Source organism: Alteromonas sp. AWQ4_252, from assembly GCF_056158205.1.
Genome location: NZ_JBSWSV010000001.1, coordinates 57,672 through 115,342, shown reverse-complemented (window position 1 = coordinate 115,342; position 57,671 = coordinate 57,672). Strand labels below are relative to the sequence as shown.

Genomic DNA, 57,671 nt, shown 5'->3' with positions numbered 1-57,671 from the left:
AAGTTCTCGCCGAGAAAGCTGACCTAAACGCTCACTCATTGGCATGTCGTTTGTTTCCATGTCGTTTTCCTTAGTTTGGTTAATTTACTGCATCTTTCCTTATTGAAAAATGCGACAGGCCCACCGTTTACCTCTTCCATGCTGGTTATCAGAATCCGTGGCATCGTTATCCCTGACGCCTCCATTTTCACTACCTCGGTGGCCTGTCGACAAAATCAGCGTCCTGCTGACGGTATCTACTGTAGGGCTTTGTCCTCGGCCGGCTTCATCTGCTATGCCATGGTCTGTAAAGGAGAATGAAAAGTGAGCAAAATGTCCTCTGAGTGACATTTATGGCCTGTGAGTGATAGGTTTAGTTGATCTTCGAAGAGTCTTGGGAGAGGTAAATACTTTCTCGATAGGTAATAACGTTGTCTGTAGATGCAGCCACATATGCTCAGGTATACGCCTGAGCATATGGGATGAAATACGCTTAATGCTTCCAGTGGTACATGTGCGCTTTTGCTTCAATCTCTGCCGCTGTACTTTGTGGCATAAACAGCTTGTTGTTGTTTTCGAAGAAAAATGGCTTACGGGTTTTTCTGCTACCTACTTCGTTCATTGTGGCAGCGTCATAAACACGGCCGTTAAGTACGGTGTATTCCACAAATTCGCTGTTGCGAATGTCGTTGAGTACGTCGCCATCAATAACAACGAGATCAGCCAGTTTTCCTTTTTCAATACTCCCAATATGTTTACTCATACCCAGGTGTTTAGCGCCATCAATGGTGCCTCCACGCAATGCCTCCCAAGGGGAAAAACCGCCTTGTGCCATGCTCCATAATTCCCAGTGTGCGGCCAACCCTTCTCGCTGACCATGGGCGCCGATGTGTACACTTACACCTTTATCTCGCAGTAGTTTTGCATAACTGGCTACATCCACATGGTTGTATTGGTTATCTGGTGCGGTGGGGCGGCGAATTGCACGCCTGTCCAATAGGGTAGAAGGCACGTAGCGCAACAAGCGTTCGTTTTTCCATACTTCGGTACGGTCATACCAGTACTCTTCGCCCATTAAACCGCCGTACGAAACCACGAATGTTGGCGTGTAACCAAATTTTGTTGCCGCCCATAGTTGGGTAACATCATCATAGCCTTTGGCAATAGGAAGACTATGCTCCAGTCCGGTGTGGCCGTCTACCATCATGGTCAGGTTTTGATGGAGTTTGCCACCGCCTTCCGGCACTACCATCATATTCTGATTATGTGCAGCCCAAAGTACTTGCTGACGTTGGTCCCGACGAGGTTGGTTGTAACTTTTCACAGATATGGCGCCGGCCTCTTTTAACCGCTCCACGTGGAAATAAGCATCATCGTAATTATCGATAATGGCTTTGTAGCCTAAGGCTTCTGCACCATAAAGGATAGCGCCGGTTGAGTAGATGCGTGGCGCAACAATGTCGCCGTGGCGTTGTAGTTCAGAAGCTGCGAAAATTTCTGTGGTGTCGTTTGAAGGGTCGTGAATAGTTGTTACACCAAATGCGACATTAGAGAACTGCCCCCAGTTTTGCTGAGGAATGATTTCATTACGCCCCTGAGCACCGTGAGCATGGGCATCGACTAAGCCAGGAATAATGGTTTTTCCTTTGGCATCAATACGCATAGCTTCATCAGGTATCGCAATATCGGCGGCTTTCCCGACGGCTTCAATACGGTTATCACGTATTAAAATTACGCCATTTTCAATGATTTCTTGCTCGGTATCTGCATTGCGCATGGTTACTACTGTTCCGCCAACAAAGGCCTTAACCCCGCTGGGTTTATCGGCAGTCGCTTTGAATGATAAGTTCATACCTGTATTTTCTGGCTCAGGTAGATCATTGGTGTCTGATAGGAACGCAAATGCATCGTTTAGGCTACGCTCGTAATACACCGGACCATGAAACCAGCCTACGGACTGATTATCCGGGCTCCAGGTGAGGTATTCTCCAGCCCGTGCTGAAAGTTGTGTCACCGGTAATGAACTCATTGACGGCCCGATGGTCATTTTCTTTCCGTTTTCAACAAAGGGCGCTACATAGGTTTTAAACTGGTGAACAAAGGCCACCCATTGTTTGTCATGAGACAAGCGATACTCGCTCACCTTATCTGCACCATACAAATGAGTACGCTTGTCTTCACCTTGCAAGTCCACACTACTAAGCTGGGTCTCGGGGTAAGCAGAACCGCCCGCAGATTCTGTGAAGTAAACCCGGCCATCGTTGCCAGCAAAATGGGGTTCTCTTCCACGGTCACTCACTTTTGTTTCGGTATCCGCTTTAAGATCGGCCACGTAAATGCCTGGTTCCATTGAATAGCTTGGGTCGAGCAAATAGCCGCCACTAAACTTGCGAAAGGCGATGTATCGGCCATCTGGTGAAAAGCTGGGCTCGATGTAATGGCCGGGCTGTTTGGATATTACTTTGCCTTTTCCACCCTTCGCCGAAACCACACGAACATCACCTAATTGTTGGTCGTTCCACGTTGTGTAAACGATAAACTTCCCGTCGTTGGTGTACCGGGGATAGTATTCATCAACGTCGTTCTGGCTGGTCAGGCGGCGCATTTTGCCGCTTTTAATATCTTTAACATACAACTTGCCCAGTGCCTGAAACAGAATTTGGCTACCGTCAGGGGACTTTTGCGACCAACGAATCATCTTCACGTCGAACTCATCAGGAGCGACGTCTACATCAAAGCGCAATGCATCTGCATAGTGAACGGTCGCTTCTACTGATACATCAATCATACTGTGGGATTTGTCGCTAACCGATAGCTTGTGAAATTTTCCGCCTGTCCAATACACCAATGCAGAGCTATCCGGTAGCCAGTCAAAATAAGAGAAATAGCCTTCTGAGCCAAAACCTTCCTGCATGTCTCTTTCAAGTTCGAGGGTGAGTGGCTTTTCTAACCCGGTAGTTAAATCTTTTAAAAATAAACCAGTTTTGTTTTTAACCCTTCGGATAAACGCAACGTATTTGCCATCAGGTGAGGGAGTCGGAACCACTGCTCCGCCTACGCCACTAATAAAGCTTTCCTCTTCACCGGTGTGGCGATCGTAACGTGTGATATCAAAAATCCCTTCCAATGGGTCGCGATTGTAGTCGAAGCCTGCGCCCGGCACCGTGTTGTGGGTGTAATAAATGTAGCGGCCATCAGGTGAAAACACCGGGTCGGCAATGTTCTGTTGATCGCCATTGCCATGTTCGCGAGCTTTGATTTGTAGCCCATCGCCACCGAAAACGTGGTACATCCATATTTCTCCGGCTGGTATACTACGGCTGGACATAATACCTTTCATTGCAACAATGTACTGTCCATCCGGGCTCCACTTGGGGGCATGAATAAGGTTTTTCTTTTCCGTAGTTACCTGTCGCAGGTTCTCACCGTTGCTGTCCATTACCCATACATTTGACAAACCACCACGGTCGGAAACAAATGCAATGTGTTTACCATCCGGTGAAATACTTGGCTGAATGTTCCAGGCGAAGTCTTGTGTCAGTGGGCTGGCTTTACCACCTTTTACGTCAACCTTGTACAAGTCACCGAGCATATCGAACACCATGTATTTTCCATCAGGCGATATATCCAGACTCGACCAGGTGGTTTCATTCGTATTAATAGTCAGGGTGTTTAGATTATAGGGAGGCTTGAGTACATCCCAGTTTGCAGCATCGCTTTGATCTGTCGTGTCAGCCATTGCACCAGCGGCGCTAAATAAGAGGCTTGTAGCTAGCGCTAGAGCGCATTTAGATGTTTTTATCATTATCTGGTCCACTCATAGATTTATTGGTGTGTTGCTAAATTTATGTGGCTTAACGTAATTTTCTCCCGCTAGGATACGCCAGAGTTTAATGGCTTGGCAAAGCAGTTCGTCATATTGAGAAAGCCAGCTGGAAAGGAACGAAAACACTAAACTTAATTCCCTGGGAAAAATAGTTGTCTGAGTTTTTTATATACAAGGAATGTGGCGTAGCCAGATTCAAAGGTTAATGATATAAACTACGAAGGTGTTAACTTTTTAACCAAACTGTACTTAACAAGAAGGAACAACAGAGATGGACGACTTCAAGCCTTGGGGAATGGAAGAAAAAACCTTTTTAATGCTTATGCACTTGAGCCAATTGGCTGGCTTTTTGGTGCCTGGTGCTGGATTGGTACTCCCCATTGTGATGTGGGCAACAAATAGAGAACATTCGGCGCAAATTGATGCCCATGGCAAGGTGATATTGAACTGGTTGATCACGGTCGTCATCTTTTCCATTATCTGCTTTATTCTCACTTTTATTGTTATTGGCGCTTTGTTGTTTGTCGCTCTTGGTATCACAAGCCTCGTGTTTATTATCATGGGAGCCATAAAAGCAAACGAAGGTATTTTGTGGCCTTATCCTTTAAGCTTTAAATTTATAAAGTAAGCGCCCTATAACCCTCACGCGCCGGCAGCTTCGCCGGCGTAGTCACTTATTTCCTTCAAATATCTTCTGGCGTTACCTTCAAATCACCAACTGATGATACTCCCATATATAAAGCAACTCCTCGCGGTTGAATTGGCCAATGGTGAAAATGGTCAAAGTATCACTGGCTACCCACCAAAATATTTAACATTTGTAACCAATATAAAGGTGGGGGTGGTCGGATAACTCAATAGTTAAACCTATATGAAATCCGGTTTTGGTTAACCAATTTTTCGATCTATCTATACCTTCTGATAATTATTTTTACTGTGAACGTAGACTATTCATTTGCTAAATAGTAGGCGGTCTTTTCAGATCTTTGCTTAAAAAAGCATCTGAAATTATAAGCTAAGTTACTCTTATTAAGTGTTTTTTAACACTTTATATTTGTTGCTGCAAAATTCACGATATCTTCATGGTGACCAAAAAAAAATTTTGGTAAGCCATTTGGTGAGGGTATTTATGTAATTATTTTTACCAAATGGTTGACCTTTTTGTTATTCGTTGTACGCTTAGGGTAAATGAAATGTAAAGAGCCGTGTCGGTAATGTTAAATGCGGTGAGGTTTACATTCATTTCACTACAATGAACGGTTTCGTTTTTAGTAGTGATTTTGACTAGAGAAAACACAAAGGCAAAAATATGGGACACAAATTTTCAAAAATCACACTCGCAGTTTTATCTGCCACTACGTTTAGCGCCGCGCCGCTAGTCAATGCTCAGGAACTGCAGGAAGAAAATGCAGATGTTGAAGTCATTGAAGTATCTGGTATCCGTCAGTCGTTAACGAGTGCTCTTGCAGAGAAACGCTCCTCAGACAATCTCATTGAAGTTATTCAAGCCGTAGACATTGGTAAATTGCCAGACCAAAACCTGGCGGAAGTACTTGAAAACGTAACTGGTATCCAAATCACACGAACCGCTGGGGTGGGAACAGGGGTTCAAATTCGTGGTACTAATGCCAACCGTACTGAAATTAACGGTGTTTCAACTGTAGGTGCTGGTTCAGGCCGTGGTGGTATCAGCTTTGAAGATGTGAATGCTTCTATCATTGCCGCTGTAGAAGTAACTAAAGCGCCTGAAGCGAAAACTATTGAAGGCTCTGTTGGTGGTACGGTTAACTTGAGAACTATTCGCCCACTAGAGCTTACCGACACATTGGGCAACATTCGCGTTCAAGCAGAAGATTCGAGCCTGACAACTGACGGTGCTCAACCGCGGATTTCTGGTGCTTTTGGTAAGAACTGGGATACTGATAACGGTAAATTTGGTTTCGTGATCAGTGGTAGTTACACCGAACAGGAAGCTACATCTTTCCGTCCACGTGTAGACCGTGACGGTGGCCTTGTAGAGAATGTTAATGCTGATGTATATCGCGGCGGTGAATTGCAAGAAGTGGCACCAGCAGCGCAAGATTTTGATTTCGTAGGTGTTCAGTTCCTCAATCAGGAATTAGAAAATTTCGAATATGAAACAAAAAACCTGGCGGCGAGTTTTGAATGGGCGCCAACAGAAAACACCAAGTTCTACTTCGATGCAATTTTGAATGACCAGGAGCGTCGTCAGGATAGTTCTCGTGTGCAAGGCTCTGGTGTTAGCGCGGTGCGTGATGTAAACGTACCTTCTGCGTTTGAAACAGTTAACTTCGGTACCTTGGATGGTGTCGACCTAGGCAGTATTGCAGTCGCGACACAGGGTACGATTGAACCTAATTTAGGTGTTGACGACGATGATCCTAACTTGCGATTCTCAAGTGATACAGGCGCACGTATAACGGAAAGTAGAATTTACCGCTTAGGTGGTGAATGGCAGGGAGATAACTTATTCGCGAGCGTAGAAATTGCGACTTCGTCCTCAGACACGGTAAACCCTAACTTAAGTACAACGCTAAACTTCATTAACCCGAACTGTCCTTTAGATGGTACGAGTAATGATAACTGCGTTCCTTTCGTCTATGACCTTACGGGCGGGGCACTCACCTTTGGTGTGAACTTTGATTCTGCCTATGCGCCCACTGTAGCCGATTTGCTGGATCCAAATAACGTAGTGTTGGATGCCGTAACGGTAGGCCGTGATACCACCGACAACTCTGAAGATGCATTCAGAGCTGACTTTACTTACTTCTTCGATTTTGAGCATATCACGTCAGTCGATTTTGGTTATCGCTATAACAAAACGTCAAGTACATTCAACGATGTGGGTTCGTCGTGGGGACAAAGCCGAATGGCCAATAGTCCAAATGGTTCATTGTTCTCTGAGTTGTTAGTCGCTGGCCCGGATAATTTTGGCTCAGCTGATGGACGTGAGTTGGCATTCCGCAACTTCCTTCTCATAGACCCGGACAGATCGTTCAGTGACCCGGATGGCACATTTTCCATCTTGCAACAAGCCGTTGAGGAACACGGTGGCTCAGATCCTTTAGACGCCGCTACAGTAAGTTCAAGTGCTTTTTTTGATATAGAAGAGAAGACCCACGCACTGTATGCGCAAGCGAACTTTGAATATGGCATGTTCCGCGGTAACTTTGGTGCTCGCTACCTGCAAACAGATATCAACTCTTTAGGTAACTCAGTTGCCGATGGAGAAGTCACTGAAGTAACAACATCTGGTGACTATGATTATCTGTTACCACGCATCAACATTGTTGCTAACCCCCATGACGATGTCCTTGTGCGTTTAGGTTGGGGTAAAGACATCCGTCGTCCTGATTTTAACGACCTTTCTACGTCTGTTTCTTTCGGAACTGGCCCCAATACCGCAGTGAACATTGGTAACCCGGGTTTAGAACCTGAAGAAGTCACCTCCTTTGATATTGGTGTTGAATGGTACTTTGCTGAAGCGGCAGTGGTCAGTGCCGGCTACTTCCACAAGAAACGTTCTAACTTGTTTGTGACACAGGTTGAAGATGCTCCGGTGGATGGAAACGGCTACCGCGACATCACGCCGCCTTGTGAAGGTGGTGGTATCTTTAATCCGCTTCCAGATCGCAACGTATTATCTGACGTTGACGGAAATGGCTTGTGTGTACCTATCTCAACTATTATCAATGATTCAGGTTCTACCACCCAGCAAGGTTTTGAATTTGCTGTTCAGTATGACCTTTCCAGCTTTGAAGATGATTTAGGCTGGGCATCTGGCTTTGGTATTGCAGCTAACTACACCATCCAGGAGTTTTCTGGCGGTGATGCAACGAATACCTCCGCTACTCGTGGTACAGATATTTTCAACGCGATAAATGGCGTATATGACGATAGTGAATTCGTAACATACGAAGCCGTACAGGGGTTGTTAGATTTCTCTGAAAATGCTTACAACATCACTGTGTTTTATGAGAAATTTGGCTTATCTGCGAGAATGCGTTACACCTGGAGAGATTCGTTCCGTACACTGGATACTGCGGGCGGCGCCACACTCAACAGTACGCTTGGATTCCCTGTAGTTACTCATGATCGCGGACAGCTTAACGCCAGTATTAACTATGATATTACTGACAAGCTGAACGTGGGTATAGAAGCTATTAACCTGACTAAATCAGATGTAACCCAATCTTGTGTCAACGAAGGTGCTTTGCTTTGCTTCCAAGGCTTAACAGACCGTCGTCTAACTCTGGGTGCAAGTTACCGATTCTAAAAAGGCATTAGGTGCCAGGCTGCTTTGCGGTTTGGTGCTGACTGCGTGTCCCTGTGAAAGCAAGCCATCAGGCTTGCTTTTTTTCTGCCCGAGCAAAAGTGATTGTGTCTGCTAACACCCAATGCATGCAGCAATGAAAAAGAGAAATCATCAGTGCAGCACATACGCTCATGACAAGATTTGCGGTGATCGTATAGGTGACGACAAGCGCAACTGCAAATAGCACAACAGCTCGAGTTATACGGGACATCATTGTAAATACCTTTAGCTTGTTTTCATTAATTATGGTTGATGCCTTTTTAAAAGCGTAGCGAAACAAACCGATGGCGCCAATCTGAAAAATGAATTGCCCCAACATTGTGAAAAGCGTTTAATCGTAAGCGCCTTGAAGTACCCGGGAAAAAAAGTGGGGTTTGCGTGGATGTGTGTGAGTATACAGTTTTGCCCGACTGCGTTTTACGATTTTACTCTGACCGGTTTCTTCCACCGACATACTTTCCTCAATACGGTCGCGAAAGTTTTTCTTATGAAGAGATTTACCAAGCACAATTTCGTATACCCCTTGTAACTCAGACAGGGTAAATGGTGAGGTGAAGAAATAGTTTGGTTCCGTGCTGTATTTGGCTCTGTGGTATAAACGCTGAAACGCTTTTTGAATGAGGTGTTGATGATCGAAAGGCAAACTTGCCCCGGCGCTTTCCTCAGTGAATAACTTTACTGGTTGCCAGATAACGTGGGGCAGGCTGGGGGTTAAATCATCAACTAAGCACAGATACGGGCAAGTTATACTCCAGCCTTCAGGGTCGCGACAGTGATTACCTTCAAATTCCAGTTTAGCGATATATGCCGGGTGTAGTCCTACTTTTTTATTGAGGTTACGCAGCAATGTATCATCTAAGGTTTGGTCGCTGTTTGTATGAACAAATCCACCGGGTAAAGCCAGCGTGTTTGCGTATACGCGGGCATTTTCCGGGCGGCGAATAAGGGCAACCTGAAGCGCTGAGTTAACAATCCTAAAGAGTATGGCATCAATGGTACAGACCGGCGTGGAGTAGGTCTTATCTGGCATATAACTGGTGTTCCTGAATGTAGCTGGCAACGCCAGGTGTAACTAAATGGCTAATCGATTCACTATTCTCGATGGCATTGCGCACTTTTGTCGAACGAATAGGTTTGCGCTCTGGGACAACTACGCGCCCCCACTTATCATCAATTTCTTTTGCTTTGTAAAATTTTGACCAGTTAGCGTGATTATCCGGGCCCACGACGAACGTGAGGGAATCATTGGAGAACGGAGTTTGTTGCAGATGACACATAACATCATAAGTATAAACGGGGTTTTCACCGTCGCTAATGGTGTGCTCAATAGGCATCGCCAAAACGCGTTCGTCATTAATGTCTTCAACAAACTTTATCACCATGGCAACACGATGAGAGTATGTCAGCATGGATTTGGCAAAGGCATGGTGAAACGACGGCACAAGCACTACCCGTTCAAAGTGTTCCTCGTGTGCTAATACAAATTTTATGGCGTCCAGATGCCCCCTAGTAGGAGGGTTAAACGCCGAGCCAAACACTGCCACTTTCATTGCGATATCCTTTTTATGAGTATTCTAAAGATACTCGTTAGGGTTTTGATCTGCAACCCCCTGTATCGGATAAATAGATTGGTTAGCTGGAAAAGAATTATGAGTACCTGTTTCTCCCAATTTTGATTGACATTAACGAGTATTGATAGAATACTCTTTTGTGTCAAAAGGAGCCAACTATGAAAATTGCGTCCGTCAATGTCGACCCACAAAAAGGGTTTACTCCTCTGTGCCCTGATGAATTGCCCGTTGCCGGCGGCGATGAAATAGTTCCCGCCTTGCTTGCACAAAATGCCCTGGCCGATTTTATCATCGGCTCCAGTGATGCCCATTGTGACGTTGCACTCTTTCGCGTAGACGACCCTCAATTACAGTTCCAACCTCTGGACTATCCCAATACTGATTGCACGTTCAACATGCATTGCAAACCCGGCACCAAAGGGTTTGAATTGCTCGACGGTTTGCCGGCACCTACAGACTACGACTTTTTCGTATGGAAAGGCGTGGCACCTGATTTACACCCTTATGGCGCGTGTTATCACGATTTAGCAGAGAAACTGTCTACCGGGCTTATTGAATTTCTCCGCTGTAACCAGGTGTCGACCGTCATTGTTGGCGGGTTAGCCACTGACTTTTGTGTAGCCACCACCGCCAGACAATTACAGCAGTCAGGCTTCTTTCAGGTGATTTTACATTTAGATGCATGCAGAGGTATTGCCGCAGATGGCGTCGCCACACAAATTGAATTACTAAAGACATCAGGAGTTGTCATTGCCAGTACGCTGGTCGATGTCAAAAACGCCCTTGCTGCATAACCTCAAAAGGAACAAACCCATGTCACTGAATTCACTGTTTAGGCGAAGCCTGAATTTTTCAGCACTGGACAATGACTTTTACAAAATGAATATGTGGCAGTGCTTTTTACATCAGTATCCTTACGTAGAGGAGGTGGAATACCGGTTTGTTGTTCGCAGCGATATTGATTTGCGACCCTACATGGCTGAAGTTCAGCAGGAACTGGCTAACATTGACGGGCTGCGTTTTACCCCGGATCAGATAAAGTGGCTTGAGCGAATTCCCTGGTACACCAAGGATTTTATCGAGTGGGTAAGAATGTGGTCTTTCCAGAACCGATTTTTACACATTGGCGAGGAAGACGGACAGCTGGCCATTCGAGCGAAAGGGCCGCTTATGCATGTGCACAATTTCGAGATGCCAGTGCTTTCAACCGTAGCTGAAGTCTATAACCGTCGCAATCACCCTAAAAAGAGTTATGAAGATGTACGTCAGCCACTGTTTGAGAAAGTGCAGTGGTTGAAACAGCAACATGAGAAACACGACCTGACCGGGCTGCAAATAGCCGAGTTTGGTACTCGTCGTCGATTCAGCTACGAAGCACAACTTACAGTGGTGGATATGCTTCGCAACATGTTGCCGGATTTCTTCGTTGGCACATCTAATATGCACCTTGCGAAGGAATTCGATATTCTGCCCATTGGTACCATGGCACACGAGATATTTATGTTGTCACAGCAAGTGGGCGTGCAACTGGTTAATTCTCAAAAACACACACTGGAAACCTGGGTGAAAGAATTTCGCGGTCAGCTGGGGTATGCGCTTACCGACACTATTGGCATGGATGCATTTGTGCGAGATTTCGACCTTTATTTTGCAAAACTGTTTGATGGGCTGAGACATGACTCTGGCGATCCGATAGAATTCGGCGAAAAGGCAATTCGCATGTATGAAAATCTGGGCATCGACCCCAAAACCAAAACTATCATTTTTAGTGATGGTCTGGATTTTAAGCTCATGGTGTCGTTGTTTCTGCATTTTCGCGGGCGCATAAAAACCTCTTTCGGTATTGGCACCTTCCTGTCGAATGACGTTAAGGGCGTCACGCCGTTGAATATTGTTATGAAACTGGTTCGGGTAAACGGCAAGCCGGTGGCGAAAATCTCTGATGCGCCGGGTAAAAATCTGTGTGAAGATCCTGAATTTGTAAGCTACCTGAAAAAGGTGTTTGAAGTAGACTGGGCATAAGGTTATCTATGGCAAATTACACCCGAATTGGCACAGCAGCGCTGCGTCAGATCCCCTTCGATTTTAAGGGCAATGTGTCGCGTATTTTATCTGCCATCGAGCGTGCGATAGACGCACATATCAATATTTTATTAATGCCGGAACTCGCGCTAACTGGCTATGGGTGTGAAGACAACTTTAGCTACCAGGAATTTAACCACGCCACAGAAGCGGCATTGAATGACGTTTTGGCGGGTTTTCAGGCATTAAGTCATCAGTGTAAGCACGCTGATAGTATGGTGGTGGCCATGGGGATGCCAGTCATGTTTCCGGGCGGTCAGGTTTACAACACCACCGCGTTTATAAGTGCTGAAGGCTTGCATGGCTTTAGCTGTAAACAGTATTTGGCCCGCAATGGCCTGCATTACGAACCCAGATGGTTTGAAGCCTGGCCACGGGGTAAGGCGGTTAACCATCCCACTTTCAATGTGCCATTTGGTGATATAGTAGTGAATGCCGGTGGCCTGCGTATTGGTGTTGAAACCTGTGAAGATGCGTGGGTAGCAAATCGCCCCGGCCGTGACTTATACCATCGCAATGTGGATGTATTGCTCAACCCTAGTGCTTCTCACTTTGCTGTGGGTAAAAACATGATTCGGGAGCAATTTATTAAAGAAGGCTCCCGCGCCTTTGGTGTTGTGTATGCCTATGCGAATTTAGCAGGCACGGAAAATGGCACCAGTATCTTTGACGGAGGCTCAATCATCGCCTCTGAAGGGGAAGTGGTGTCTCGCGGCGATAGGTTTAACGTGCGCGAAGTGGTGATGAACCAAACGTTGGTAAATGTAAGCGCTAATCGGGTTTCAAGGGTTGTGAGCAGTGAAACCATTGACATCGACGATACCAACGTGGTCAGTATTGAGTTATCACTTACCTTGCCGAACGATGCTGTGCTGGCAGCCCGTAATAATGATGCTGTCGATACCGCCAGTGATGAATTACCTGCGTTTTGGTATGGCTTGTCAGGGGACGACTATGCCTTTACAGAAATATGCTACGCCCTTGGAAACGGTCTTTGGGACTGGACAACCCGCACTCACACAAACGGCTACGTGGTAAGTTTATCTGGCGGTGCAGATTCCGCTTTGGTGGCCGCATCGGTATATGTGTCTCACTTTGTGGCGCTTGAGCAATTGGGCGTGTCTGATTATTTGGCATCCTTGCCACAGGGTTTGCGAGAAAAGATAGCACCGCCGGCACAGGGCGAAGATCGCACGGTTTGGCTAAAAGAAAAGGCCATGCCCAAAATTCTCATTTGTTTGTATCAGGGCACTGACAATTCTTCAGACACGACTTTCAACGCAGCCAAGTATCTGGCCGGGGAAATTGGGGCAACGTTTTACAGTTGGAATATCGAACCTGTGGTTCAGCAATATCACAGCCTGATAAACGGTTTATACCCTGACAAGCCGCTAAGCTGGGAAAGCGACGATATCGCAATGCAAAATATTCAGGCTCGCAGCCGTAGTCCGGGCGTGTGGATGCTGGCCAATCGCGAGAATAAATTACTTATCGCCACCTCTAATTTGTCTGAGTCTGCCCTTGGGTATGCCACCATGGATGGCGATACCTCCGGGGTCATTTCGGTGATTGCAGGAATAAACAAAACCACTATCCGCAAGGTGAATCGCTGGTTGGAAGAAATCGGGTTGCCATTATCTGTGGAGGGTAAGAGCGCACGACATCAACTAGTGGAAATGCACCGGGTGAACGTTCAGCAACCCACCGCAGAATTGCGCCCTGAAGAGCAAACCGACGAGGCCGATTTAATGCCTTATCTGGTGTGTGATTTTATCATGGATTGCTATCTGGCAAGACAAATGTGGCCAAAGAGTATTTTAGTGGAACTGATGCTAAATGGCTTTGATAAACAGCATGATATGCGTGAGTTGGCAGGCTACGTGGAGCGCTGGTTCAAACTCTTTTGCCGCAACCCCTGGAAACGCTATGGCACACGTGCTGGCTTTCATATTGAGCAAGTGTCTCTCGACCCAAAAACCTTCCACCGCTTCCCGCTGTTAAACTCTGGTTTTACCGAGCAGTTGCAGCAAATGTGGGACTATGTAGACGAGGTTTCAGGCAATTAACGGTCGTGAACACATGAAGTTGAGCAAGGATGCTCTATCACTCCCAACTCCCGTTTGAGGGCCAGCGTGCCAATTTACATCACCAGTTGTATTCAAGTATCCCCAGCATTTGCTGCTGTGTTGCGCTTAGCGCTTCATTAAGCTGAATTCTGTTATCTGCGTGGCTTGAAACCAGCACATATTCTGCGCCCACTTGCCATTGTGGAGATAAGTTATATCGCCAGTTTACCGTAATAGCGCTGCCATGGCTGTTGTTCTGATCGTCAGGGAAAATATCGTCTTCATTAACATCAAATATATCGGCTCTTGCACTAAAACGGTGATTGCCCGCTTTATGACTGATTAGTGCGAAGAACGCCTGAAAATTTGCATAGACGAAGTGTTCTCCCATTAACGTATCGCCAGCCATCCACTGGGAAATGATACGGGTGGCGCTGGAAAAGTTGTGCTGAAACGCCAACGAGTGAAATCGGGTTCGCCAGGCGTAAAGACGCTGATGGTTAACCGTATTTGGGTCTGCCAGATTGTCGTAATAGTAGTACCTTAATTTGGACTGGCGAAGATAATCGAGATGTGCGCCTACATACACGCCCCATTTTGAATCAAGCTCGGTAAAGGGCTCTACCCAACTTGGGTGCCAAATACCGTTGGAGTCAGTAACGCTCGGGTAGGCCGCAAACGCCAGGCGCTCGTGGTGCAGGCTTTGTCTGTCGTGTAATGCAAACCCTCTCCAGGTCAATACAGTTCCCAAGGGGTCATTGCCTTTATACGTTCCAGCATGTATTTCCCAACTCCACGGGCTGCGGGCGGCGCGTCCCGGTCGGTACAGTGTGAACTCGGCTCCCGCTACACGAAGTTCTTCCCCCAACCAGCTGTTGATGGCAGATTGTGTATAGGTATAAGGCGATAACCAACCCTTATCAACATTTTCTAATGACATTTCAGGGTAGAAAAAGCCCGCCCTTGTCCGCCATTTTATCGTGCCTGATAGCAGAGGCTTGTACCTAACCTGCAACTGTGTAAATCCCAAGTGTTGGTCGCCGTCCGGATAGTAGCTGGCATCAGCTTGAAGGTTGATAGTTGGGGTTAGCGATTGGTTTATTTGTAGAATAGCTTGTTGTAAAACAATTCCTGCATCGTCGTAACGGGTAACGCCCGTGCCCTTGTCCAGCCAGGTAACGGGGTGTTCAGCATTGTAAAAGCCGGCTTGTACCTTGCCACTTATTTCAACACCAAACCCATATAGTGATGAAACCATTGTGGTTAGAAGAATTGAAAAGCGGAGCAAATAGGCCATTACTTAAGGGCTATCCATTGTTGAGAAAGTCTGGAGAGAACCCATTCAGCCATTCATAAAATGCCTGCTCTGGCATGGGCTTGGCAATAAAGTAACCCTGAGCCTTGGTACAGCCAACACTGCGTAGATATTGTAATGATTGCGCATCTTCGACGCCCTCAGCAACCACTTCCAATCCCAAATTCCTGGCCAGAGATACCATAGTATTTACGATGGTTTTATCATCATTATTGGTGGCCAGGGCTAGCACAAACGCTTTATCAATCTTAAGTTCGTGTACCGGCATATCTTTAAGTTGCGCCATCGATGAATAGCCGGTACCAAAATCGTCGATAGACAGCTTGATGCCCATGCGTTTTAAGGCGTTTAGTGCTCGTAGCGCATTTTGTGGGTCTGACATAATGGCACTTTCTGTCACCTCCAGCGTGAGGTATTCTGGTTCGGCATCGAATTCTGAAAACAAATCACTGACCAGTGTAGGCAAGGTCATATCGATAAGATCAACGGCTGAGATGTTTACAGCAACGCTGATATTGTGTCCTTGTTCTCGCCACCGTTTCTGGCTGGCTAATGCAGTGCGAAGCCCCCAATTGGTTACATGTCTGATAGCACCCGTTTGCTCTGCCAGAGGAATAAATTCATCAGGTGGAATAAAACCGTGCACAGGGTGGATCCAGCGCATCAGGCACTCGACGCTGGTAATAGCTTGGGTTTCGATGAGCAACTTAGGCTGATAATAGTATTGCAGCTGCCCTTCTTGTAATGCGCTTTTTAGCTCTGTCATTAAATTCAGGCGCTGCACCGAGTGTTTGTTTAACGACGGTGTGTATCGCGCGTAGTTGTGGTGGCCGTCTTTGCAGCTGTACAGGGCGATATCAGCACATTGCATTAGACCTTGTGGCGTTTTAGCATCGGTAGGGAAACATGCTGCACCAATACTGCAATCAATATCCAGTACCATTCCATCTATATTGAAAGGATGGTCAAATGCGGCTACAACTTGTTCTATAAGAGGTTCAACGTCGCTATCATTAGCAACGGTAACCACTATGCCGTATTCGTCGCCGCCTAATCGTGCCAGCAGGCCGGGCAGGGCATCTTGCTGCTGAATACGCATGGCGATGTGTTTAAGTAATACATCGCCGGTATCGTGACCTACGGTGTCGTTAATCTCTTTAAAACGGTCAATGTCCATCATCAGCACTACCACAATGTCATTTTCAACACTCGCTATGACTTTGTTCAGGTGCGTTACAAACTGGTTGCGGTTTGGCAGCCCGGTGAGGTCGTCGAAATAGGCAAGATCCTGAATTTGTTTCTCACGGTTTTCAATGCCATCCTGCATATCACTCAGCGCCAGCGAAAGGGCGTCGACTTCTATCGTACTGGACGCAGGAAACTCTGTGACATGGTTGCCCTGGCGAATTTTATTGGCGGCTTTCGCCAGCTTATTAAGCGGGTCTGTAATGCCTTTTGAAAGCAATACCGCTCCGAGCAAAGAAACGATGCCAGCGACTAACAGAAGACCAATGAGTTGTCCCAACATACTGTTGTAAGACAGATAGGCTTTATCCTGGCGGGTAAGCATAACTAACTGGACTTCATCTAAGGCGAGCTGTCCGATGGATTTGAGGGTATAAAGATACTCGGTTTCGTTGAAGTTGGTTTGATGCAACACATCTAAAGACATTTTATTCAACGAGGCACTTTGTAGAAATGCGTCAGTGACGTCTGAGGGCAGTGTAGAGCCCAGAATGCGTTTCTCACTGGAAAGTAATAAGCTAACGTCGAGGTCGGTAAGCCGGGCGATATCGTTATTAATCATGGAATCTGCACGGTAACCGAGAAAGACCCAGGCGTCCGTTTTGCGAGAGCGCTGTACAAACTTTACCGGCGCTCCTTTAACCAGGAGTACGCCTTCTGGGAGGGCAAGCCAACTGATCCCTGGTGTTAAAAAGGGGTCAACATCAGATGGTGGAACCAGTGCGTCCGATGAAGCGGAAATAACGTTTAAATCTTTGTCGAGAACAAAGTAAATATCAGCCGAAATGCGTGCTTGCTGATTCTGCATTGCCACATCAAGTGACACTCTGTCGTCGCTGGCAGATGCAATATATTGTTTTATCGTAAAGTTACCTGAAAGGTTATCTGCCGCGCGGAGCAACAAGTCAGCGTGGTTGTTTAGCTTGTCCTCTATAACACTTTCGGATGTACTGATTTGCGCAAGCAGTTGACTCGTGGAGTGTGAATACGTGGCAGAGCGCACCAGTAAAAGGGTAATAGCTACCACACTAACAATGAGTAGCAGGAAAAACAGTTGCATCCTGTTTTTCAGTGAGCCCATGGTGGTGCTTAACCAGCTATTCATAATCACCAAATTCATCTTCTGATTCGTAGCCTGCGTAATCGGTGATCAATGGTTGCTGCAGTGTAAAAACGAGGCTTGTATTGTTTGAAACGTTTATCCTTTGCTGCAGAATCTCTTGATTCTCCTGCATACGGGGGTGCCAGACAGACACCTGATATTCGCCGTCAGGTAACGTTATTTGCGCATTGCCCTGTGCGCCTGACCCTGTGAAGTAAGGGGTATCCACAACATAAATATAACCGAGCATCCAGTCGTGCACATTGCACCCCAATTCAACCACGCCCTCTTGGTCAAAAAGTAATGGCGGTTGTTCGGCATTTTTGTCTAAAAGTAACTCAAATCGCTTAGCTGGAGAAAATGAAAACACATGGTGTTTGATGGAGTCTGAGTTAGGGAATTGCACGTAGGTGCCTTTTTGTACCACCAAAAGATGCGGTACAAACTGACGATTTATTTGATCCATTTCAGCACGCAGAGGGTGGTCGTCGGCATTGCCATCAATGGGCTTTGCACTTATCACCATATTAGGTAGAGGAGTGCCGTCGTTGCTGACAACAGATACAGATAATATTTGTTCTGCAGCGTAAACGTGCATCGTCAAAAGGGGCAGCAGTAAAAATAGCGACGAGTAGCAACGTTTAAACCTGGTAAGTAAATGCATCATATTCCTTAAAAATCACGTTTTTAAAGAGTAGCAGACCGGGTCTTTACGTCCAGACTTTCAGGGTATCTCTGTGAATACTTATTGAATTGCACGAGTGTTATAATATAACATAACTGTATTCATGGTAATGGAATAAAGAAATGAAACAGAAATACATCGCATTCGCGGTTTTGTGTGCACTCCAGGTGCCAACCGCAGTGGCGGAAACAATTAGCGGTACTGTACTCGATGATAAAGGTCTGCCGGTGGCAGGCGCGATATTGCGGGTAGAGCAGGTAAGTTCGCGGGTTACAACCAATGAAAATGGCGAGTTTTCAATAGATACCACAAAACCAGGTACATACAGTATGCACGTAATGGCCTCGGGGTTTAGTCACCTTCATAAAGATATTGAAGTTAACCCGGGTCAGAACCCAACAGTGAGTTTCGTCCTTACGCCATCGTCCATTGAAGTTATTGATATTCTGGCTGCACCGATACATTTGTCAGTGATGGAATCGGCCTCGCCAGTTAGCGTATTGAGCGGTGAAACCCTTCGTCGTCAACAAGCCGGCACCTTAGGTGATAGTTTGGAAAAACTACCCGGCGTGCAATCTAATTTCCATGGTAACGTCGCGAGCACGCCCATAATTCGTGGTTTAAGCGGTCCGAGAGTGCTGGTTACTCAAAATGGCCTGGATGTGAGCGATGTATCGCGGGTTGGCCCGGATCACGCTGTTGCCTCAGAAGCGTCCACTTCTCAGCAGATTGAAGTATTGCGGGGTCCGGCGACACTGTTTTTTGGTAGTGGTGCAATTGGTGGCGTCGTAAATGTAGTAGACGGCCGAGTGCCCACCGATAATACCACTCGCGGCGAATGGACTCTGGAAGCCGATTCGGTGAACGACCAAAAGCTCGCCGCGGTCAATGCCACAACCGGAACGGGCAATCTGGGCTTTTATATCGATGGCTATTGGCGAGAAACTGATGATTACGATACGCCCGTGGCACCCGACAACGATGAAGCAGGCCAGGATGCGGAACATGTGGTTAAAAACAGCGCTTCTGATTCCAATGGTATCACCTTAGGTACCAGCTATATCTCAGACAATGGATATGTTGGCATTGCCGTTGAGCGCTTTAACCGGGAATACGGCATTCCAGGGCATTCTCACGGTGGCGACGAGGTAGAGGAAGAGGTTTATGCTGATCTTTCCCAGACTAAATTACAGGTATTAGGAGAGTACTCATTCGATCATCGTTACATTCAGCGTGTGCAATTTAAAGCAGGGCATACAAGCTACGAACACGCAGAAATTGAGCACGGTGTTACGGGTACCTTATTTGAAAACGACACAGATGAGCTGAGAGTGTCTTTAATGCATCAGCCCTTGGGTGGCTGGACTGGCGGCGTAAGTTTACATTACAAAACCAGTGATGTAGCGGCGGTGGGTGAAGAAGCCTTTACCCCGCCCTCTACCGCAGACATGTTCGCTATAGGCATTATGGAGGAGCAGCGGTTCGGCGACGTATTGGTGCAACTGGGAGCGCGGGTTGAACGCGTTACCCTTGATGCTCCTGACACATTGCTGCCTGCTATTGCGGCACATGATCATGACGAAGACGATGATGACCATGACCATGACCATGACCACGATGATGAACATAGCGACGAAAGCGCAGTAACACGTGTGTTTGACGTTTCCCAGGAATTTACGCCGGTTTCATTGTCAGCGGGTGTCGTGTGGGATTTCACCGCAGGCTACAACGTTGGTGTCTCAGTGTCCCGTGCTCAGCGGGCGCCTTCTGCCTCAGAGCTACTATCCTTCGGGCCTCATATTGGAACCCGTACTTATGAAGTGGGAGCGTTATTCGCGTTAACCGGTAACGAGGAATACGCCTTAGGCCTGTCACAACAGGCAATCGATTTAGAAACGTCGAACAATATCGACCTGACACTGCGGAAAACTACGGGTGATATTGGCTTCGTTCTGAATGCCTTCTATAACCAGGTAGACAACTATTACTTTCAAAGTGAAACAGGTTTATTCGCGGAAAGCGGGCACGACCACCATCATGGGGAAGAAGATGAACACGACCATGGTGAAGAGGATGAACATGATCACGACAGTGAACTCCCAGTATATCTGTTTTCTTCACAAGATGCTGTTTTGCATGGTTTCGAAGCACAAGTAGCCTGGCAGGTAAATGCGGAGTTTAATGCACAGTTTTTTGCTGATTATGTTCGCGCAAGACTGAAAGATGGTGGTGATTTACCCCGTACTCCACCCTTAAGAACCGGCCTGCAGCTGAGTTATCAGAATGAGAATATCAATGCGCATATTGATGTTACCCGTTATCACAAGCAAGACGACATTGCTGAATATGAAACGGAAACTAACGGCTACACCTTAGTTGATGCCTTCGTTTCGTATGATCTTAACGTACTGTCTCAGGACATTTCTGTTTATCTCAAAGGCACAAATTTAACAGACACCGAAGCACGGGTTCACTCTTCATTTCTCAAAGATTTAGCGCCTCGCCCTGGCCGTAGCATTGGCTTAGGACTGCGTGGCTATTTCTAAGCCCGCCATAACAACTTTAATAAAGGAATTACTATGACTACGAAAAACACACTCAGCTTACTGGCTCTAGCCATAAGTGGCGCTTTACTTGGTGGATGTGGCGATGCTGAAACCACTATTATAGAAAAAGACCCCATTGTCGATGACCACGATGATGATGATCACGACCACGATCACGATGATTTAACCATTGAGAGTGCTGGCCGTCTCGCTATTTTGAATGCAGATTCCAATGCGTTGGTTATTGTTGATTTGGATGATAACCAAGAGCTAGATTCCTTCCCGCTGGCAAGTGAAGGAAACGCTCTCACACATTCCGGTGGTTATCGTTACGTTGTGGTGAGTAACCGAATTAACGGTGAAGTAACGTTTATTGACGGCGGTTTGTGGCGGGAAGATCACGTCGACCATTTACATGACTATGAGCAAGCGCCAGCAACCAGTGACTTCACACTGACTGGAAGCAGGCCAACTCACCTTGTGAAGCATGATGGCCAGTTAGCCGTGTTTTACGATGGTGACAGCGATGCGGGTTTACCCGCGTCAGTACAGGTGGTCAGAGATACGCATATTGCTGCGGAATCATCGGCAATTCCTACGTTAGCATATACCGTGAACATGCACGGCGTTGCCGAGCCTATGGATGACTACCTTATTGCTACGGTCAGACGGGATGATGCAGAAAGCACGTCGGCAAATACGATTTTGCCTGATAGCGTAGGTGTTTTTCATCTACACGACGATGAGTACGAAGAAGAGGTCGTATTTGCAGGAGAATGTCCGGATCTTCATGGTGCAGCGAGTTCTGAAACCTATTCCGTTTTTGGTTGTAGCGATGGCGTACTGATTGTTCACCAACACGATGGTGAATGGGAATCTACTAAAATTGATAATATCGATACACTTTCAGGTGTACGTGTTGGATCTGTTTATGGTCATCATCACGGGGACTATTTTATAGGTGTTGCATCCGGTCATGGCGGTGGTGAAGCTACCTTGGTTACTATCGACCCTGAGATGGGTGCCATGCGTGACTTAGCACTTGAGCTTGGCGATGACGTGGTTCCTGTTTCCTATTCTTTCAGCGCTTCAGGTGAGTATTTTGTCGTGCTGGATTCTTCGGGCACGCTAACTGCGCTTCACTCTCACGGAGAAGGCGATGCACAGCATTGGGATACGGAAGTATCGCTGGCTGTAACCAGCGCCAGTGCTGATGATATGCCCGAAGGACTGTCTTTTACGATGACAGTATCGGGCAATAGTGACCATGTGTACATTTCAAACCCTATTGATAAAAAGATGGTACGAGTGGATTTGGAAGCTGCTGCCATTGATGGCGAAGTGAGCGTTGATTATTTAGCTGAAACGGTAATTTGGTTGGGGATTGCTGAGACAGAACACGAGTAATATGCGATTGACATCACTGTGCGGTATTCTGGTAAAGCCAGACTGTGTTACACTATAACATGGTTTTGAGGCTCATTTAACAGGTATCGCTCAGTGATAACATCAATAAAAGAAACACCGACTCTGACCAAGGTTTTCATGAGTGTCGTCGTCGCATTTACGTCGTTCTCTTGTGCGGCCGCAGACAAACATGTTCATGGTCATGGCGAGCTGTTGATTGCTAAAGAAGGCAATGAAATGCAATTGCAATTTTCGTTACCTGCAGCTGATTTACTCGGGTTTGAACATGCGCCAGAGACGAAAAGCGAGCGTATTCAACGGGTCAGAATACAAAATACGCTTTCAAAATCGCAGAATGTGTTTACCACCGATGGAGCGTGTACGGTTGTCAGCCAGGAAACGGCATTACCCGATATATTCCTCCATAGTGAAAGCGACCATGATGAGCACGAAGAACATCACGACCATGATGCGCATCACGATCACGCTGAGCACGAAGATTATCACGATCATGATGAATATGAAGAGCATCATGATAAGCACAATCATGGCGAAAATGAGCGTCACACCAATATTGCGTTAGATTACCAGCTACAGTGTTCGCAAGACGTAAAAAACATAACGGTGACATTGTTCAAAAGCGCTCAATCACTGGAAGCTATCGAAGTACAATGGATTACTGATCAAGGGCAGGGAATTACCGCTGTCACCGCTACTCAGCCTACGCTTTCGTGGTAAAGGTAGTGTAGCCGTTGTTTTACTCAGGGCTTAGTAAGCCCTGTTACTCGTTAGGAATATTCATGACACACATTCAGAAAGTTGGCGACAAAATGGCTATCTTTCTTTCATCATTGTGCGTAATACATTGCCTTGTTACGCCAATCGCTATTATTGCTTTGCCTTCTTTGGGAAGTTTATTTGCCGATAACCATGAGGTATTTCACAAAGTGCTGTTATTCTTTGTGTTGCCAGTAGGTTTAGTGGCATTGTACGCCGGTTACCGACACCATCACAGCGCAAAGATATTTTCCGTGGGCGTGCTTGGACTGAGCTTGCTAACCATTGCTGCCTTCTTTGTACATGAAAGGTGGGGCGAAGTTGCTGAAACGACCCTGACCGTGCTCGCATCGGTGATCATCGTTATTGCCCACATAATGAATTTCAGGTTACGCCAACGTCTGGACAACGACGAAAAAATTCCCTGTTAGTATTGCTGAAGATCATGACGGCGCACATCATCGGGTGTGCCGTTGAAATCTCTTATGTTTATAACATCCATGACATAAGCAGATGTGCCCTGAACGTCCTCAAATAACGCAGTTTTTACTACGCCGGTTACCATCAGAGCTTGTTCAATTTCGTCCAGTGTAAAGCCCTGAGGTGTGCGCAAATAGATGATTTGATTGGGCGCTGGTGGCGGAAAGTGTATGCAGGCACCGAAATAGGGGACTAAAAAAGCTGAGAGAATTTCGCGCTTTTCTGACACAGTTAGCGGCACAATAAACCCACCAATACTGATAACCTGTCCGTCCAGTTCGGGCACAACAGCTGTGGAATTAAGCGTAGCCTGATAATCATCATCAAAAGTAGCTTGCAGAGCACTGAATACCTGCTTGTTCAATGGTTGATCAGGTTCAGGCTGGTAGCGCTTAATGACGTCAAACTCACTTTCTGGTAGTAGATCACGCCAGCCTACGACGTGAGCCTCACTGGCTTGTTCAAGTAACGCTGCAGAAGAACTAACATACCGTAACTCATTAGATGTAGATAGTAGCTGGTTTATGGCTGGCCAAAGTTTTACAGCGCCCACACCGGCTAAGAGGCCAACTACGACTAGCGCTATAGCAAACCAATTGGTACGGCGTGGTTTCATGCAGATTGAACAAATAAGGTTCGCTGTATAGTGATTGGGTTTGGCCCTCTTTTGGCCACTAGTGTTACCACAATTTCATGCTTGCCGGGCTTGGCAATAACAAAACGTAAGGCTTTTTTCTCTGAAAGTTTCGAGACTGGAAAGCTTTGTTCTGATAGTACGGTCACATTTTCACTGCCCTCTATTTTCACCGTTGCATCGTAATAGTCTGATGGCACGAAGAAGGTAAAATTATGACTCTGCTCTTTTCCCTTTGCGACAACGGTAGCCGGTTGCTGAAAAGAAATATCGAGTACGCTAAAAGAGGTTTGCACATTGTGCTGCTGCATTAACGGGTGGAAGCGGGAAAAGTTAGCCATACCATCGCCATGCATGCCACAAGCGTAGCTAACAGAACTCACCAACATAGAGCCTAATGCAGATAAGCCAAAAGCCAGAGCGCGTATGTTCATTGATACACCTCGTATTGATCTAATTGTAGCGTGTAAGCTGACGTACCTAAACTGCGTTGTTGTGTTTCGATTTTCACAGTACCCTCGAACCAAAACGGTTGCTCAAGGCTTTCCAGCGTAAGTCCGTCCTGATATGTCACATGAATAATTTGATTTGGCGGCGGTGGAGGCATATGTAAACAGGCGCCAAAGTAAGGTACGATGAAAAACTCAGTGACCTGTTGCCCTTCGTTTTGTTCCAGAGGCACCACGAAGCCAGGAATGCGAATTGCTTTGTCGTTGAAAACGGGTATGGTTTTCACTGAGTTTAGCGCTTTGCGAAACCGCTCAACTTTTTCATCTTCAAAAGTCGCTTCATTAAATGCGCTAACGGAGTCCTGATTAGATCCGTCTTTCACTTCGTTCAAATATTCTGGTGGGTCGAGCAGGGCGGCCAGATCTTCTTCTGGCATGAGTGCTGTCCACTCAAGCTCTTCATAATCTTTTGCAAGCGTGATACTACTGAAAAGACATGCCGTTAAGTAAAAAAATACTGCCAAAGCAGTTGGTCGTGAAAAATGTTTCATTAAAAGCGCCGTATGTCGAACAAATACTTATCGATGATATAACGTAGCAACACCGATGGCGAATAACAAGACATAAGCGATAAGTGAACCATATGGGGAGAGAAGTTTTGCAGCCCGCAATAGCATTGCACCAGGTTAAGCACAGTTACGAAAAGTCACAACGAACGATGGGTATTTCGCACTGGCAGCTAAACCGTGGAGAACGTATTTTTTTGCATGGTCCATCGGGCTCAGGAAAAACCACATTGCTGAATTTGCTGGCCGGTATACTTGAGCCCAATAGCGGCGAAATCAAATTGTTAGGCCAGGGGTTTTCTTCTTTGTCGTCAAAAAAACGGGATAAATTCAGAGCCCGGCACATCGGTGTGGTATTTCAGCAATTTAACCTGGTGCCTCACCTGAGTGTACAAAAGAATATTGCGCTAGCGGCTTATTTTGCGGGGCGTGATCCGGACATCACTGAACGATTAAGCCATTTTCTTAATCAATTGCATCTACCACCAGATGTTGCCCACCAACAAGCGAGTCGCTTAAGTGTAGGTCAACAGCAGCGAGTTGCTATAGCCAGAGCGTTAATAAATAAACCTGAAATTTTGCTTGTTGACGAACCTACCTCTGCCCTGGATAACGACGCCCGGGATGCCTTCATGACCATGTTGATATCCTTGTGTAAGGAAGCAAATACCACCTTGTTGTTTGTCAGCCACGACCAATCTTTGGCGCAATATCTCGACAGCGCGGTATCCCTGTCGTCATTGTGTGAAATTAAGGAGGCGCGTTAATGCTGTTGTCCTTCGCTACCAGTAGTCTTCGCAGTCGCAGTAAGTCAGTTGTACTTACCTTTCTGTCTTTGTTTATCAGTGTCAGCGTATTACTTAGTGTAGAGCATATTCGTATACAGGCTGAAGACAGTTTCAAGCGCACTGTATCCGGGGTAGATCTCATCGTTGGTGCTCCCAGTGGGCAACTTAACCTGATGTTATACAGTGTATTTCGCATGGGTAGCCCGACGAATAATATCAGTTACGACAGCGTTGAAATGCTGCAAAAAGACGGGTTGGTAAAGTGGGTTATTCCCATTTCGCTGGGTGATTCACACCGTGGCTTTCGTGTAATGGGTACCAATGGAAGCTACTTTGAACATTATAAATACGGCGATAAGCAAGCTCTGACTTTTACCAGTGGGGAGCCGTTTTCTGGGGTGTTCGAAGCAGTCATCGGTGCTGATGTCGCCGCCAAGCTCAATTACAAGGTGGGGGATAAAGTCGTCATCGCCCACGGGCTTGGCGCTGTTAGTTTCAACAACCACGACGCGTCACCCTTCACCATTGTGGGTATTTTAACGCCCACAGGTACGCCGGTGGACAAAACCGTTCACGTTTCGCTGGCAGGCATTGAAGCCATGCATTTGCCGAAAGCGCAACTGGCCAATGTGCTCCAAGCGCCAGATGATCTGGATAACCCGTTGGTTCAACCTGAAAGCGTAACCGCGGTAATGTTAGGACTGAAATCTAAATTCGCCACGTTTAATCTTCAGCGGGCACTTAATAATTATGAAGGTGACCGCCTAATGGCCATTTTACCGGGCGTAGCCATGGCTGAACTGTGGCAAATGATGCGTTCGGTGGAAAACATTTTACGGGTGATAAGCGTGCTGGTGTTGGTTTCTTCACTTTTTGGTCTGGCAACTATGTTGCTGGCATCAATGCAGCAGCGGGAAAAAGAAATTGCTGTATTACGTATATTAGGAGCAAGCGGTGGTGTGGTATTCACCCTTATTCTGGTGGAAGCCTTGCTCATTGCACTGGCCGCCAGTGCGGTGTCTATCGGCACTTTAACGGTGATATTCGCGTCATTGAAAAGCTGGTTAGCCAGTCACTACGGGTTATTCATCTCGGCAAACGTACTCACGACGCACACGTTAATGATAACGGGCGCCATTCTTGTTGCCGCCATTGTGACATCGATTATTCCCGCTATCGATGCCTATCGCAGTGCTATTCATTCGCGATTGTAATACCTAGCTATTGTAGCAGCGCGCAACAGCGTGCTGCTGTGGGAAGTATTAACCTGCATGCCAATGAACGTAGTACTATGATGGTCACCACGCGCCAGCCCAGCTCATTAATTAGAACCTACAAAGCACGGATTTATCATCAAAAGCCCCGCTGGTGCGAGGCTTAAAAGATAAATAAGTGAGGTAGAGCGTATGGTGACAAATCTTGCCCCGTAGGCCTTATGTCATCGTAACAAACTCTTCAGAACTCGTAGGGTGGATGGCCACACAGGCATCGAAATCGGCTTTGGTAGCGCCCATTTTAATGGCGACAGCGAAGCCCTGTAACATCTCATCCATGCCCATACCTATGCCGTGCAGGCCAACAATCTTTTCATCTTTTCCAGCACAAATGAGCTTCATTTTGGTAGCCTGGCGGTGACGGGTAACGGCTGTGTACATGGCAGAGAATGAAGAGGTATACACTTTTATGTTCTCTTCACCGTATTCTTCAACGGCTTTTGGCTCGGTGAGTCCGATGGTGCCAATGGGTGGATGACTGAATACCACGGTAGGGATCAATGAATAATCGAGATGCGCTTCTTTTTGACCGTTAAACAAGCGCTCGCTTAGCAGTCGGCCAGCTTTGATAGCCACGGGCGTAAGTTCAACATGACCGGTAATATCGCCTACCGCATACACACCTTTGGCCGCGGTGTTTTGAAATTTATCGACCTGAATATAGCCTTTGTCATCTACTTTGACAGCTGTGTTTTCCAATCCGATATTATCGCTGGAAGGCTTTCTGCCAATGGCCCACACCAGCACGTCAGTCTGAATGACTTCACCGGTGGTAAGCGTAACTGTCAGGGTGCCGTCCTTGTGTTTTTCAACTTTTTCAACGCCCGATTGTTTGTGAAGAGTAGGCCCTTCGCGGTCAATCAGTTCGGTTAAGGTGTCTGCAATGAGCGGGTCGAAATGGCGAAGTGGGGTGGCGTGACGAATAACCAAATCTGTGTGCGTGCCTAAGCTACACAATACGCCTGCCAGCTCAACGCCAATATAGCCAGCGCCTACGACTACTGCGCGTTTTGGCTGTGTGGCAAGCTCGAAAAAGCCATCAGAGTCAATGCCGTGTTCGGCACCTGGAATATCAGGGATACGAGGGCTGCCACCAGTGGCAATAGTGATATGGGGCGCGGTGTACTGCTCACCATTAACTTCAATCACGTTGTCACTGACAAATTTAGCAAACCCTTTTACCCAGGTTATCTCGTTTTTAGCCAGCACTTTATCGTAGGAAGCGTGAATTCGCTGAATATACGCTTGACGGTTCGCAACCAGCACTTCCCAACTGAAGTTATTCACCGTTACATCAAAACCGTAATCTTCACTGTACTTGTGAATAGCTTCGGCAACATTGGCTCCAAACCACATGGCTTTTTTGGGTACACAACCCACGTTCACACAGGTGCCACCGATGTCGCCGCCTTCTATCAGTGCCACTTTTTTACCGTGCTTCGCCGCGCGGTTTGCTGAGGCAATGCCGCCACTGCCGCCGCCAACGCAAATATAATCAAATTCTTTCATTGTGCTCGCCTTGTTCAAAGATCCAAACCCATCTTGGCATGATTAGAGAGGTGACTCAAAACCCGTTTTGCACACCGCTTCTTAAAAGACTACGGTGATACCCGCCCCTCGTTATAGAAGTAACGTGAGGGCATTACAAATAAAGTCAAATTGTATTCGAGTAAACAATTCGGTTACGGCTATTGACCGAGGTGGGATGAAAAGAATTTCAAAGAAAATCTGATTTCTCATCACAGCAACACATAACCAGAGTGGCAAAAACGGCAGTTCCGTAGGGAAGAATATAACTGGGGAAGCAAACTTCCCCAGTGAAGGCTCAGGCTTCTTCGGCGTGCTCCGGATTATCAGCTGATTGCTTCTTGGGCGGCTTGATGGTTATCTCAAAGCGGCGGTTGTAGTCATCTTCGAACTGTACCAGTTTGGCAATGGTGGCTTCAGTGAAAACATGCCCTTCAGGCAAAATGAGAATGTGGCTGTCGTTGTACAAATTGGCAGCCAGCACCATGCCAGGTACCAACTCGGATGCACTGAAGCTGTTATCCATGTGCTGCGGCAAGCCGATGTCCTGTGCTTCCAGCAGAACATCAAGGAAGGTTGCATCGTAACGGGTATTGCGGTGTTTCTTAAGTTCCTGCTTGGCTTCATTGGGCGATAGGTTTTTTTCTTGCAAGCGCCCGGTAACCAGTCGCCAGTAATCACGGCTAATTGCCAGGATACGCGAGCCATTTGGAATTTCTTTGGCAACTTTGTTGTACAAACCTGAACCATTCCAGTGTTCAAACTGAAACTCAATGATGTCGGAAATTGGCTTCATATGCTCGGCAGGCGCAAGAATGGTGGCGGCCTGTTTTGTTTGCGAGAGAAACTTCTTTTGCTGTTCGTAATTTAACTTGCTGAAAGGCGGGGTGAAGTCGGCTGACGAGAGTCCTAAACACCCCAATTCGCAAATTAAGCTGGCGTAGCGGATGAGTTTTACTTCTTCTTCTGGTAACCGAGAACGCTGCGCAAGTAACGTCGCAAGTTCACTAATCTCGATGGCAAATTTACCGTCGATATCAGGGTTAATACTGATGACATTGAAGAGTACCTGCTCAATGGCTTGGTTTTGTTTTTGTATGCGGTTAAGGGCAAACTTAATTTGTTTTGTACGCTTAACGACGGTTTGCTCCAAGGTGGAGTTAATGTCTTTAAGCTTCCTATTCTGCAAGCGAGTAAGTTTCTGTAAGCGTTCGTTCTCATCTTTGAGCTTTACTCTTTCTAAACCCTCTTCGAGCGTATTGATTAGCTCTTGGTTGTCCCAGGGTTTTTGTAAGTAACGATGAATTTTGCCCTGATTCACGGCTTTTATCGTGGAGTCGATGTCGGCAAAGCCCGTCAGTACCACACGAAAGGTATTGGGGTACAGCTGGGCAACCTGTTCGAGTAATTCTGCGCCAGACATATGAGGCATTTTCATATCTGATACCACCACGTGAACGGTATTTTCACTCAGTAATTCCAGTGCTTTCTGCCCACTTTCTGCTAACAGCATATTGATGTTGAATTTAAATAGCGCACGCTTAAGTGCCCGAAGAATATTGGGTTCGTCATCAACAAACAATACGGTGTATTTTTTTTCCGTTTGTTTCTCGTCGGTCTCGCTCATTGGAACTCCAAAGGCCCGCTTATGGCCCGCTTTAATTGATTACGCGTCATGGTCACCCGCTCCAGATGTGGTTTGTTCGGGGCCATCAACCGGCAGTACCAGCGTAAACGTGGTGCCTTGGTTCTCGACACTGTCTACCAGCAAATCCCCGCCGTGTTCAAGGGCGATACCATGTGAAATTGACAGGCCAAGACCTGTTCCCTGGCCTTCGGGTTTTGTGGTGAAGAAAGGGTTGAACAATTTGTCGAGGTGCTCCCGTTTAATTCCACAGCCGGTGTCTTTAATACTGATATGTACATGGTCATTTTTCAGGAAGGTAGAAATAGAGATCACTCCCTGTTTTTCCGTCGATTCAATTGCCTGACCGGCATTGATAAGTAAATTGGTAAAAACCTGGGTTATCTTACCCACATTTATATAAACCTTGGGTACATCGGCTAATTCTAACTTTTGGTCACAAATGTACTTAAGCTTGTTATTCACCATACTCAGTGTGGTGGTCAGGCATTGGTTTACATCGTGCCAATGGCGATCATCTGAATCAATTCTGGAGTAAAGGCGCAGTCCGTTAACAATTTCGCTTACACGTTGTAAACCTTCGGCTGATTCATCTATTAACGGGCATATATCTTCATTAATAAATGCAATATCGTGCTGTTCCAACGCTTCTTGCACAAGGTTGCTAATGGACGACGTTGTTGTACCTTCTTCAGCCGACATTATTTTTGTCATCACTTGCTGATAGGCGTTGATGTAGTCACTTAAGGTGCTTAAGTTACTTGAGACGAACCCAATGGGGTTGTTTATTTCATGGGCAACACCGGCGGCCAATTGGCCCACTGACGCCATTTTTTCTGCTTGCAACAACTGACGCTGCGCTTCCTGCAAATCTTTACGCAGTGAATCGATTAATACATCTTTGCGCCGCAACTCTTTTTCGAGTTTGGACGTTGGTTGATGGTTTTCAGTCATGCCGGTACTCTTCGGTTTGGCGTGACATAACGGATTTGAGGATAATTCATCGCTTTCTCAAAATTTAACCCACTACCACAAAGATAGACGTTATTTATCAGAAAGGAGAAATTTATGTCATTTTCACTGACGGGAAAATCCATAGACTGTAACGTGGGTGTTGAATCAAGAGGAGAAGCCAATACCATACATGTCATAAGCACAAAAATGATAGCGCCCCACAATGGCGTTCGCCACAAGTATAGTTTTTGGTTTCCCATAACAACATCCTCTTCGCAGCTGTTAAGCTGTCATAAACTTGTCCAGCAACGCCGTAAGGTCGTGGTTTGAGAAGGGCTTGGGTAAAACGGCATCAGCGCCAAGATCCATTGCCCGCTCTAAACTGACATCGTCCAACGCAGAAATAACAATAATCTTGAGTCTTTTGTATCTCGCTTGTTCCCTGGTGAACTGAATAACGCTGTATCCGTCCATTCCTGGCATGCTTAAATCAAGTGTCATTAACCTGGGGTTGTGCTGACTGAGCATGACGCCTGCCTGAAAGCCGCCCGTTGCAATTAGGGTGTCATACCCTGCTCTGCGGGCTACTCGTTGAATTGATTTGGCTACAGGTAGTTCATCATCAACGATTAATAGTCCCGGCGTAACTTCACCTTGAAGTTGGTCGGGAACGGGCATGTTATGTTTTTCCAGAAACTCGATAAAGTCATCTATAAGAACCCGGTTATTACCTCTGCCTGGCAATTTGAAGCCCTTGAGTTTTCCGCTCTCTATCCAACGAATAACAGTTCGCAAGTTTACATCACAATACGAGGCTATTTCGCCAGACGTTAGGGTTTTCATATTGTCAATCTCCAAGGGAAAAGGTAACAGAGGTTATATTTATAGCAGTGATTGCAAACCGTGACAATCCAGACTAAAGGATAATATGCGACATTAGTGACATTCTGGTTTAATTGAATAGCACAGTAATTATACAGGGATGGGCAGAGTTCAAGCCAGGTTTACATTGCCGATGTTTGGCAATATTAGCCAAATTAATGAGTGCAAATAATGGAGTGGTGCACAACTGAAAGCGTAAATAGTAAAGAAACTTATAGAGCAGCACGGGTTCAGCTTTTATCACCTGGCAATGCTCTTGACTGGAGAATACCATGCCTGCGTCAAATGCGGTTGTAAATAACTTACAAGATCTCGAAATCCTCATTGTTGATGACGAGCCTGGCGTACTTCAAGCTATCAAGCGGGTATTGCGGCCTACGGGCTACACCATCCATGTTGCAGAGAGTGGGCAGCAGGCGATGCAAGTTTTGGCAAACAATGCAATTGCAGTGGTGCTAACCGATCAGCGAATGCCTGGAATGAGTGGCGCTGATTTACTCAAATACATTAATCAGTTTTATCCTCAAACCATCACTATGATGCTAAGCGGAGAGAATGATTTTGATACCGCTGTAGGGCTGTTAAATAGTGGTTTGGTGAACAAATATTTCACCAAACCGTGGTGCGCCAGCCAGTTGGTCACCGAAATCGAACAGGCATTCGATTACTTTCGTGTCCGTTCCGATCGCAATTGGCAGAAGCGTATGGTGGAAATCAGTCATAATGTCGAAGGCAGGGATATCGCCCTGCCAGATAACGTGGTCAATCTGGACGATTCTGGCGCTTTAATGGCCGTGAAATTAATTAATATGGATGACGTTTCCTACAGCCATGGCGAAAATACTATGGCCAGCCTAGTAGAAATTGTAGAACGTCGGATCCGGGAGATTATTGGCGAGAGCATTCATATTCAAAGGGACGAGTTTGGGCTCTTTTCATTTAGATTGAGCGAGTCAAACGAAGCAGAGTTAGAGCAATGGGGCGTGATACTCCGTCGTAAATTACAAAAAACCTACACGATTCACAAGCGCACAGTATATTGCCAGGTGGGTGTCGGTTTTCGCGTGCTTGGGTCTCCAAATCTGGACGTCGACACACTGACTAAAAACCTCGAGCTTACGATACTGAGAGAAATGCATTCCAGCCATGTATCAAATCTTGATGATCTGGCAATCGAGCGCTTTCAACGTCAGCAGCACATTCGGGCAGATGTTGAGAGCGGTCTGGAAAACAACCAGTTCACTCTGGCATTTCAACCTAAAATTCATTTAGAGACGGGAATGATTCAAAGTGCCGAAGTATTACTAAGATGGCAGCATCATCAATTGGGGTGGGTTCCACCAGCAGAATTTGTGCGTCTGGCTGAGTTAGACGGCCAAATAGAAATGATAGGCGAGTGGGTCATTCGCCAGGGAGTTCGGGCTGTGTCTGAGCTCATGCGTGTAAGTGGAGACGTCAAAAGTGTGTCGATGAATGTATCGGCAAAACAGCTGCAAAATTATCGTATTGTACACGTACTTACTGAGGAGCTTGCGCGCTATGCAGTCAATCCCACATGCATAGAATTGGAGATTACGGAAACGGCTATTGCCACTGATTGCGAGTTTATGAATGGATTGCTGTGGCAATTAAAAATGTTGGGCATAAAAATATCTATCGATGACTTTGGTGCCGGCTTTACCTCAATGTCTTACCTGTCGAGACTACCCGTAGATGTGTTAAAACTAGACCGTTCGCTAATTGACAATATCAACGCAGACACTAACAAACGGGAGTTAGTAAAAAGTCTGATTCAGGCTTGTGGTCGAATGAAAATTAAAACGGTAGCGGAAGGTGTTGAAACCAAGGACGTTGCTGCTGTACTTAAACGACTTCAGTGCGACGAAGTACAGGGCTTTTTCTATAGTAAAGCGGTTCAAAGACTGGACTTTGAAAAGTTGCTCGTACAGCAGCCGTTCAGGAGCCTCTAACGATTTTTTGACTCATTCAGCTGCGCCGCTCGCGATAATAAAGTGTTTCGCTTGTTTTTGGGCTATTTGACCCCAACATTCGTATCAGAAACTTCCAAAACAAGCGAGATTATCATGACAACATCTGCGGTAGAGCAAGTCGAAGGATTACCTTTGTTTTCTGGTATCAAACCGGAGGATATCAAACCAGCCGTTGAAGCGGCTATCGCCCATTGTAAAACAACCATCGAAGATGTTGTCTCTTCTCAGGAGATAAGCTACCACACCGTGGTAGAAAAGATTGAAGAGGCTGATGATCGCTTAAGTAAAATGTGGTCGCCAGTGTCGCATATGAATTCGGTGGTAAGTAGTGACGAACTGCGCGAAGCTCACGATGCATGCTTGCCCTTATTGTCTGAATACGGCACCTGGGTCGGGCAGCACGAAGGCCTTTACAATGCTTATCGGGCTCTCAGAGACAGCGACGAATTTTCCACCCTGGATGAACAGCGCCAGAAGCTTGTCGACAATACGTTGCGTGACTTCACTCTGTCTGGTGTTGCTTTGCCAGACGAAAAGAAGAAACGCTTCGCGGAAATTCAGGCCCGGCTCAGCGAATTATCGTCAACTTTTAGTAATAATGTGATGGATGCCACCATGGGGTGGACGAAACACGTCACTGACGAATCTGACCTATCCGGGTTGCCAGAATCTGCAATGGCAGCAGCTGCGCAGGCTGCTCATCAAAAAAATCTTCAAGGGTGGTTGTTCACTCTCGATATTCCGTCATATTTACCAGTAATGATGTACGCTGACAACGGCGCACTGCGTGAAGAAATGTATCGCGCTTACTGTACGCGGGCGTCTGAGCAGGGGCCGAATGCAGGTCAGTGGGACAACACGGCCATCATTCAGGAAACCCTGGCGCTGAGAAATGAACTGGCAAACTTGCTGGGCTTTGACAATTATGCTGAGCGGTCTCTGGCTACTAAAATGGCTGAATCTACTGACCAGGTCATTGGTTTTCTGCAGGATCTGGCAACAAAATCGCGACCGCAAGCGGCAGAAGAACTGGAAGAGGTTCGCGCATTTGCACAATCCCGTTTTGGCGTCGATACCCTCAATGCGTGGGATTTGCCGTACTACAGTGAAAAATTAAAACAGGAAAAATATACCATTTCAGATGAGATGTTACGCCCCTATTTTCCTGCAGATAAAGTACTAAATGGGTTGTTTGAAGTTGTACACAGGTTGTATGGCCTTAAAATTATAGAGCAGCCCGGTGTTGATGTGTGGCACGACGACGTGCGCTATTTCACTATCACCGATGACGCCGATGCTCTACGGGGAAGTTTCTATCTTGATTTGTACGCCCGGGCGAAAAAACGGGGCGGCGCTTGGATGGACGAGTGTCGCGTGCGCAGAGAACTACCTGATGGCAGCATTCAGTTACCCGTGGCTTACCTCACTTGCAACTTTAACGGTCCGGTTGGCGATAAACCTGCGCTATTTACCCATGACGAAGTGGTTACCCTGTTCCACGAGTTTGGCCATGGTATTCACCATATGCTGACGAAAATGTCCGTAGCGGGTGTGTCAGGTATAAATGGTGTGCCTTGGGATGCGGTAGAGTTGCCGAGCCAGTTTTTAGAAAACTGGTGTTGGGAGGAAGATGCGCTTAACTTTATTTCCGGACATTATGAAACCGGCGAACCCCTGCCGAACGACCTTCTCGACAAAATGTTAGCTGCCCGTGATTATCATTCTGCCATGCAAATGGTAAGACAACTGGAATTCAGCTTGTTCGACTTTACTTTGCATCAAAGCTCAGACGAAAATGTGGATGTACAAGCTGTACTGGACACGGTTCGCGAGCAGGTTGCAGTGATAACACCACCGTCGTTCAATCGCTTCCAGCATAGCTTTGGTCATATATTTGCTGGTGGTTACGCCGCAGGATATTACAGCTACAAGTGGGCTGAGGTCCTGTCTGCCGACGCGTTTAGCAAGTTCGAAGAAGACGGCATCTTCAACCGTGAAACGGGCAAAGCCTTCCTACACAACATTCTTGAAATGGGCGGAAGTCGTCCACCTATGGATTTGTTCGTTGCCTTCAGAGGCAGAGAGCCAAAGGTTGATGCCTTGCTACGTCACTCGGGGATCAGAGCTTAATGGCAGCAGAAGCTTTTTCGGTTATTTTTAACCGGGCTGCCAAGCGAAAGGGCGGTGAATCAGCCCTTTCGCACATGCTCAGCCAGCCTCTTTCAGCTACACAAGTTGCAAGCATACCTAACGACCGGTTTTTGGCGGAAATGACAAAGAAAGTCTTTCAGTCGGGGTTCGTATGGCGGGTAATTGAAAAGAAATGGCCGGATTTTGAAACTGTATTTTTTGGCTTCGATATCGAAAAAGTGTTGTTGATGCCCGATGAAATGCTTGAGCAGAAAGCCACGGATAAGCGTATCGTACGCAATTACAAAAAGGTCATTACGGTAAGAGACAATGCTTTGATGATCCAGGATATATGTCATCATCACGACAGTTTCGGCGCGTTTGTGGCCAGTTTCCCGCCCGAGCGTATAGTGGAGTTGTGGTTATATCTTAAAAAGCACGGTGCACGATTAGGTGGGAATACCGGGCCATACATGCTGAGAACCTGTGGTGTTGATACCTTCTTACTTTCCCGTGATACAGAAGATTATCTGCGTAAACACGAGGTTATTGATGGCTCCCTTACCAGTCAGCGTTCACTGAAAGCGGCGAACGCTTGCTTTGCCCAGTGGCAACAGGAAAGTGGTTTGTCACTTCAGGAAATCAGCCAAATCCTGGCGTATAGTTGGGGGCCCAACGAGCGCAATCTCGCGTAACTGTGAAAAGGTCTGCTAATTCAATGATTCGGCGGTAAAGCCCTGTTGCTCACCGCTGCTTTTGGGTACACTCCTAGCATCAGAAATAAACCCTCAGGAATGTCATGAGCGATAACCAGACTTCTACCGTTTCGCCCGAAGGGCAAAGCGCGCAAAACGACAAAACCACCCATTTTGGCTATAAGCAGGTCGATAAAGCGGAAAAAGCCTCATTGGTAGCAAATGTGTTTGATTCCGTAGCTGCCAAATATGACGTTATGAACGACTTTATGTCGTTGGGTATTCACCGGTTGTGGAAGCGTCATACCATCGATTGTTCTGGCGTGCGCGCAGGGCATAAGGTGTTGGACATCGCCGGCGGAACAGGCGATCTGACTGCGAAATTTTCCCGTCTGGTTGGGCCCACTGGTTCAGTCACCCTCGCTGATATTAATTTGTCTATGCTTAAGGTGGGGCGTGATAAACTTCGCGATCGCGGGTTGGTGAGTAACATAGATTACGTACAAGCTGATGCTGAAGCCCTGCCATTTCCTGATAACACCTTTGACGTGGTAACCATGGCGTTTGGTTTACGCAACGTTACAGAAAAACAAAATGCGCTGAATTCTATCTACCGTGTTTTAAAACCAGGCGGCCGCTTGCTGGTGTTGGAATTCTCCAAACCCACCACAGCTCAACTGAGTAAACTATACGACCTGTATTCGTTTCATATATTGCCAAAAATGGGGCAGTTGGTGGCGAACGATGCTGAGAGTTACCAATATTTAGCTGAAAGTATTCGAATGCACCCCGATCAGGAAACACTTAAAGGCATGTTTGAAGTTGCTGGTTTTGAGCAGTGCGACTATCAAAACCTCACTGGTGGTATCGTTGCATTACACCGGGGGTTTAAGTTCTAATGCCCGCACAGGCGCTATTTACTGCCGCTTTGGAAACCGCAATGAATAAGCTGCTTTCCCTTGATGAAGACAGTGCAGAACGGTTGCGTCAACTGGCAGGAAAATCTCTTAGTGTGTTTATTACAGACACACCTGTTGCCCTTCGGTTGGTGTTCGCCGACAACGTGAATGTTATGGCCGGGCTAGGGTCATTCGATGACGAAGTCAAAATACTGGATAAGCAGAGTTGCTGTATCCAGGTGTCACTGGATGTATTGCCGCAATTAAAGCAAAGCAGCCGGCTTACCGCGCTTATCCAGGAGGGTAAATTAACGGTAGAAGGCGAACTGGCGGTAGCGCAGCAGGTTAGTAGTCTGTTTCAGGCACTTAACATTGACTGGGAAGACGTGGTGTCACAATACACAGGTGACATAATGGCACACAATCTCTTCACTTCGGCCAATCGTGTTCACCAAACCATGTTGGGTGTGATTGACAACGCTAAGGTTGGTTTGGGCAATGCGCTGACCGAAGAAAAGCAAATTGCTGCTCCGGCGCTGGCAGTGGCGCATTTTTGTGACCAGGTTAGTGATTTACGTGATGACGCCGAGCGCGCCCAAGCAAGAATAAACAAGCTGGAAGCCATATTGTTGGCGGATCAGGAAAAGACATAATAGCGGATTAAAGACATGCGTTTAGGAAGACTGTACTTCATCAATAAAGTCCTTTTGCAGCATGGCTTGGATGAATTGATACCCTCTCGCTGGCTGCCTTGGTACGTGCGCGTAATGCGCAAACTGATTTTCTGGATCGGCAACGAACACAAGGATAAACCTGCTGGCGAGCGCATTACCCTGGCGCTACAAGCCCTTGGCCCGGTGTTTATCAAATTTGGTCAGATGTTATCTACCCGGCGAGATTTACTCGCACCTGCCATTGCCAATGAACTTGCCCGATTACAAGATAACGTAGCACCGTTTTCCAGTGATGCAGCTAAAGCGATTATTTTAAAAAGCCTGAATATTCCAACGCTGGATGTTGTGTTTTCATCGTTTGAAGAAAAGCCTTTAGCATCTGCATCAATTGCCCAGGTGCACGCGGGAACACTTAAAAGTAACGGTGAAGACATTGTTGTCAAAGTACTGCGCCCGGGAATAAGAAAGACCATAGACGCGGATATGGAGTTGCTTTATACCCTGGCCGGGGTGCTGCAAAAGTGGCTGCCCGACGGCAAACGCCTACGCCCTGTGGAGGTGGTCACTGAATATCAGAAAACCCTGGTAGATGAGCTTGACCTGATGCGTGAATCGGCAAATGGCATTCAATTGCGACGTAATTTTGAGGGCTCTGAGAGTTTATATGTGCCTGTGATGTACGGTGATTATTGTCGCCATGATGTACTGGTAATGGAACGCATTTACGGGATTCCGATCTCTAATCTCGACGCATTATTAGCCCAGAAAACCAACATGAAGAAGCTGGCAGAGCGTGGCGTCGAAGTATTCTTCACCCAGGTATTTAGAGACAGTTTTTTTCATGCCGATATGCACCCTGGCAATATTTTCGTGTCTACGAAAAACCCCGATAACCCACAATATATTGCCATTGATTTTGGTATCGTAGGGACATTGAATCGCGAAGATAAGCGGTATCTGGCAGAAAACTTCATCGCCTTTTTTAATCGGGATTACAGAAAAGTAGCGCAACTTCATGCCGATTCTGGTTGGGTGCCACCCGACACAAATATCGACGAATTTGAGATGGCTATCCGCACCGTGTGCGAACCCATTTTCCAGAAACCGCTGGCTGAAATATCTTTCGGGAATGTGCTCTTGCAGCTGTTCAATACAGCAAGACGGTTCAATATGGTGGTGCAACCCCAACTGGTATTGTTGCAGAAAACCTTGTTGTACATCGAAGGGTTAGGCCGTCAGTTGTATCCACAGCTTGATTTGTGGCAAACCGCTAAGCCCTTTTTAGAAAACTGGATGAAACAACAGATTGGCGTTAAGGCCATGTACACGAAGGTAAAAGAGAACTTGCCGTTTTGGTCTGAAAAGTTGCCGGAAATGCCGGACCTTATTCACGACAGTTTAAAACAGGTAAAAGGGTTACCTTTGCAGTTACAGCGCGGACAGCAGGAAATTGCACGGCTACAGCTGGAAGCTGCAAAGGCAAATCACTGGGTTGTGGTAGGCGCAACTTTTATCATCGTCGCAGCCATTTTACCCCTTTATACAGACAGCTGGACTTATCCGGTTTGCAGCGTAATAACTGGGTTGGGGTGCTGGGTTCAGGGGTGGCGACACAGCCATCCTAAATAGGCTAGTGAGCCGCGATTCTGACAGAACCGTTACGAAAATGTGATATTTTTCAGATGGCGGTGAATTTTTGTATCATTTTTCGTATCAGCTGTTATAGTGGAAAAGGCTGAATTGTCAGCGGTCTTTTAGACGAGATTATTTTTGTTTCTACCACGATGTAAAACGCTCTGGTTACACCTGTAATTGTATCAAGTTGTTTGCCCATCCCATGTAAGACCCAAATAACCCCGTTGTTTAAGGCCATGAGTAAAGCGCCTTGGCGCAGTTTTATAGAAAGTTTTGAGGTCTACATGTCTAAAGTTACAGGCACCGTTAAATGGTTTAACGCAGATAAAGGTTATGGATTCCTGACTCAGGATAGCGGCGATAAGGATGTTTTCGTACATTTCCGTGCTATCGTTTCTGAAGGGTACAAAACCCTGAACGAAGGTCAGCGAGTTGAGTTTGAAGTCGAGCAAGGTCAAAAAGGCCTGCAGGCAGCCAACGTAAGCGCTATCTGATTCCAAAAAAACGGTGACTGCAGTCACCGTTTTTTATTTCTCCTTCAAAAAAATAGCCCGTTAACTGTGGCTAATAGTTACAATATGTAACGTATTCTTTATTTGCTATTACTCTCAATTCTGTGTACATACGCTTATACCTTGCGCTGTTATCCGTCATAACGTTATAGGAGTTTTCATGCGTAGCTTGTTTAAACGGGTTTCCTCAATACTGGCCGTATTAACTATATTGGCAGCCTATCCAGCGCTTGCGAAAGACGCTGTGCTTGCTGTTTTATTTGATGAGCCTGTTACTGAAGCAGATGTATCACCGGATCCTGTTCAGCTCAATACCCTGGCAAAAGCCCTAGGCGTGTCACGGGATATGGCAGTTGCCCATTTCCAGCATGGCAAGCTAACCGAGCTTATTGTGGATAAAGTGCTGGCACAGTATGCGGAAACGAGAAATATCAACCCTGATCCTGCGTTAGTTGCCCGCTTTATTGAGGTGTTCGGAGACAGCCTTGATACCCAAAAAGCGAAAGAGGCGCAGGCAAGGGCAGAAGCGGAAGACGATGCAATGCCAATGCCTGAAAGCGCAATGCAAAAATCCATTCAAACCATCGCTGAAGAGCAGGTAAAGCGGTGGCTGATTGATAAGTCGCTTTACAACGAGTTTGGCGGTGCAGTGGTGTTCCGTTCTAATACGCCACAATATCCGGTAGGTGCCTATTACGCGCTTTTACAGCAATATGCAAAGCAAGGAAAGCTGGTAATTAAGGAAGACGTATTTGCCGGACTATTCTGGAAAGGCTTTTCACCGCCATATACTGCAGTGATTACACCAGAAGCAGTGGACTTCTCTTACCCCTGGTGGTTCTGAAAAGCAGACAGGCGGAGTACCGCCTGTTTAATATTTATTTTCCCTGAAAGCGACGTTGTTGCCACAACAGGCCTGCAAGTGCCAGAAAAATTACTGAAAATGTTGCAGGCTCACTAACCTGTACCTGAGAGTAAGCACTGGTTAGCACATATTCCGTGCCACCGAAATCAAAGCCTTCGTTACCACCTAATGCCAGTGTGTACCATCCAGCAGCGAGGTTGCCCGAGTTAAGCGCATTATTTCCCGCACCAGGAAAGAAAGGGTCGGTACCAGTGACATAAGCAAAGTTATTGCCCATGAAGTCGATGAAATCACCGCTGTTACTGAACAAAAAGCCTGGATCCATTGTGATTTCACCTTGATAAAGGCTCAGGCCAATGGACGACACCGCGGACACTGCGAAATCTAACTCTGTATCATTCATTAACTCAAAAGTGTAGAAGTCAATGGCGCTGGTATCTTCCATATTCCAGCCGTCGTTGGTCATAAGTGTACCCGTGTTATCGCCGGGCAAATTAAGAGTGAACAGGCCTGCATTGGCCAGTGGTGTCAGTACAAGTGATGCCGCTACTAAAAACCATTTCATAGTGTATTTCCTTTTATTTATGGGTTTGAAACAGGGGCCAGAGCGGCCCCTTTTATGTCATTAAAGTGCGCCATTTTCCCAAGGGCCGGTAATCGCAAACGTCACACCCGGAGACTGTATGTTTACAAACAACCAGCGACCGTAGAAGCACGCGCCCGCCCACTCACGGCTTGTAAAGCTACGGCGATCAGAGCCATCCATGCTTGGCCCTACGCTGTCCCAAAAGTTTTGGGCAACACCTGGGTAAACCTGGTCGATGGTTTGAACGTCGCCTTGATCCAACGCAATGCGGTTTTCACAGAACGTGAAGGTTTCACCGGCTTGAGTAAGGCCAACAAGACGTTTAGGGTCAGAGCCGCCGTCTTCACACATTAAAATACTACCGCGAGGGCTAACAGCGATGTTATCCGGGCCGTCGACTTCTGAATCACTGGTAGATTCGAATACCAATGTCAGTGTTTGCTTGCGAGGGTCAAAACAGAAAATTTGACCAAGGTTAGCTGCGCCACCGGAGGTAGACACAAAGTAGATTTTGCCATCGTCGTACCAGCAACCTTCACCGCGTTCGATAATTGCTGCATCTGACGCCTGGTCAAAGCAACGCTGGTTGAATGCATCCGGGTCTGACACTTCTTGCCAGGTTACGTCCCAGGTTGTGCCTTCTACCAAACCACCGCGTAAGTCTACGCGGCTGGTGTTATCCAGAACCATGGCGTACAGGCGTCCACCAGATTTTAAATCGCCATACGCGCCGGTAGGCTCGAATTTGTAGAAGCACGAAGAGCCAGCGTCTTCAGTTTCATAAACAAAACCTGTGGCCGGGTCAACGGCAACGGCTTCGTGAGAGAAGCGACCCATGTCGCGAATAGGCTGACCGTCAGAAATACCAAATCCTGGTACTTCAAATACGTAACCGTGGTAAAAACCACCGTTTTCCTGATAGGTTTCTTCGCACGACAACCAGGTGCTCCAGGGCGTTAGACCACCAGCACAGTTTCGAATTGTGCCGCCCAGGCTGTTGTAGGAAGATAAGAAACGGCCATTGATGGCGTCAAACAAGATGTTGGTTGTGCCACCATATTGGGCTGGATTATAGATACCACGGCCGCTAGCAGGGTCACATTTTGCACCTTCTCCTTCGCTGAGTTCATGATTACGAACCAGGCATATGATGTTTTGTTTTGCTGCTACGACTGCCATACCATCGTGGTCGGTAGGTGTAATGGTTCTGTCTGACTGTATTTGACCAGTCCACCCGTAAGAGGTGTACTCGAAGCCTTCAGGTAATGCCAAAAGCTCTAAACCTGTGGCTTTACACGGCTTCATACTCAAAGGGCCATAGCTGGCTGAGTATGGCAGTGTGGCTGCTTTAGTTGAAAGTGAAGTAAGTGCAGTACTCGCCGCAACGATTGAACTGCCTTTCACGAAATCTCGTCTGTTTACCTCTGGCTGAGTTGATTTCAGCGGTGCATTATCTTGTGACATGTTTTGATACCTGTACGATTGTTTTTAATGAAAGTACTAGGAACCCGGCAAACCTCGCGGTACTTCTCCCGTTGGTCTTGCATGTAAGACAATACGCCAACAAAATGACGCTTCAGCGCCATTTATTTTACGGTTTCTATACACCTTTATTACACAGAGGCAGTTTCTTCATTGCGCTTGCGGTTTTCGCCCAAGGCAACCAAGAAAACCGACAATTCGTAAAGCAAAATAATAGGCGTGCCCAAGGCAATTTGAGAAATAAGATCAGGGGGAGTGATAACGGCTGCTACCAGAAATATAATCACAATAGCGTGTCTGCGGTAGTGCCGTAGAGAGGCGGCGTTAACCAGGTTGGCTTTGGCCAATACTAACAAAAATATGGGTAATTCGAATGAGAGCCCGAATGCAATGATCAGCTTGAGCACAAGTGAGAGGTATTCACTCATTTTTGCTTCAAGTTCAACCCGAATGCCATCTTCTCCGCCCATTGATTCAAAGCTTATAAAAAACTCCCAGGCCGCAGGCATAACAACATAGAATGCCAGTGCTGCACCAGCGACAAATAAAACAGGCGTCATTAGAAACAAAGGCATCATGCCTTTTTTCTCGTGGGAATACATACCGGGAGAAAGGAAACGCCAGACCTGCATTAACATTAGAGGAAGAGAAAAAAACAAGGCGGTAAAAAATGCCACTTTCATGTAAGTGAAAAAGGCTTCCTGCAAGCCTGTATAAATCATTCTTCTGTCTGACTGGCTACTGAACTGCTCTACCAACGGCGCTTGTAAGAAACGATAAATATCAGTGGCAAAATAATACGCCACGCCAAATACGAGTAAAAAGAACACCAGGCAGTAAATAAGACGGGTACGAAGTTCAATTAAATGGGAGAGTAGCGGCGCTTTTGAGGCGGCAACGTTGTCATCAGTCATGTGACTCACCTTGGGCTGTTTCGTCGTGTTTCCTGTTGTTCTCTTTACGGGTCTGGTTTTGGGCTAATTCAATCCGGGTTCTTCTGGCCTTGTGCTCGTCACCGGACATGGAACCGGGCATAAAGTCATCAGGCAAATTATTAACTTCAGGGGGAAGGAATTCACGCCAGCTTTCGTCTCCGGGTTGTGCTTTTCCGGAAACGATATTTACTTCTTTTTGCAGTTGAGACATGCTGCCCTGAACATCGGCATACATCCGGCGAATTTTGGCTACCAACTTTCCAAATAACTGAAACAGTTCCGGCAGGTCTTTCGGACCGATGATCAGCAGTGCCAGCACGCCAACAAAAAATAGTTCCGGCACACTTAAATCAAACATGTTCACGCTTACCCGATACAGCTTCTTCGGTATTAATTTTCTGTTGTTCCGAAGTCTTGGTTAGTTCGCTTTTTTCTTCTTTAACCCCTTGCTTGAAGCTCTTTATACCCGCTGCGAGGTCGCCCATAATAGCGGGAATGCGGCCGCGACCGAATAACAGTAATACAATAAGTAACACCAATACGAGTTGCCAGATATTCAATCCCATTTTCATAAGTCCGTGATTAATTCTGACTCTATGCTGGCGTGTGTGTATGACTGCTTCGTGAAATAAATGTGAACAAATAATGTTCACATTTATTTGTATTCTTTAAATGATGGCTCGCTCTGGCAAAGATGGGTTTAGCGCTTTGGCAATTATTTTCAGCCCGGCTTCAAGTTTAGCGAACGACATATTTCCTAAGCATAGCCTGATATGGGGAGACGGTTTTTGGGAGATGTGGAAGAAAACCGAGGGCAGAACATCTACACCTAACTGGCTTAAACGGGCGATAACTTCCCCGTTTTCCAGGCGGGGCGAGTGCTTTACCCACAAGTGTTGATTTGCTTCATCATATTGCATTCGCTTTTCCCCGAGGATCTCCTTTGCCAGCGCCAGACGGCTTTCAATATCACGTCGTCTGGCTTGCTCAATTTCTGCAGCATCGCCACTGGTAATAAGCCTGGCAGCTATTTCCATCATCATCGACGGCATAACCCAACTCTGGGCCTGTATGATGCGTGTCATTGCGTCTGTGTACTGTGGAGGTGTGGTTAATGTACCCACTCGCAGCGCGGGCGCGATCCGCTTGGACATACTGGACACATAGAATGTTCGTTCTGGCGCGAGGGCTTGTAGCGGGGTAACGGGGCGATGGTGAAGGTATAAGTCATCTTCAACAATAAAAATATCGTACTTCCTGGCTATTTTGATGAGTTTTTCACGGCGCGCCAAAGACAGGGTTCTGCCGGTAGGGTTGTGCGCTGTAGGTAATATGGCTAATACCTGGCTGGTAGCTTGCTTACACAATTGGCGGAAATCGTTGATGTCGAACCCCTCGTCATCCATGGCTACCGGGTGAAGCTTTAAATCGAGAAGCGTGGCAATGGTGCGTATGCCAGAAAATGTGGTTTCCTGAACCATAACCGTATCACCTTTTTCACACAGCAGCATCAGCGACGACAGCAAGCCCTGTTGTGCACCGTTTAGCAAGAAAAAGTGGTTAGGATCTACCGCTGCCCCTCTTTCCTTTAGCCACTCAGCCAGCACTTTTCGGTGAGAAAGCCAGCCACGGGTATCTCCATACTTAGACCAAAGCGCATCATTTGAGCTTTCGGCAATAGCTTTAACATGACGATTGATAAGGGGGCCGATATCGAGCTGAGCAGGTTGGTTTATTGTAAAGTCGTAAACATCGTCACGGCCCTCTACCATTGTCGCACTGATATCCCTGGCTTTCTTTTGCTCCTTGACGAAGGTGCCTTTGCCCTGAGTTTTTTCCAACAACCCTTTGCCAGCGACCTCCTCAAAAGCTCTGTTTATAGTGCCGGGGGTGACATTCAATGCCTTGGCCAGCGCCCTGACAGTGGGAAGCTGGTCTCCTCTTTTAAGCTCACCATTTAACACTGCCTGTACAATGGCGTCGCTGATTTGTTGATACAGCTTTTGGTCACATTTGTGATCAATTGATGGAACCCACATAGTCACTTCCTGATTGATACAGTAACAATTAAAATTTTTTAGTTTATTGTTTGCCCTGTCACTATATCAATTATTGGCAAAAAAATGAGCGAAAATTAAATGGAGTGGCACAATCTAGGGTTAATGGTGGCTTTTGCTGCCAGTATGACATTTTCTCCAGGCCCGGCTAATCTCACCTTGCTTGGCACAAGTGTTCAGCTCGGAGTACGCAATACTGTCCCGCTGCTTCTTGGTATTGTTGCGGGGTTTATAATTAATGCAGTGGCAATATGTGTAGGTTTAGGTAGTTTCTTCCAGCAGTTTCCATCTGCCGTGTTGGCAATAAAAGTGCTGGGTACACTTTATATTCTCTATTTAGCGTGGGGTCTTTGGAAGGTTCGCTATGCTGAGGTGGGAAAAAGTCGGGCATCAACACCGGGTTTTTATAAAGGTTTACTGGTACACCCGCTTAACCCGAAGGCCTGGATGATGCTTATTACTGCGTATAGTCAGTTTGTGTCTCCCGAAACTGTAGTGACAGACAGTGCACAGCTCATTATTGTATTTTGTATTTGCGGCTTGCTAGCCAACGGCTCATGGATGGTTTTGGGCAGTGTAATTCACGAATACCTTCAGGTTCCTAAAATGAGATATGGCATTTTTACGTCCCTGGCTGTTTTACTTGTCGGTTTATCCGTTGCATTGTGGCTGACGTAGCCAGGGCACAAATGGTAAAGTCGGGTTTGGTTAAAGGTACAAGAGAACGACATGCAAAGTGCAGGGCCCGACAAAACTGATAAAGCGATCCTCTCTATTTTACAGCAAAATGCAGATACTCCTATTCAGGATATCGCCGATGCCGTCGGCCTGACGTCCACCCCGTGTTGGCGTCGTATTCAGCGCTTGCAGGAAAAAGGGTACATAACCCGAAGGGTAGCGCTGTTAAGCGCCAAACAATTGGGGTTGGCCATGACAGTGTTTGTACAAGTTAAAGCGGCCACGCACCAAGCTAAATGGCTGACGAAATTTGCCAGTCATGTATCGGCGTTTGAAGAGGTCGTAGAGTTCTATCGCATGTCTGGTGAATATGATTACATGCTTAAAGTGGTCGTCACCGACATGGCTAGCTTCGATCACTTTTACAAGCGATTGGTAGAGGGAATAGATTTAGGCGATGTGACGTCGAGTTTTGCCATGGAACAAATAAAATACTCCACCCAAATGCCTCTGAATCATCTTTAGCGCGCAAATTGTGTGATTGGTGAAATGGGAGGACGGGCACAACTCAATTGCAGTGGCAAGAAAGCTATTTAAAGCCTGATATAAAAATAGGCCTTAAAATTAAGGCCTATTTATCGGGTATTAACGCTACTGATGTGAATCAGCGAGTAGCTTTGATTTTTTCTTGATCTTGCAATCAAAAATTTTCTCAGCATTTTTCCTTCCAATATAGTATGCCACTGTATATGGATGGGCCCGCTCAAAAAACCGAGTAAATGACTTGGTTAGCGCATGCATAATAATGAACCCTCCTGTTGATTAACCCGCTTACTATCATAGTATTATGACATTAATATGTCTAACGTGTTACATATCAAAAAAGTTCACATGACGATAGATTTTTTTAATTAATGGGGCTAATTGATTAATAAATAAGAGATTTCGTACTGCGTTTTTGTGTTTCCAGAGTGAACTAATTACCACTGTTTTATAATTTTTTTATAAACATCGCGGTCAAGGAAGCTTTCAGGGGCTGCAGAAGCGGCAGAAATTAAGGCAGTTTTAGCTTTCTCAAAAGTGGGATACACCTCGCCGTTAACGTAAAAACGCGAAGCATCACCGGGTTTCGTATCATCCAGGGGAAAAGCTTTTAAAAACTGGCGCTCATCGAGGCGATGGTTAACTTTGTCACTTGTGACGTAATCTGCAACGCCATCGTCATCCACATCTTTTTGAAGCCAGGTAACGCCGAGGTATTCGTTGAAGCTGCCATCTTTTTGCATCTGGGCAATGACAGAATCAAATTTCTTAATCAGTGCCAGATTGTCGCTGCTTTTTTTCAATGCCAGATGAAATCCTTTAGAGAGCAGAGGGGCTGGCGTGAGAAAAACCGGTTCTTCATTGTCAGTTATCAGTAAACGGTTGAAGTCAGACAGTAATAATTCTGAAGTCAGAATAAAGGGTGCGCGATTGTCGGCAAATTGTTTAAACGCATCGTAGGTGGATGGATTTCTCGACCATTTTATTTCGCGGATCTTTCGAATATCGTCGGTATTAGCAAAGCGATTTTCTACGGCAATTCGACTGTCTTGCAGTTGTGGAATAAGCGTGATGTTTGCCACGTTGGGTCGTTTGCTGCCCACAAACAGGCGCAAAGGCAGATAGGCCTCAGAATAATAGAGGTTACTATCCCGGCTATCCAAACTGATAAACGCAAACTCGCCGTCTAACTGCCCGGCACTTAGTGCGCTGCCCAAAAAAGCGCGCCGCATTACACTAAGCTCTACGTCTTCGCTTATACGGGAGAAGGCAGTCTGAACGATGGTATTCAAACGTGCTGGTTCACCTTCGTTATCTACATAAGTGGCCAAAGGAGATGCGCCGAGCTTCACTGTCGCCATAGAAAGCGGGCTGGCGACGCAAAAACAGATACATAGAAGAAAATGAAAAAGCTTAATCATCAAATACTTCCTTTAAGGCTTCTCTGATACCGTAGCGGTAAATAAAGCGAAAGTGTAGTGATATACGTGAAAAAGCAAAAAAAAGAGTGACACCTGTCACCCTTTTAATGCGAGGTAAATAAGTTTATCTGCCGTTTCTGCGGTCTGTTCTCTGCTAGTCGCCGAAGCTACCGGCGGGGCCGGGGTAGACCACCGGGCTCTCGATGCCGTCTTTATTTACGCTGGCAACACCAAAAAAGTAGTTATCAATAACGATGTTTTCGAGAGTCGCTTCAGTAACATTGCCCACAAAACGGCTAAATTGCCATTGGGGGGCAGCAGTATAACGCCAGTAAACCTTGTAACCTGCAAGTTGTGGGTTTTGGGTACTATCCGCAGCCTTCCAGGACAACGTTGTTGAAGGTTGAACCGCTCCTTTTATGGAAACTTCAGCAGGCGGCGTTGGTGCCCACGACATAGCCGCCAAACTCACCGCATTGAGCCCGGTGAGCTTCGCAGCATATTCCATGTTCACGCCATCGATAGTATCACCGTACCGGATACCGTTTTCAGTGCGCAGGTCCTGGTGTTGGCGTGTATAGTTTTCGTTGGTTTCCATAATGCGAATACCCGGGTACCCCAAATCATTAAACGGGCGATGGTGTCCGCCACGGCGATATCTATCCAAGCGATAAATCACCATGGTATCGAGGTTTTCGATATATTGATCAGCCATTTTATCGATATAGCGGGCGAGATTTCGACTGGGGGAATCCACTTCACCGCCGGTGAATCTGCGAAGCCGTGCTTCATCTGCCGTTTCCGTGACCCGGGTGCCTTCAGCGAAAATTCTTGCCGTGGTGTTGTTTATCACCCCGTTGACGCCTTCAATATTGCCTATCATATCGTTGTTCAATACCGCTTTAATTCGCCAGCCTTCCCGCTGTGCTTTCTCAGCCAGTATTTTTCCGCCGAAAAGCCCTTGTTCTTCCCCTGATAGTGCCGCATACACGATGGAGCTGTTGAAGGAGTATTTACTCAGGACGCGAGCGGCCTCCAGTGTGCCGGCCACGCCTGAAGCGTTATCGTTTGCGCCGGGGCTGTCAGAAGTGGAATCCATAACATCAGATACCCGTGAGTCAATGTCACCAGACATAATAACGTAGCGGTCAGGATCTGTTGTTCCTCGCTGTATAGCAATAACATTGACGACTTCAACCGGGTCTGGGATACGAGATTCACCGCTAATAACACCTCGTACAGTGAACACCTCAAGGCAGCCACCACAGTCAGCAGAAATTTTCTCAAATTCACGCTCAATCCAGCGTCTTGCTGCACCAATACCGCGACTATCGGATTCAGTTTCAGACAGGGTATGACGAGTGCCAAAACCCACAAGTGTGGTGATGTCTTTTTCTATTCTCTCGGCGGATACGGCGGAAGCAATGTCGTGAAGACGGGCATCGTCTTGAAAAACAGGGGTTGACAGTGCCGGAAACGACACTGCACATGCCATCGCTAAATATTTGCGCAGCATATTAAACTCTCCTTCTGTCAGGTTATTAGTGCCGCGCGTCTGGGGTCACGGCTTTATATAAATGCGTAAGCGTCACCAAAGAGTGTATCGGCGCTCAAACCACAAGTGGCGAAGTCATCCCGGGCAACTTTGGCCATTTCGAAACGACCGGCAATATACACATGTTTGCCTGACATATCGGCATGATCGCTCATGACCGCTTTATGTACCCAGCCTGTTTTGCCTTCCCAGCCGTCTTCTGGAAATTCTACTACTGGTTCGAACTGAAAATGGGGATGTTTGGCGGCTAATGTTGTGAGTTCATCGAACAGGTAGAGATCCTGTTTGTGTTTTCCGCCCCAATATAAGGTAACGTTGGCATCGGATTTATCGTGCAAAATTTGTTGAAGAATAGACCAGGTATAAGAAAACCCAGTACCACCTGCAATAAGGATAATATCGGCGTCAGCAGCCTGCAAGTGCGCGTCGCCATGGCCACCACTCAACACGATTTCGCCTTCAGCGCGCATTTTATCAAGCACCTCAGTGGCGTATGCATTCTTTTCGTCAGCGCCAATATGCAACTCAATTCGTCCGTTGTCGTACGCCGGATTCGCAATAGAAAAAGGACGCTTATCTTTTTCACCCATATGCACCATGATGTACTGACCGGCTTTAAAATCCACTGGCTGAGCTGGCGTTAATTCAACTTTATAAACGACCTCAGTTAACGGCGTGATGGCCGCAACCTTACACTGAAATTCCGACATATTTACTCTTTGATTGTTTTGAAGTTGTGACACAGGGTTGAGGGCGGCATATATACACATGAATTTGTATGTACGCCCCTTTTATCGCGTGCGTCTATTTTACTCCATGATACCAAGACTGTCCCAGATGTCATCAACACGCTGTTTGACAGCTTCGTCCATGACGATAGGTGTACCCCATTCCCGATCTGTCTCGCCAGGCATTTTGTTGGTGGCGTCCATTCCCATTTTGGAGCCTAAACCTGAAACCGGTGAGGCGAAATCGAGGTAATCAATGGGTGTGTTTTCAATCATGACGGTGTCGCGGGCAGGGTCCATGCGCGTGGTTATTGCCCATATCACATCTTCCCAGTTGCGTGCGTCTACATCGTCATCGCACACGATAACAAATTTGGTATACATGAATTGTCTGAGAAAAGACCACACTCCCATCATGACTCGCTTGGCGTGACCGGGGTATTGTTTCTTCATGGTGACAACGGCCATGCGATATGAACAGCCTTCCGGTGGTAAATAAAAGTCGACAATTTCTGGAAATTGCTTTTGTAAGATAGGTACAAAAACCTCGTTTAATGCGACCCCAAGTATGGCTGGCTCATCAGGCGGACGACCTGTGTAAGTAGAGTGATAAATGGGGTTTTGCCGGTGTGTGATATGAGTAACCGTAAACACCGGAAAGTCATCCACTTCGTTGTAGTAACCGGTGTGATCGCCGTAAGGACCTTCCGGGGCCATTTCACCTTGCTCGATATAGCCTTCAAGTACAATCTCGGCACTAGCGGGCACTTGTAATTCATTACTTACCGATTTTACCACTTCGGTTTTGCTGCCCCGTAGCAAACCAGCAAAGGCATATTCAGAGAGCGTGTCTGGTACTGGAGTAACAGCGCCCAAAATGGTAGCTGGGTCTGCGCCTAATGCGACGGAAACCGGGTAGGGCTCGCCGGGATTAGTCTGGCACCACTCGCGAAAATCCAGTGCGCCACCACGGTGGGATAGCCAACGCATGATAACTTTATTTTTAGCAATAACCTGTTGCCTGTAGATCCCCAGATTCTGCCGTTTCTTGTGAGGACCCTTAGTAACCGTTAAGCCCCAGGTGATAAGTGGAGCGGCATCGCCAGGCCAGCATCGCTGGATAGGCAGGGCGGTTAAATCAACATCATCGCCGGAAATAATCACTTCCTGGCAGGGCGCTTTTTTCACTTCTTTAGCCGGCATATTCAGCACTTGCTTAAATACAGGAAGCTTTTCCCATAAATCTTTCAGCCCCTTCGGCGGTTCAGGCTCTTTTAAATAAGCGAGCAATTTGCCCACTTCGCGAAGGGCATGCACAGAGGTTTGGCCCATTCCCAGCGCCACCCGTTCCGGGGTTCCAAAAAGGTTAGCCAGTACAGGAATATCTGAGCCCTTGGGGTTTTCAAACAACAGCGCCGGTCCTTTGGCGCGAAGGGTGCGATCGGCAATTTCTGTCATTTCCAGGTCGGTGTCTATTTCCCGGGAAATACGCTTTAACTCACCCCGCGCTTCGAGTTGCTCAATAAAGTCTCGCAAATCTTTGTATTTCATCGTGTTCGTGTGCTATGCCTAAGTGATGTTCTGGGCTGGAGTGTACCATTAAACTGGGCGGGATTTTTAGCTCCTTGCCACTGTGTCATAAACTTAATTTTTAGCGTCGGAGAGTGGGTGAGAACTTCTTTCACGGCAAAGATAAGACCAATAGCGAAAGGTTTGACTTAAATTAATCTGGACAGATAGCGCAAATGGTAGTGTTATACAGAAACGCGCTTCACTTTGCCTTAACAACAATAAATGTGTGGCGTGAATTAAACATTTTATCAGGAGAATGTGATGGTGTTAGTAGATCAGGACATGGTCGACGAGTTAAACCTTATTCTGAAGTTCCCCACCACCAGCCTTATGCAGGGGCTTAAAATTCATCATGATGCCAGCCAATCAGTGGTGCATGCAGCAGAACGGCTTTACGCCAAGGGTGTTATTACACAACCTGATGGCGGCTACCTCACCGATTTAGGCGTTGATTTAGCAGAGCATGCCCGCCGACTCCAATCAGCTTTGTCAATGAAGTTAAACTAGCGCTCTACTTTTATTGTCACAGAATTAAGTACTCTTTTTTCTGTGACATTTCAGAAATTGTCTTTTTGGTCGATACTAGTAAGTAAGACGGGAGACCTTGTTGCTGGTCATCTTTATTTAGTTAGTTTCCGGATTGTATCGATGAAAACACGTATTTCACTGTTGCTATGTTCTTTTGCCTGCTTATTAGCGCCGGCCATTTCTGTTGCCCAGGAAATTAAAGCTGTTCAGTTATACACCCAGGACGAACTGATTAGCATGATAAACCAAAATGTTCATCTCACTCGTATGGTTACCGATCGGTGTCAGTTGGTGCAGGATGTGGAGGCTCACGCTGAAGTGCTTCGGGAACCGGCCTTTCAATATTTGTGGGGTGACATGCTGGCCTGGGGTGTATGCGTGGATGCAAATCCGAAACGTGGCATAAGCTTCATGCAAGATGCAGCAGAACAGGGTTTACCTGCCGCGTTGGAACAACTCGGGCGATACTACTCAAAAGGCACATTAGTACAAACCGATAAAAAACGCGCAGTTATTTATTTGCGTGAGGCTTCTGCACTTGGCAACCTTAAGGCGCAACTGCAATTGGCACAGTTGTTTGTGGATGGTTATGGCAGCCCCTACGATTATGAAGACACCTACCACTGGCTATACAACGCTATTACCGATGACAAAAAAATTCACGCCCAGATTGCCGGTTACCTGACAGAACTGGAAAAACTGATGCATCCTAAGGCAGTGCGAAACGCCCGCCGACCGTTAAACAGCTAGCGGGCTAATTAACAAGGGCGAATTAGCTGAGTAACTCGTCGTTGGTATAGTTTTCCGTGTGTACATCCGCAATAGTAAAGTCTTCGTCCATAATAGTGCTGACATAAATCCACTTGGCTTCTACATTTTCAGGTGTAAAGCGCACTGTCATGTAGCCCCGTTGGGACAAATCACAATAGTGGAGATCTTTTACGACTAACGGTAATGCTTGTGAGAGCTGTCCGGCTTGCTGAGCATCCAACCCTAAATAACTCTCCATACCTGGCGAGGTTACACTGGATGTGCCCAATTCCACCCCAATTTTATTACCAGCCTCAGTAGTGAGGGTGCTACCCCATCCATTGTGAGTGTCTCCGGCAAAAACAACCACTGGCTTACCTTTTTCAGCAAACTTGCTGTATATCATCTCTCTTTCCACCGGGTAGCCATCCCAGGCGTCAAGGTTATACGCCATGGTCGTATTTAACCGGCGGAGCACCTCATCACTCACCGATTGTCCGGCCATAAGCTGTTTGCTATAGCCCGCGAGTTCAGCAATCTTCTCGCCAATTTTCTCTCGTGGTGTGCCACTGAAAATTTCTACCGGGAAATGCATTTTAGCCATTAAAACCTGCTGGCCAAGCACCTGCCATTTCGCCTGGCTTTTTTCGATTTGTGTAAATAGCCAGTCTCGTTGCTTAACACCAAGTAGAGTTCTGTCCTGGGCCATGAGATCTGTGGTAAAGCCGATATTGTCGAATTCACCCGTTTGCTGGTTGGTGTAGTCTGCATAGCTGAGTTGTTTATCCCGGCCTATCACCCGGGTATCCAGCATGTGCAAAGAGAGCAGGTCGCCAAATTCGAAGGTGCGGTAGATAACAGGGTCGGTGTCACCCATGGGCGGTCGAATGGGCATCCATTCGTAATAAGCCTGCACGGCAGCAGCCCGTCGGGCGAAAAAGTCACCTTCTTCGGGCTGATGGTTTTCAGCGCCGGTAATATAGACGTCGTTAGTAATTTCATGATCGTCCCACACCACGATAAAGGGCTTGCGCTGGTGCAGTGCACGTAATCCTTTGTCTGTGCGGTACACGGCATAGCGGTTACGGTAGTCGGCCAGCGAGACAATTTCCCCAGTGTTGTTTTCAGCAAAGGTTCGGCCTAGCTTTTCTGCATTTTCAGTTGCCCATTCCCCGGCACCGTACTCATAGATGTAATCCCCTAAATGAAGTACGAAGTCGATACTGTCGTCGTTAGCTGCAGCCGTGTATGCATTAAAAAAGCCTGTCGGGTAGTTTGAGCAGGAAAACAATGCCAGGTTGAGTTCACTAACACTCCCTGTGGGCAAGGTAAGGGTTTCGCCCGTGTCAGAGACATTTTCGGCAGTCATAAAGCGGTAGTAGTAGCGGGTATTGGCGGTAAGCTCTCGTACATCCACTTTTACCGTGTAATCGCGATTTGCACTGGTTTTGGCTTCGCCGCTTCTCACAACCTCATTAAAGTCTTTGTCCAGGGCCAGCTCCCAGCGAATACTTGCTGTGGGTGACGTGGTTTCCGGTAAAGCCCGCGTCCACAGCATAATGCTGGTTTGTGAAGGGTCGCCGCTGGCAACACCATGGGTGAATGCCACTGAATTTTGTGGCATTTCGTTGCCCGAGGCGCAGCCGGTAAGTTGAGTTGAGAGTACTACGCCTCCGCCTAATACAGACGAAAGCTTGAGAAAAAGACGACGGTCCATAGGTTACCTTTATAAAGCTTCTCAGTTGGTTGGCTCTAAAAGTAATCTAAATATATGACGAATGCGTTTCAATGGCGTAGAGAAAACCCGGAACAATTCATTGTTTTGTGAGAATAACTGTTATACTGGCGGCAAAATAATCTAATCAAGAGAGTTCATGAGCGACGATCCCCATTTCCAACGAGAAAAAGAAAAGTACGATAACCCGGTAGCGAGCCGGGAGTTTTTGATGTCTGTTATGAAAGAGCAGGGAAAACCACTGTCGTTTCTTGAAATCTGTTCGTTGGTAAACGCTCAGGACGAAGATAGCCGAATCGGTATTCAGCGTCGCTTGCGGGCAATGGAACGCCAGGGGCAGGTACAATTTACCAAGCAAAAAAAGTACGCGCTGCAAAACAAAGACGAGCTAATACAGGGAAGGGTTATTGGTCACCGTGACGGCTATGGCTTTTTACGGCCAGAGGACAACAGCGGTGATTTGTTTATTTCTGCCGGACAGATGAACCTGTTCATGCACGATGACGTGGTAGAAGCCCGTGAAAGTGGCACCGATCGTCGTGGCAAACGGGAAGCGTTTATTAATCAGGTTATCGAACCTCGCAGTGAGCCAATCGTTGGTCGCTTTTTCATTGAAAAGGGCATGGCTGTGGTTGTGCCTGATGACAGCCGCTTACAACACGAAATTATCATTCCACCAGAGGCTACTCAGGGTGCGAGAATGGGTCAGGTGGTGGTTGTGGAAATTACACAAAGACCACGTCGCCGGGTAAGCCCGGTGGGGAAAATTGTGGAAATTCTCGGTGAGCACATGGCACCGGGAATGGAAATTGAAATGGCCCTGCGTACTTTTGATATTCCTCACGTGTGGCCAGATGCTGTGGAACGCTATGTAAAGCGTTTCGGCGACACAGTTCCCGATGAAGCAAAAGAAGGGCGCATTGATTTACGACAACTTCCTTTGGTTACTATTGACGGCGAAGATGCCCGGGATTTTGACGACGCGGTGTTTTGTGAGCCTCTCGACAATGGTGGTTGGCAGTTGTGGGTAGCCATTGCCGATGTCAGCAGCTATGTAAAGCTGGGCACGGCATTAGATAAAGAGGCGCAGAACCGGGGGAACTCTGTGTATTTCCCCGAGCAAGTTATTCCCATGCTTCCTAAAGTGTTGTCTAACGGGTTGTGTTCGTTGAACCCAGAAGTTGATCGCTTGTGTATGGTGTGTGAAATGACCATTTCTGAACAGGGCAACCTCGATAGCTATCAGTTTTACGAAGCGGTGATGAATTCCCATGCCCGGTTAACTTACACAAAAGTCTGGCAAATTTTGCAGGGCGACAAAGAGCTGCATCAGCGCTATGAAGCGCAGGTGCCCCATTTGCGCAATTTGCACGATTTATACCGGGCGCTGAAAAAATCACGGGCTCAGCGCGGTGCTATAGAATTTGAAACCCAGGAAAGTAAATTTGTTTTCAATGCACAACGAAAAATTGAAAACATTGTGCCTGTGGTGCGTAACGATGCGCACAAGTTAATTGAAGAATGCATGATCATGGCAAACGTGAGTGCAGCTCAATTTCTTGAA

The 57,671-nt window shown here is 46.7% G+C and carries 50 protein-coding genes (2 of these 50 cut by a window edge); 24 read left to right on the top strand and 26 right to left on the bottom strand.

Annotated elements, in window-relative coordinates; genetic code table 11:
• On the bottom strand, positions 1–60 hold the beginning of the coding sequence (locus ACXACM_RS00520) for a helix-turn-helix domain-containing protein (protein ID WP_474819068.1). 192 nt of this gene lie to the left of the window's left edge; only the first 60 of its 252 coding nucleotides appear in the window; the start codon lies at positions 58–60; its stop codon lies off the left edge, out of view.
• Between the two features lie 412 nt (positions 61–472).
• Positions 473–3,718 (bottom strand): amidohydrolase family protein, encoded by a 3,246-nt coding sequence (locus tag ACXACM_RS00515; protein ID WP_474819067.1) that lies wholly within the window; start codon positions 3,716–3,718, stop codon positions 473–475.
• Positions 3,719–4,076: 358 nt separating this feature from the next.
• Between ACXACM_RS00515 and ACXACM_RS00510 the strand changes: the two genes are divergently transcribed.
• Both ACXACM_RS00510 and ACXACM_RS00505 read left to right on the top strand, forming a co-directional pair.
• Positions 4,077–4,433, top strand: a complete 357-nt coding sequence (locus tag ACXACM_RS00510; protein ID WP_474819066.1) for a DUF4870 domain-containing protein — start codon at positions 4,077–4,079, stop codon at positions 4,431–4,433.
• A 681-nt stretch (positions 4,434–5,114) separates the two neighbouring features.
• The gene (locus tag ACXACM_RS00505; protein ID WP_474819064.1) at positions 5,115–8,102 is read left to right on the top strand and encodes a TonB-dependent receptor; all 2,988 of its coding nucleotides are present in this window, start codon (positions 5,115–5,117) and stop codon (positions 8,100–8,102) included.
• Positions 8,103–8,472: 370 nt separating this feature from the next.
• On the opposite strand, the gene ACXACM_RS00500 is transcribed toward ACXACM_RS00505, so the two are convergent.
• Both ACXACM_RS00500 and ACXACM_RS00495 read right to left on the bottom strand, forming a co-directional pair.
• A complete protein-coding gene (locus tag ACXACM_RS00500) occupies positions 8,473–9,171 on the bottom strand; it encodes an NUDIX hydrolase (protein ID WP_474819062.1) in 699 nt (232 codons plus the stop codon).
• On the bottom strand, positions 9,161–9,691 hold the full coding sequence (locus ACXACM_RS00495; protein ID WP_474819061.1) for a nicotinate-nicotinamide nucleotide adenylyltransferase: 531 nt from the start codon (positions 9,689–9,691) through the stop codon (positions 9,161–9,163). The genes ACXACM_RS00500 and ACXACM_RS00495 overlap by 11 nt, the downstream gene beginning before the upstream one ends.
• Before the next feature lie 179 nt (positions 9,692–9,870).
• Here ACXACM_RS00495 and ACXACM_RS00490 point away from each other — a divergent pair, with 179 nt between their 5' ends.
• Genes ACXACM_RS00490 through nadE form a run of 3 tightly spaced genes read left to right on the top strand, consistent with a single transcriptional unit; the run spans position 9,871 to position 13,860 of the window.
• Positions 9,871–10,506: an isochorismatase family protein gene (locus ACXACM_RS00490; RefSeq protein WP_474819060.1), complete on the top strand. Its 636-nt coding sequence runs from the start codon at positions 9,871–9,873 to the stop codon at positions 10,504–10,506.
• A gap of 19 nt (positions 10,507–10,525) precedes the next feature.
• On the top strand, positions 10,526–11,734 hold the full coding sequence (pncB, locus tag ACXACM_RS00485) for a nicotinate phosphoribosyltransferase (protein WP_474819058.1): 1,209 nt from the start codon (positions 10,526–10,528) through the stop codon (positions 11,732–11,734).
• Between the two features lie 8 nt (positions 11,735–11,742).
• Positions 11,743–13,860 carry an NAD(+) synthase gene (gene nadE, locus ACXACM_RS00480; RefSeq protein ID WP_474819056.1) on the top strand — a complete coding sequence of 706 codons (2,118 nt, stop codon included), beginning with the start codon at positions 11,743–11,745 and terminating at the stop codon, positions 13,858–13,860.
• 79 nt (positions 13,861–13,939) lie between these two features.
• Here the strand turns inward: nadE and ACXACM_RS00475 are convergent, their stop codons facing one another.
• From ACXACM_RS00475 to ACXACM_RS00465, 3 genes are read right to left on the bottom strand one after another with little or no spacing between them, the layout of a single operon-like run.
• Positions 13,940–15,157, bottom strand: a complete 1,218-nt coding sequence (locus ACXACM_RS00475; RefSeq protein ID WP_474819054.1) for a hypothetical protein — start codon at positions 15,155–15,157, stop codon at positions 13,940–13,942.
• A gap of 10 nt (positions 15,158–15,167) precedes the next feature.
• Positions 15,168–17,525: a putative bifunctional diguanylate cyclase/phosphodiesterase gene (locus ACXACM_RS00470; protein ID WP_474819052.1), complete on the bottom strand. Its 2,358-nt coding sequence runs from the start codon at positions 17,523–17,525 to the stop codon at positions 15,168–15,170.
• A complete protein-coding gene (locus tag ACXACM_RS00465) occupies positions 17,518–18,189 on the bottom strand; it encodes a methylamine utilization protein (RefSeq protein WP_474819051.1) in 672 nt (223 codons plus the stop codon). Before ACXACM_RS00465 ends, ACXACM_RS00470 begins: the two co-directional genes overlap by 8 nt.
• Positions 18,190–18,329: 140 nt before the next feature.
• On the opposite strand from ACXACM_RS00465, the gene ACXACM_RS00460 reads away from it, so the two are divergent.
• The 4 genes from ACXACM_RS00460 (at position 18,330) to ACXACM_RS00445 (ending at position 23,368) form a co-directional block, all read left to right on the top strand.
• Positions 18,330–20,753, top strand: coding sequence for a TonB-dependent receptor (locus ACXACM_RS00460; RefSeq protein WP_474819050.1), 2,424 nt, complete (start codon positions 18,330–18,332; stop codon positions 20,751–20,753).
• Between the two features lie 33 nt (positions 20,754–20,786).
• Entirely contained in the window at positions 20,787–22,160 is a 1,374-nt protein-coding gene (locus ACXACM_RS00455) for a 5-methyltetrahydrofolate--homocysteine methyltransferase (protein ID WP_474819048.1), read from the top strand.
• 93 nt (positions 22,161–22,253) lie between these two features.
• The gene (locus tag ACXACM_RS00450) at positions 22,254–22,898 is read left to right on the top strand and encodes a ZrgA family zinc uptake protein (RefSeq protein WP_474819046.1); all 645 of its coding nucleotides are present in this window, start codon (positions 22,254–22,256) and stop codon (positions 22,896–22,898) included.
• Positions 22,899–22,960: 62 nt separating this feature from the next.
• Positions 22,961–23,368: a MerC domain-containing protein gene (locus ACXACM_RS00445; protein ID WP_474819045.1), complete on the top strand. Its 408-nt coding sequence runs from the start codon at positions 22,961–22,963 to the stop codon at positions 23,366–23,368.
• Here ACXACM_RS00445 and ACXACM_RS00440 read toward each other — a convergent pair.
• From ACXACM_RS00440 to ACXACM_RS00430, 3 genes are read right to left on the bottom strand one after another with little or no spacing between them, the layout of a single operon-like run.
• Positions 23,365–24,033, bottom strand: coding sequence for a DUF3299 domain-containing protein (locus ACXACM_RS00440; protein WP_474819043.1), 669 nt, complete (start codon positions 24,031–24,033; stop codon positions 23,365–23,367). The genes ACXACM_RS00445 and ACXACM_RS00440 overlap by 4 nt on opposite strands.
• On the bottom strand, positions 24,030–24,485 hold the full coding sequence (locus tag ACXACM_RS00435; protein WP_474819042.1) for a hypothetical protein: 456 nt from the start codon (positions 24,483–24,485) through the stop codon (positions 24,030–24,032). The genes ACXACM_RS00440 and ACXACM_RS00435 overlap by 4 nt, the downstream gene beginning before the upstream one ends.
• Positions 24,482–25,051, bottom strand: coding sequence for a DUF3299 domain-containing protein (locus ACXACM_RS00430; protein ID WP_474819041.1), 570 nt, complete (start codon positions 25,049–25,051; stop codon positions 24,482–24,484). The genes ACXACM_RS00435 and ACXACM_RS00430 overlap by 4 nt, the downstream gene beginning before the upstream one ends.
• A gap of 92 nt (positions 25,052–25,143) precedes the next feature.
• On the opposite strand from ACXACM_RS00430, the gene ACXACM_RS00425 reads away from it, so the two are divergent.
• Both ACXACM_RS00425 and ACXACM_RS00420 read left to right on the top strand, forming a co-directional pair.
• Entirely contained in the window at positions 25,144–25,833 is a 690-nt protein-coding gene (locus tag ACXACM_RS00425) for an ABC transporter ATP-binding protein (protein ID WP_474819039.1), read from the top strand.
• Positions 25,833–27,068, top strand: coding sequence for an ABC transporter permease (locus tag ACXACM_RS00420; protein ID WP_474819038.1), 1,236 nt, complete (start codon positions 25,833–25,835; stop codon positions 27,066–27,068). The genes ACXACM_RS00425 and ACXACM_RS00420 overlap by 1 nt, the downstream gene beginning before the upstream one ends.
• 219 nt (positions 27,069–27,287) lie before the next feature.
• Here ACXACM_RS00420 and gorA read toward each other — a convergent pair whose 3' ends face one another.
• From gorA to ACXACM_RS00395, 5 genes are all read right to left on the bottom strand, one after another.
• The gene (gorA, locus tag ACXACM_RS00415) at positions 27,288–28,637 is read right to left on the bottom strand and encodes a glutathione-disulfide reductase (protein ID WP_474819037.1); all 1,350 of its coding nucleotides are present in this window, start codon (positions 28,635–28,637) and stop codon (positions 27,288–27,290) included.
• Positions 28,638–28,953: 316 nt separating this feature from the next.
• The gene (gene nosR, locus ACXACM_RS00410) at positions 28,954–30,282 is read right to left on the bottom strand and encodes a response regulator c-di-GMP phosphodiesterase, NosR family (RefSeq protein ID WP_474819035.1); all 1,329 of its coding nucleotides are present in this window, start codon (positions 30,280–30,282) and stop codon (positions 28,954–28,956) included.
• Positions 30,283–30,321: 39 nt separating this feature from the next.
• The gene (locus tag ACXACM_RS00405; RefSeq protein WP_474819034.1) at positions 30,322–31,254 is read right to left on the bottom strand and encodes a sensor histidine kinase; all 933 of its coding nucleotides are present in this window, start codon (positions 31,252–31,254) and stop codon (positions 30,322–30,324) included.
• Positions 31,251–31,514, bottom strand: a complete 264-nt coding sequence (locus ACXACM_RS00400) for a hypothetical protein (RefSeq protein WP_474819033.1) — start codon at positions 31,512–31,514, stop codon at positions 31,251–31,253. Before ACXACM_RS00400 ends, ACXACM_RS00405 begins: the two co-directional genes overlap by 4 nt.
• A gap of 22 nt (positions 31,515–31,536) precedes the next feature.
• Positions 31,537–32,097: a response regulator gene (locus ACXACM_RS00395; RefSeq protein WP_474819031.1), complete on the bottom strand. Its 561-nt coding sequence runs from the start codon at positions 32,095–32,097 to the stop codon at positions 31,537–31,539.
• A gap of 311 nt (positions 32,098–32,408) precedes the next feature.
• On the opposite strand from ACXACM_RS00395, the gene ACXACM_RS00390 reads away from it, so the two are divergent.
• The 8 genes from ACXACM_RS00390 to ACXACM_RS00355 all read left to right on the top strand — a co-directional run bounded on the left by ACXACM_RS00390 (position 32,409) and on the right by ACXACM_RS00355 (position 41,516).
• Positions 32,409–34,106 carry a two-component system response regulator gene (locus ACXACM_RS00390; RefSeq protein WP_474819030.1) on the top strand — a complete coding sequence of 566 codons (1,698 nt, stop codon included), beginning with the start codon at positions 32,409–32,411 and terminating at the stop codon, positions 34,104–34,106.
• Positions 34,107–34,220: 114 nt separating this feature from the next.
• Positions 34,221–36,257 (top strand): oligopeptidase A, encoded by a 2,037-nt coding sequence (gene prlC, locus ACXACM_RS00385; RefSeq protein ID WP_474819029.1) that lies wholly within the window; start codon positions 34,221–34,223, stop codon positions 36,255–36,257.
• Positions 36,257–36,952, top strand: coding sequence for a DNA-3-methyladenine glycosylase I (locus tag ACXACM_RS00380; protein WP_474819027.1), 696 nt, complete (start codon positions 36,257–36,259; stop codon positions 36,950–36,952). Before prlC ends, ACXACM_RS00380 begins: the two co-directional genes overlap by 1 nt.
• Positions 36,953–37,056: 104 nt before the next feature.
• Positions 37,057–37,851: a bifunctional demethylmenaquinone methyltransferase/2-methoxy-6-polyprenyl-1,4-benzoquinol methylase UbiE gene (gene ubiE, locus ACXACM_RS00375; protein WP_474819026.1), complete on the top strand. Its 795-nt coding sequence runs from the start codon at positions 37,057–37,059 to the stop codon at positions 37,849–37,851.
• Positions 37,852–37,892: 41 nt separating this feature from the next.
• Positions 37,893–38,504, top strand: coding sequence for a ubiquinone biosynthesis accessory factor UbiJ (locus ACXACM_RS00370; RefSeq protein WP_474819025.1), 612 nt, complete (start codon positions 37,893–37,895; stop codon positions 38,502–38,504).
• A gap of 15 nt (positions 38,505–38,519) precedes the next feature.
• Positions 38,520–40,154, top strand: a complete 1,635-nt coding sequence (ubiB, locus tag ACXACM_RS00365; RefSeq protein ID WP_474819024.1) for a ubiquinone biosynthesis regulatory protein kinase UbiB — start codon at positions 38,520–38,522, stop codon at positions 40,152–40,154.
• A gap of 290 nt (positions 40,155–40,444) precedes the next feature.
• Positions 40,445–40,654, top strand: a complete 210-nt coding sequence (cspE, locus tag ACXACM_RS00360; protein WP_070126270.1) for a transcription antiterminator/RNA stability regulator CspE — start codon at positions 40,445–40,447, stop codon at positions 40,652–40,654.
• A 178-nt stretch (positions 40,655–40,832) separates the two neighbouring features.
• Entirely contained in the window at positions 40,833–41,516 is a 684-nt protein-coding gene (locus ACXACM_RS00355; RefSeq protein ID WP_474819022.1) for a hypothetical protein, read from the top strand.
• Between the two features lie 34 nt (positions 41,517–41,550).
• On the opposite strand, the gene ACXACM_RS00350 is transcribed toward ACXACM_RS00355, so the two are convergent.
• The 6 genes from ACXACM_RS00350 to ACXACM_RS00325 all read right to left on the bottom strand — a co-directional run bounded on the left by ACXACM_RS00350 (position 41,551) and on the right by ACXACM_RS00325 (position 46,579).
• Entirely contained in the window at positions 41,551–42,102 is a 552-nt protein-coding gene (locus tag ACXACM_RS00350; protein ID WP_474819021.1) for a PEP-CTERM sorting domain-containing protein, read from the bottom strand.
• A 60-nt stretch (positions 42,103–42,162) separates the two neighbouring features.
• Positions 42,163–43,587 (bottom strand): alkaline phosphatase PhoX, encoded by a 1,425-nt coding sequence (locus ACXACM_RS00345; protein ID WP_474819020.1) that lies wholly within the window; start codon positions 43,585–43,587, stop codon positions 42,163–42,165.
• Between the two features lie 149 nt (positions 43,588–43,736).
• A complete protein-coding gene (tatC, locus tag ACXACM_RS00340) occupies positions 43,737–44,519 on the bottom strand; it encodes a twin-arginine translocase subunit TatC (protein ID WP_474819018.1) in 783 nt (260 codons plus the stop codon).
• Positions 44,512–44,898 carry a Sec-independent protein translocase subunit TatA/TatB gene (locus ACXACM_RS00335; RefSeq protein WP_474819017.1) on the bottom strand — a complete coding sequence of 129 codons (387 nt, stop codon included), beginning with the start codon at positions 44,896–44,898 and terminating at the stop codon, positions 44,512–44,514. Before ACXACM_RS00335 ends, tatC begins: the two co-directional genes overlap by 8 nt.
• Positions 44,891–45,106 carry a twin-arginine translocase TatA/TatE family subunit gene (gene tatA, locus ACXACM_RS00330; RefSeq protein ID WP_474819015.1) on the bottom strand — a complete coding sequence of 72 codons (216 nt, stop codon included), beginning with the start codon at positions 45,104–45,106 and terminating at the stop codon, positions 44,891–44,893. The genes ACXACM_RS00335 and tatA overlap by 8 nt, the downstream gene beginning before the upstream one ends.
• Before the next feature lie 102 nt (positions 45,107–45,208).
• The gene (locus ACXACM_RS00325) at positions 45,209–46,579 is read right to left on the bottom strand and encodes an aminotransferase-like domain-containing protein (protein WP_474819014.1); all 1,371 of its coding nucleotides are present in this window, start codon (positions 46,577–46,579) and stop codon (positions 45,209–45,211) included.
• Between the two features lie 99 nt (positions 46,580–46,678).
• Here ACXACM_RS00325 and ACXACM_RS00320 point away from each other — a divergent pair, with 99 nt between their 5' ends.
• A complete protein-coding gene (locus ACXACM_RS00320) occupies positions 46,679–47,275 on the top strand; it encodes a LysE family translocator (protein WP_474819013.1) in 597 nt (198 codons plus the stop codon).
• Positions 47,276–47,326: 51 nt separating this feature from the next.
• On the top strand, positions 47,327–47,800 hold the full coding sequence (locus tag ACXACM_RS00315) for an Lrp/AsnC family transcriptional regulator (protein WP_474819012.1): 474 nt from the start codon (positions 47,327–47,329) through the stop codon (positions 47,798–47,800).
• 455 nt (positions 47,801–48,255) lie between these two features.
• On the opposite strand, the gene ACXACM_RS00310 is transcribed toward ACXACM_RS00315, so the two are convergent.
• The 4 genes from ACXACM_RS00310 to ubiD form a co-directional block, all read right to left on the bottom strand.
• A complete protein-coding gene (locus ACXACM_RS00310; protein ID WP_474819010.1) occupies positions 48,256–49,239 on the bottom strand; it encodes a substrate-binding periplasmic protein in 984 nt (327 codons plus the stop codon).
• A gap of 154 nt (positions 49,240–49,393) precedes the next feature.
• Positions 49,394–50,734: a M28 family metallopeptidase gene (locus ACXACM_RS00305; protein WP_474824173.1), complete on the bottom strand. Its 1,341-nt coding sequence runs from the start codon at positions 50,732–50,734 to the stop codon at positions 49,394–49,396.
• A 74-nt stretch (positions 50,735–50,808) separates the two neighbouring features.
• Complete coding sequence (gene fre / locus ACXACM_RS00300; protein ID WP_474819009.1) at positions 50,809–51,504, bottom strand: NAD(P)H-flavin reductase; 696 nt, start codon at positions 51,502–51,504, stop codon at positions 50,809–50,811.
• A gap of 99 nt (positions 51,505–51,603) precedes the next feature.
• Positions 51,604–53,073, bottom strand: coding sequence for a 4-hydroxy-3-polyprenylbenzoate decarboxylase (ubiD, locus tag ACXACM_RS00295; RefSeq protein ID WP_474819008.1), 1,470 nt, complete (start codon positions 53,071–53,073; stop codon positions 51,604–51,606).
• Positions 53,074–53,355: 282 nt separating this feature from the next.
• Here ubiD and ACXACM_RS00290 point away from each other — a divergent pair, with 282 nt between their 5' ends.
• Both ACXACM_RS00290 and ACXACM_RS00285 read left to right on the top strand, forming a co-directional pair.
• Entirely contained in the window at positions 53,356–53,601 is a 246-nt protein-coding gene (locus ACXACM_RS00290; protein ID WP_474819006.1) for a TIGR02647 family protein, read from the top strand.
• A 141-nt stretch (positions 53,602–53,742) separates the two neighbouring features.
• On the top strand, positions 53,743–54,372 hold the full coding sequence (locus ACXACM_RS00285) for a tetratricopeptide repeat protein (RefSeq protein ID WP_474819005.1): 630 nt from the start codon (positions 53,743–53,745) through the stop codon (positions 54,370–54,372).
• 22 nt (positions 54,373–54,394) lie between these two features.
• On the opposite strand, the gene ACXACM_RS00280 is transcribed toward ACXACM_RS00285, so the two are convergent.
• Entirely contained in the window at positions 54,395–56,089 is a 1,695-nt protein-coding gene (locus ACXACM_RS00280) for an alkaline phosphatase D family protein (RefSeq protein WP_474819004.1), read from the bottom strand.
• A 157-nt stretch (positions 56,090–56,246) separates the two neighbouring features.
• Here ACXACM_RS00280 and rnr point away from each other — a divergent pair, with 157 nt between their 5' ends.
• Positions 56,247–57,671: the 5' portion of a ribonuclease R gene (gene rnr, locus ACXACM_RS00275; protein ID WP_474819003.1), read on the top strand. Its footprint extends 936 nt past the window's final position; 1,425 of the gene's 2,361 nt are visible here — the first part of the coding sequence; the start codon lies at positions 56,247–56,249; its stop codon lies beyond the right edge, outside the window.

Bases quoted from the DNA above. Each gene is read 5' to 3' on its own strand.
- ACXACM_RS00515 (WP_474819067.1), bottom strand. From the start codon at position 3,718: ATGGCTGACACGACAGATCAAAGCGATGCTGCAAACTGGGATGTACTC.
- ACXACM_RS00510 (WP_474819066.1), top strand. From the start codon at position 4,077: ATGGACGACTTCAAGCCTTGGGGAATGGAAGAAAAAACCTTTTTAATG.
- ACXACM_RS00505 (WP_474819064.1), top strand. From the start codon at position 5,115: ATGGGACACAAATTTTCAAAAATCACACTCGCAGTTTTATCTGCCACT.
- ACXACM_RS00500 (WP_474819062.1), bottom strand. From the start codon at position 9,171: ATGCCAGATAAGACCTACTCCACGCCGGTCTGTACCATTGATGCCATA.
- ACXACM_RS00495 (WP_474819061.1), bottom strand. From the start codon at position 9,691: ATGAAAGTGGCAGTGTTTGGCTCGGCGTTTAACCCTCCTACTAGGGGG.
- ACXACM_RS00490 (WP_474819060.1), top strand. From the start codon at position 9,871: ATGAAAATTGCGTCCGTCAATGTCGACCCACAAAAAGGGTTTACTCCT.
- pncB (WP_474819058.1), top strand. From the start codon at position 10,526: ATGTCACTGAATTCACTGTTTAGGCGAAGCCTGAATTTTTCAGCACTG.
- nadE (WP_474819056.1), top strand. From the start codon at position 11,743: ATGGCAAATTACACCCGAATTGGCACAGCAGCGCTGCGTCAGATCCCC.
- ACXACM_RS00475 (WP_474819054.1), bottom strand. From the start codon at position 15,157: ATGGCCTATTTGCTCCGCTTTTCAATTCTTCTAACCACAATGGTTTCA.
- ACXACM_RS00470 (WP_474819052.1), bottom strand. From the start codon at position 17,525: ATGAATAGCTGGTTAAGCACCACCATGGGCTCACTGAAAAACAGGATG.
- ACXACM_RS00465 (WP_474819051.1), bottom strand. From the start codon at position 18,189: ATGATGCATTTACTTACCAGGTTTAAACGTTGCTACTCGTCGCTATTT.
- ACXACM_RS00460 (WP_474819050.1), top strand. From the start codon at position 18,330: ATGAAACAGAAATACATCGCATTCGCGGTTTTGTGTGCACTCCAGGTG.
- ACXACM_RS00455 (WP_474819048.1), top strand. From the start codon at position 20,787: ATGACTACGAAAAACACACTCAGCTTACTGGCTCTAGCCATAAGTGGC.
- ACXACM_RS00445 (WP_474819045.1), top strand. From the start codon at position 22,961: ATGACACACATTCAGAAAGTTGGCGACAAAATGGCTATCTTTCTTTCA.
- ACXACM_RS00440 (WP_474819043.1), bottom strand. From the start codon at position 24,033: ATGAAACCACGCCGTACCAATTGGTTTGCTATAGCGCTAGTCGTAGTT.
- ACXACM_RS00435 (WP_474819042.1), bottom strand. From the start codon at position 24,485: ATGAACATACGCGCTCTGGCTTTTGGCTTATCTGCATTAGGCTCTATG.
- ACXACM_RS00430 (WP_474819041.1), bottom strand. From the start codon at position 25,051: ATGAAACATTTTTCACGACCAACTGCTTTGGCAGTATTTTTTTACTTA.
- ACXACM_RS00425 (WP_474819039.1), top strand. From the start codon at position 25,144: ATGGGGAGAGAAGTTTTGCAGCCCGCAATAGCATTGCACCAGGTTAAG.
- ACXACM_RS00420 (WP_474819038.1), top strand. From the start codon at position 25,833: ATGCTGTTGTCCTTCGCTACCAGTAGTCTTCGCAGTCGCAGTAAGTCA.
- gorA (WP_474819037.1), bottom strand. From the start codon at position 28,637: ATGAAAGAATTTGATTATATTTGCGTTGGCGGCGGCAGTGGCGGCATT.
- nosR (WP_474819035.1), bottom strand. From the start codon at position 30,282: ATGAGCGAGACCGACGAGAAACAAACGGAAAAAAAATACACCGTATTG.
- ACXACM_RS00405 (WP_474819034.1), bottom strand. From the start codon at position 31,254: ATGACTGAAAACCATCAACCAACGTCCAAACTCGAAAAAGAGTTGCGG.
- ACXACM_RS00400 (WP_474819033.1), bottom strand. From the start codon at position 31,514: ATGGGAAACCAAAAACTATACTTGTGGCGAACGCCATTGTGGGGCGCT.
- ACXACM_RS00395 (WP_474819031.1), bottom strand. From the start codon at position 32,097: ATGAAAACCCTAACGTCTGGCGAAATAGCCTCGTATTGTGATGTAAAC.
- ACXACM_RS00390 (WP_474819030.1), top strand. From the start codon at position 32,409: ATGCCTGCGTCAAATGCGGTTGTAAATAACTTACAAGATCTCGAAATC.
- prlC (WP_474819029.1), top strand. From the start codon at position 34,221: ATGACAACATCTGCGGTAGAGCAAGTCGAAGGATTACCTTTGTTTTCT.
- ACXACM_RS00380 (WP_474819027.1), top strand. From the start codon at position 36,257: ATGGCAGCAGAAGCTTTTTCGGTTATTTTTAACCGGGCTGCCAAGCGA.
- ubiE (WP_474819026.1), top strand. From the start codon at position 37,057: ATGAGCGATAACCAGACTTCTACCGTTTCGCCCGAAGGGCAAAGCGCG.
- ACXACM_RS00370 (WP_474819025.1), top strand. From the start codon at position 37,893: ATGAATAAGCTGCTTTCCCTTGATGAAGACAGTGCAGAACGGTTGCGT.
- ubiB (WP_474819024.1), top strand. From the start codon at position 38,520: ATGCGTTTAGGAAGACTGTACTTCATCAATAAAGTCCTTTTGCAGCAT.
- cspE (WP_070126270.1), top strand. From the start codon at position 40,445: ATGTCTAAAGTTACAGGCACCGTTAAATGGTTTAACGCAGATAAAGGT.
- ACXACM_RS00355 (WP_474819022.1), top strand. From the start codon at position 40,833: ATGCGTAGCTTGTTTAAACGGGTTTCCTCAATACTGGCCGTATTAACT.
- ACXACM_RS00350 (WP_474819021.1), bottom strand. From the start codon at position 42,102: ATGAAATGGTTTTTAGTAGCGGCATCACTTGTACTGACACCACTGGCC.
- ACXACM_RS00345 (WP_474819020.1), bottom strand. From the start codon at position 43,587: ATGTCACAAGATAATGCACCGCTGAAATCAACTCAGCCAGAGGTAAAC.
- tatC (WP_474819018.1), bottom strand. From the start codon at position 44,519: ATGACTGATGACAACGTTGCCGCCTCAAAAGCGCCGCTACTCTCCCAT.
- ACXACM_RS00335 (WP_474819017.1), bottom strand. From the start codon at position 44,898: ATGTTTGATTTAAGTGTGCCGGAACTATTTTTTGTTGGCGTGCTGGCA.
- tatA (WP_474819015.1), bottom strand. From the start codon at position 45,106: ATGGGATTGAATATCTGGCAACTCGTATTGGTGTTACTTATTGTATTA.
- ACXACM_RS00325 (WP_474819014.1), bottom strand. From the start codon at position 46,579: ATGTGGGTTCCATCAATTGATCACAAATGTGACCAAAAGCTGTATCAA.
- ACXACM_RS00320 (WP_474819013.1), top strand. From the start codon at position 46,679: ATGGAGTGGCACAATCTAGGGTTAATGGTGGCTTTTGCTGCCAGTATG.
- ACXACM_RS00315 (WP_474819012.1), top strand. From the start codon at position 47,327: ATGCAAAGTGCAGGGCCCGACAAAACTGATAAAGCGATCCTCTCTATT.
- ACXACM_RS00310 (WP_474819010.1), bottom strand. From the start codon at position 49,239: ATGATTAAGCTTTTTCATTTTCTTCTATGTATCTGTTTTTGCGTCGCC.
- ACXACM_RS00305 (WP_474824173.1), bottom strand. From the start codon at position 50,734: ATGGCATGTGCAGTGTCGTTTCCGGCACTGTCAACCCCTGTTTTTCAA.
- fre (WP_474819009.1), bottom strand. From the start codon at position 51,504: ATGTCGGAATTTCAGTGTAAGGTTGCGGCCATCACGCCGTTAACTGAG.
- ubiD (WP_474819008.1), bottom strand. From the start codon at position 53,073: ATGAAATACAAAGATTTGCGAGACTTTATTGAGCAACTCGAAGCGCGG.
- ACXACM_RS00290 (WP_474819006.1), top strand. From the start codon at position 53,356: ATGGTGTTAGTAGATCAGGACATGGTCGACGAGTTAAACCTTATTCTG.
- ACXACM_RS00285 (WP_474819005.1), top strand. From the start codon at position 53,743: ATGAAAACACGTATTTCACTGTTGCTATGTTCTTTTGCCTGCTTATTA.
- ACXACM_RS00280 (WP_474819004.1), bottom strand. From the start codon at position 56,089: ATGGACCGTCGTCTTTTTCTCAAGCTTTCGTCTGTATTAGGCGGAGGC.